This window comes from Achromobacter sp. CSND-B12, from assembly GCF_052906545.1.
Genome location: NZ_JBREGJ010000001.1, coordinates 6,311,308 through 6,367,481 on the forward strand (window position 1 = coordinate 6,311,308; position 56,174 = coordinate 6,367,481).

The 56,174-nt window shown below is 70.1% G+C and carries 50 protein-coding genes (2 of these 50 only partly in view); 31 read left to right on the forward strand and 19 right to left on the reverse strand.

Going from position 1 to position 56,174, the window contains the following annotated elements; all coding sequences use genetic code 11:
* The 6 genes from ACUTAG_RS29650 to ACUTAG_RS29675 all read right to left on the reverse strand — a co-directional run.
* Positions 1–264: the 5' portion of a DUF2946 family protein gene (locus tag ACUTAG_RS29650; RefSeq protein ID WP_045953145.1), read on the reverse strand. 141 nt of this gene lie to the left of the window's left edge; 264 of the gene's 405 nt are visible here — the first part of the coding sequence; the start codon lies at positions 262–264; the stop codon falls past the left edge of the window.
* A 41-nt stretch (positions 265–305) separates the two neighbouring features.
* Entirely contained in the window at positions 306–1,019 is a 714-nt protein-coding gene (locus ACUTAG_RS29655) for an MgtC/SapB family protein (protein ID WP_006386356.1), read from the reverse strand.
* 167 nt (positions 1,020–1,186) lie between these two features.
* On the reverse strand, positions 1,187–1,558 hold the full coding sequence (locus tag ACUTAG_RS29660) for a hypothetical protein (RefSeq protein ID WP_006386357.1): 372 nt from the start codon (positions 1,556–1,558) through the stop codon (positions 1,187–1,189).
* 421 nt (positions 1,559–1,979) lie between these two features.
* Positions 1,980–2,885 (reverse strand): c-type cytochrome, encoded by a 906-nt coding sequence (locus ACUTAG_RS29665; RefSeq protein ID WP_020927602.1) that lies wholly within the window; start codon positions 2,883–2,885, stop codon positions 1,980–1,982.
* Positions 2,882–4,654 (reverse strand): GMC family oxidoreductase, encoded by a 1,773-nt coding sequence (locus ACUTAG_RS29670; protein WP_026384929.1) that lies wholly within the window; start codon positions 4,652–4,654, stop codon positions 2,882–2,884. Before ACUTAG_RS29670 ends, ACUTAG_RS29665 begins: the two co-directional genes overlap by 4 nt.
* Positions 4,647–5,381, reverse strand: a complete 735-nt coding sequence (locus ACUTAG_RS29675) for a gluconate 2-dehydrogenase subunit 3 family protein (protein ID WP_020927604.1) — start codon at positions 5,379–5,381, stop codon at positions 4,647–4,649. Before ACUTAG_RS29675 ends, ACUTAG_RS29670 begins: the two co-directional genes overlap by 8 nt.
* Positions 5,382–5,966: 585 nt before the next feature.
* On the opposite strand from ACUTAG_RS29675, the gene ACUTAG_RS29680 reads away from it, so the two are divergent.
* The 4 genes from ACUTAG_RS29680 (at position 5,967) to ACUTAG_RS29695 (ending at position 10,221) form a co-directional block, all read left to right on the forward strand.
* Positions 5,967–7,550, forward strand: coding sequence for a TerC family protein (locus ACUTAG_RS29680; protein ID WP_148319003.1), 1,584 nt, complete (start codon positions 5,967–5,969; stop codon positions 7,548–7,550).
* A gap of 279 nt (positions 7,551–7,829) precedes the next feature.
* The gene (locus ACUTAG_RS29685) at positions 7,830–8,075 is read left to right on the forward strand and encodes a hypothetical protein (RefSeq protein ID WP_081322344.1); all 246 of its coding nucleotides are present in this window, start codon (positions 7,830–7,832) and stop codon (positions 8,073–8,075) included.
* On the forward strand, positions 8,066–9,046 hold the full coding sequence (locus ACUTAG_RS29690; protein ID WP_058664384.1) for a SphA family protein: 981 nt from the start codon (positions 8,066–8,068) through the stop codon (positions 9,044–9,046). The genes ACUTAG_RS29685 and ACUTAG_RS29690 overlap by 10 nt, the downstream gene beginning before the upstream one ends.
* Before the next feature lie 65 nt (positions 9,047–9,111).
* On the forward strand, positions 9,112–10,221 hold the full coding sequence (locus ACUTAG_RS29695) for a BamA/TamA family outer membrane protein (RefSeq protein WP_262352290.1): 1,110 nt from the start codon (positions 9,112–9,114) through the stop codon (positions 10,219–10,221).
* A 27-nt stretch (positions 10,222–10,248) separates the two neighbouring features.
* Here the strand turns inward: ACUTAG_RS29695 and ACUTAG_RS29700 are convergent, their stop codons facing one another.
* Positions 10,249–11,562: an ATP-binding protein gene (locus tag ACUTAG_RS29700; protein WP_020927609.1), complete on the reverse strand. Its 1,314-nt coding sequence runs from the start codon at positions 11,560–11,562 to the stop codon at positions 10,249–10,251.
* A gap of 258 nt (positions 11,563–11,820) precedes the next feature.
* On the opposite strand from ACUTAG_RS29700, the gene chrA reads away from it, so the two are divergent.
* Positions 11,821–13,080, forward strand: coding sequence for a chromate efflux transporter (gene chrA, locus ACUTAG_RS29705; RefSeq protein ID WP_148319001.1), 1,260 nt, complete (start codon positions 11,821–11,823; stop codon positions 13,078–13,080).
* A gap of 58 nt (positions 13,081–13,138) precedes the next feature.
* Here the strand turns inward: chrA and ACUTAG_RS29710 are convergent, their stop codons facing one another.
* Both ACUTAG_RS29710 and ACUTAG_RS29715 read right to left on the reverse strand, forming a co-directional pair.
* Positions 13,139–13,966 carry an enoyl-CoA hydratase gene (locus ACUTAG_RS29710; protein ID WP_054518388.1) on the reverse strand — a complete coding sequence of 276 codons (828 nt, stop codon included), beginning with the start codon at positions 13,964–13,966 and terminating at the stop codon, positions 13,139–13,141.
* A gap of 70 nt (positions 13,967–14,036) precedes the next feature.
* Positions 14,037–14,933: a LysR family transcriptional regulator gene (locus tag ACUTAG_RS29715; RefSeq protein WP_024068813.1), complete on the reverse strand. Its 897-nt coding sequence runs from the start codon at positions 14,931–14,933 to the stop codon at positions 14,037–14,039.
* Positions 14,934–15,028: 95 nt separating this feature from the next.
* Between ACUTAG_RS29715 and ACUTAG_RS29720 the strand changes: the two genes are divergently transcribed.
* Positions 15,029–15,502, forward strand: a complete 474-nt coding sequence (locus tag ACUTAG_RS29720) for a DMT family transporter (RefSeq protein WP_020927613.1) — start codon at positions 15,029–15,031, stop codon at positions 15,500–15,502.
* A gap of 31 nt (positions 15,503–15,533) precedes the next feature.
* On the opposite strand, the gene ACUTAG_RS29725 is transcribed toward ACUTAG_RS29720, so the two are convergent.
* On the reverse strand, positions 15,534–16,739 hold the full coding sequence (locus tag ACUTAG_RS29725; RefSeq protein WP_148318999.1) for a multidrug effflux MFS transporter: 1,206 nt from the start codon (positions 16,737–16,739) through the stop codon (positions 15,534–15,536).
* A gap of 163 nt (positions 16,740–16,902) precedes the next feature.
* Here ACUTAG_RS29725 and ACUTAG_RS29730 point away from each other — a divergent pair, with 163 nt between their 5' ends.
* Complete coding sequence (locus tag ACUTAG_RS29730; RefSeq protein ID WP_053500041.1) at positions 16,903–17,223, forward strand: SelT/SelW/SelH family protein; 321 nt, start codon at positions 16,903–16,905, stop codon at positions 17,221–17,223.
* A gap of 81 nt (positions 17,224–17,304) precedes the next feature.
* On the opposite strand, the gene ACUTAG_RS29735 is transcribed toward ACUTAG_RS29730, so the two are convergent.
* Positions 17,305–18,834 (reverse strand): tripartite tricarboxylate transporter permease, encoded by a 1,530-nt coding sequence (locus tag ACUTAG_RS29735; protein ID WP_049052632.1) that lies wholly within the window; start codon positions 18,832–18,834, stop codon positions 17,305–17,307.
* A gap of 3 nt (positions 18,835–18,837) precedes the next feature.
* On the reverse strand, positions 18,838–19,308 hold the full coding sequence (locus tag ACUTAG_RS29740; RefSeq protein WP_148318997.1) for a tripartite tricarboxylate transporter TctB family protein: 471 nt from the start codon (positions 19,306–19,308) through the stop codon (positions 18,838–18,840).
* Positions 19,309–19,704: 396 nt separating this feature from the next.
* On the opposite strand from ACUTAG_RS29740, the gene gspG reads away from it, so the two are divergent.
* The 20 genes from gspG to ACUTAG_RS29840 all read left to right on the forward strand — a co-directional run bounded on the left by gspG (position 19,705) and on the right by ACUTAG_RS29840 (position 47,792).
* Positions 19,705–20,148, forward strand: a complete 444-nt coding sequence (gspG, locus tag ACUTAG_RS29745; RefSeq protein WP_026384969.1) for a type II secretion system major pseudopilin GspG — start codon at positions 19,705–19,707, stop codon at positions 20,146–20,148.
* Entirely contained in the window at positions 20,120–21,115 is a 996-nt protein-coding gene (gene gspK, locus ACUTAG_RS29750; RefSeq protein ID WP_187378322.1) for a type II secretion system minor pseudopilin GspK, read from the forward strand. The genes gspG and gspK overlap by 29 nt, the downstream gene beginning before the upstream one ends.
* Positions 21,115–22,350: a type II secretion system protein GspL gene (gene gspL / locus ACUTAG_RS29755; protein ID WP_148318995.1), complete on the forward strand. Its 1,236-nt coding sequence runs from the start codon at positions 21,115–21,117 to the stop codon at positions 22,348–22,350. The genes gspK and gspL overlap by 1 nt, the downstream gene beginning before the upstream one ends.
* Positions 22,347–22,943 carry a type II secretion system protein GspM gene (gene gspM / locus ACUTAG_RS29760; protein ID WP_148318993.1) on the forward strand — a complete coding sequence of 199 codons (597 nt, stop codon included), beginning with the start codon at positions 22,347–22,349 and terminating at the stop codon, positions 22,941–22,943. The genes gspL and gspM overlap by 4 nt, the downstream gene beginning before the upstream one ends.
* A 4-nt stretch (positions 22,944–22,947) precedes the next feature.
* The gene (locus ACUTAG_RS29765) at positions 22,948–23,124 is read left to right on the forward strand and encodes a hypothetical protein (RefSeq protein WP_020927622.1); all 177 of its coding nucleotides are present in this window, start codon (positions 22,948–22,950) and stop codon (positions 23,122–23,124) included.
* On the forward strand, positions 23,121–24,566 hold the full coding sequence (gene gspE / locus ACUTAG_RS29770) for a type II secretion system ATPase GspE (RefSeq protein WP_148318991.1): 1,446 nt from the start codon (positions 23,121–23,123) through the stop codon (positions 24,564–24,566). Before ACUTAG_RS29765 ends, gspE begins: the two co-directional genes overlap by 4 nt.
* An 8-nt stretch (positions 24,567–24,574) precedes the next feature.
* The gene (gspF, locus tag ACUTAG_RS29775; protein WP_026384973.1) at positions 24,575–25,783 is read left to right on the forward strand and encodes a type II secretion system inner membrane protein GspF; all 1,209 of its coding nucleotides are present in this window, start codon (positions 24,575–24,577) and stop codon (positions 25,781–25,783) included.
* Positions 25,784–26,027: 244 nt separating this feature from the next.
* Positions 26,028–27,263 carry a substrate-binding domain-containing protein gene (locus tag ACUTAG_RS29780; RefSeq protein ID WP_006384901.1) on the forward strand — a complete coding sequence of 412 codons (1,236 nt, stop codon included), beginning with the start codon at positions 26,028–26,030 and terminating at the stop codon, positions 27,261–27,263.
* 129 nt (positions 27,264–27,392) lie between these two features.
* Complete coding sequence (locus tag ACUTAG_RS29785) at positions 27,393–28,607, forward strand: PstS family phosphate ABC transporter substrate-binding protein (RefSeq protein WP_148318990.1); 1,215 nt, start codon at positions 27,393–27,395, stop codon at positions 28,605–28,607.
* 185 nt (positions 28,608–28,792) lie between these two features.
* Entirely contained in the window at positions 28,793–41,092 is a 12,300-nt protein-coding gene (locus ACUTAG_RS29790) for a filamentous hemagglutinin family protein (protein WP_148318988.1), read from the forward strand.
* 239 nt (positions 41,093–41,331) lie between these two features.
* Entirely contained in the window at positions 41,332–41,937 is a 606-nt protein-coding gene (locus ACUTAG_RS29795) for a TonB family protein (RefSeq protein ID WP_026384976.1), read from the forward strand.
* A 30-nt stretch (positions 41,938–41,967) separates the two neighbouring features.
* The gene (locus ACUTAG_RS29800) at positions 41,968–42,483 is read left to right on the forward strand and encodes an RNA polymerase sigma factor (RefSeq protein ID WP_006384896.1); all 516 of its coding nucleotides are present in this window, start codon (positions 41,968–41,970) and stop codon (positions 42,481–42,483) included.
* A gap of 99 nt (positions 42,484–42,582) precedes the next feature.
* Entirely contained in the window at positions 42,583–43,566 is a 984-nt protein-coding gene (locus ACUTAG_RS29805) for a FecR family protein (protein WP_148318984.1), read from the forward strand.
* A gap of 135 nt (positions 43,567–43,701) precedes the next feature.
* Positions 43,702–44,289, forward strand: coding sequence for a transposase (locus ACUTAG_RS29810; protein ID WP_024068830.1), 588 nt, complete (start codon positions 43,702–43,704; stop codon positions 44,287–44,289).
* Between the two features lie 105 nt (positions 44,290–44,394).
* On the forward strand, positions 44,395–45,018 hold the full coding sequence (locus ACUTAG_RS29815) for a transposase (protein ID WP_020927632.1): 624 nt from the start codon (positions 44,395–44,397) through the stop codon (positions 45,016–45,018).
* Positions 45,002–45,586 (forward strand): RNA polymerase sigma factor, encoded by a 585-nt coding sequence (locus ACUTAG_RS29820; protein ID WP_020927633.1) that lies wholly within the window; start codon positions 45,002–45,004, stop codon positions 45,584–45,586. Before ACUTAG_RS29815 ends, ACUTAG_RS29820 begins: the two co-directional genes overlap by 17 nt.
* Entirely contained in the window at positions 45,583–46,110 is a 528-nt protein-coding gene (gspH, locus tag ACUTAG_RS29825) for a type II secretion system minor pseudopilin GspH (protein ID WP_006384582.1), read from the forward strand. Before ACUTAG_RS29820 ends, gspH begins: the two co-directional genes overlap by 4 nt.
* 28 nt (positions 46,111–46,138) lie before the next feature.
* On the forward strand, positions 46,139–46,546 hold the full coding sequence (gene gspI / locus ACUTAG_RS29830) for a type II secretion system minor pseudopilin GspI (protein ID WP_148318982.1): 408 nt from the start codon (positions 46,139–46,141) through the stop codon (positions 46,544–46,546).
* Positions 46,543–47,205: a PulJ/GspJ family protein gene (locus ACUTAG_RS29835; protein WP_148318980.1), complete on the forward strand. Its 663-nt coding sequence runs from the start codon at positions 46,543–46,545 to the stop codon at positions 47,203–47,205. The genes gspI and ACUTAG_RS29835 overlap by 4 nt, the downstream gene beginning before the upstream one ends.
* A gap of 146 nt (positions 47,206–47,351) precedes the next feature.
* On the forward strand, positions 47,352–47,792 hold the full coding sequence (locus ACUTAG_RS29840) for a type II secretion system protein N (RefSeq protein ID WP_049057944.1): 441 nt from the start codon (positions 47,352–47,354) through the stop codon (positions 47,790–47,792).
* A gap of 20 nt (positions 47,793–47,812) precedes the next feature.
* On the opposite strand, the gene ACUTAG_RS29845 is transcribed toward ACUTAG_RS29840, so the two are convergent.
* Positions 47,813–48,292, reverse strand: a complete 480-nt coding sequence (locus ACUTAG_RS29845; RefSeq protein ID WP_148318977.1) for a nuclear transport factor 2 family protein — start codon at positions 48,290–48,292, stop codon at positions 47,813–47,815.
* An 80-nt stretch (positions 48,293–48,372) separates the two neighbouring features.
* Entirely contained in the window at positions 48,373–48,951 is a 579-nt protein-coding gene (locus ACUTAG_RS29850) for a TetR/AcrR family transcriptional regulator (RefSeq protein WP_006384450.1), read from the reverse strand.
* Positions 48,952–49,098: 147 nt separating this feature from the next.
* Here ACUTAG_RS29850 and ACUTAG_RS29855 point away from each other — a divergent pair, with 147 nt between their 5' ends.
* Positions 49,099–49,356 (forward strand): DUF1488 family protein, encoded by a 258-nt coding sequence (locus ACUTAG_RS29855; protein ID WP_058664409.1) that lies wholly within the window; start codon positions 49,099–49,101, stop codon positions 49,354–49,356.
* Here the strand turns inward: ACUTAG_RS29855 and ACUTAG_RS29860 are convergent, their stop codons facing one another.
* Positions 49,357–49,533, reverse strand: a complete 177-nt coding sequence (locus tag ACUTAG_RS29860; RefSeq protein ID WP_006384452.1) for a hypothetical protein — start codon at positions 49,531–49,533, stop codon at positions 49,357–49,359.
* A gap of 384 nt (positions 49,534–49,917) precedes the next feature.
* Here ACUTAG_RS29860 and ACUTAG_RS29865 point away from each other — a divergent pair, with 384 nt between their 5' ends.
* Positions 49,918–50,067 (forward strand): hypothetical protein, encoded by a 150-nt coding sequence (locus tag ACUTAG_RS29865; protein ID WP_162838310.1) that lies wholly within the window; start codon positions 49,918–49,920, stop codon positions 50,065–50,067.
* Positions 50,068–50,166: 99 nt separating this feature from the next.
* On the opposite strand, the gene ACUTAG_RS29870 is transcribed toward ACUTAG_RS29865, so the two are convergent.
* On the reverse strand, positions 50,167–51,930 hold the full coding sequence (locus ACUTAG_RS29870; RefSeq protein ID WP_047990756.1) for a GGDEF domain-containing protein: 1,764 nt from the start codon (positions 51,928–51,930) through the stop codon (positions 50,167–50,169).
* Between the two features lie 186 nt (positions 51,931–52,116).
* Positions 52,117–52,581 carry a redox-sensitive transcriptional activator SoxR gene (soxR, locus tag ACUTAG_RS29875; RefSeq protein ID WP_006384454.1) on the reverse strand — a complete coding sequence of 155 codons (465 nt, stop codon included), beginning with the start codon at positions 52,579–52,581 and terminating at the stop codon, positions 52,117–52,119.
* A gap of 127 nt (positions 52,582–52,708) precedes the next feature.
* Here soxR and ACUTAG_RS29880 point away from each other — a divergent pair, with 127 nt between their 5' ends.
* Complete coding sequence (locus ACUTAG_RS29880) at positions 52,709–53,116, forward strand: DoxX family protein (protein ID WP_054444854.1); 408 nt, start codon at positions 52,709–52,711, stop codon at positions 53,114–53,116.
* Here ACUTAG_RS29880 and ACUTAG_RS29885 read toward each other — a convergent pair.
* Positions 53,113–54,666, reverse strand: coding sequence for a sensor domain-containing diguanylate cyclase (locus ACUTAG_RS29885; RefSeq protein WP_047990758.1), 1,554 nt, complete (start codon positions 54,664–54,666; stop codon positions 53,113–53,115). The genes ACUTAG_RS29880 and ACUTAG_RS29885 overlap by 4 nt on opposite strands.
* A 90-nt stretch (positions 54,667–54,756) precedes the next feature.
* Positions 54,757–55,776, reverse strand: a complete 1,020-nt coding sequence (locus tag ACUTAG_RS29890; protein WP_394817544.1) for a site-specific integrase — start codon at positions 55,774–55,776, stop codon at positions 54,757–54,759.
* A 303-nt stretch (positions 55,777–56,079) separates the two neighbouring features.
* On the opposite strand from ACUTAG_RS29890, the gene ACUTAG_RS29895 reads away from it, so the two are divergent.
* A protein-coding gene (locus tag ACUTAG_RS29895; RefSeq protein WP_148318975.1) for a DUF899 domain-containing protein crosses the window boundary here: on the forward strand, positions 56,080–56,174 show its 5' end (the start). 700 nt of this gene lie beyond the right edge of the window; only the first 95 of its 795 coding nucleotides appear in the window; its start codon is at positions 56,080–56,082; its stop codon lies beyond the right edge, outside the window.

Sequence of the window (56,174 nt, forward strand, 5' to 3'; positions counted from 1 at the left end):
GGAGGGCAGCGCCACCGCGGCCAGCATGGCGCCCATGGGGCAGGTGGCGGCCTGCGCCGCGTGGCGTTCGTCGGGCGCGTCGCCGCGCTTGGCGGGGCCGGCCACCCAGACCGGACCGGCGGCCGAGCACAGCTGGATCAGCGTGCCGCCGCCCGGCGTCGCGGGCATGAAGCCCGGCGGCACCAGCGCCTTGAGCGCAAACAGCGCCAGCACCAGCCAAAGGCAGGCGGCGTTGCGGGCAAGGGGCATGAAGCGGGGGCGCATGGTCGACGCCCATTCTAGAAGGTTTTGCCGCCGCCCGGGAACTACACGGTGCGGGCGGCCCAGAAGGCGGTGCGCACGCCCGGGGCGGCGGCGATGCGGGCCGTGACGCGGTCCAGGTCCAGTTCGTCGACCGATGCCTCGCTCAGCGCGGCCTCGATCTCGACCTCGTTCTCGCCGAACTGGTCGATCTTCAGTTCGGACAGGGGCAGTTGCTCGGCCTCCAGCACGTCCTCGAGCACGGTCATGGCAGCCTGGCGCTGGTCCACGTGCGCGATAACGTGAATCACGGTCGTGACTTCGGTGGTCTGCGCATCCACCGGCTGGCGGTTGATGTGGCTGACCAGCGGCCGCAGCAACGTGTTGGCGGCCAGCACGAAGGCGGTGGCCGCCAGCGCCTCCAGGATCAGCGAGGCGCCGGCGCAGGCGCCGATGGCGGCCGAACCCCATAGCGTGGCGGCGGTGTTCAGGCCGCGGATGCTGCCGCCTTCGCGCATGATGGCGCCGGCGCCCAGGAATCCCACGCCGGACACGACGTAGGAAATCACCCGCGCGCCGCCGTCGGGGCCGCCGACGCGAAAGGCCATGTCGACAAATATCGCGGCGCCCACCGCCACCAGCGCGTTGGTGCGCAGGCCCGCGGTGCGTTGGCGGTACTGGCGCTCGAAACCGACGATGGAGCCCAGCACGAATGCCGTCGCCAGGCTGATCAGGGTATTGGCCAGCGTCAGCAGCTGGATGTTTTCGAAGTTCTTCATGTTGTTGTTCCCGGATTCGGCAGGTCGTATCGGACCGGGTCAGGGCAATTGCCAGACGGAGGCCAGCGTCAGCGCGAAGGCCACCAGCCACAGCAGCAGCAATGCAACCACCCGGGCAACGAGGAGGCATTTGTACGGGTCTTTCATGACAGTCTCCTTTCCATGGCTCAGGCGGGCAGCACGGCAATGCGGGCGCCGTCCTCGTTTTCCCAATGCACCCGGCGCACGTCGGGGCTCTGGCCCAGCCGCAGGGCGACGGCGCTGAGCAGGCCGCGCAATTGCGGCGGGCACTGCAGCGTGACCGTGGTGCTGGCGAGCTGGCCGGCCTCCTGGCGCGAGATGCGCACGTTCAGCACGCGCAGGTCGAGCGCCTGCAGTTCGAAGTACAGCTGCTTGCGCAGGGCGTTGAGGGTGTCGGCGACGCTGACGATGGTGAACTGGTAGGTGGGGGTGGCGGCGCGCGCGGCCGGGGCCGCCGCCGTCATGCCGCGCACGGCGGCGCCGCCATCCAGGAAGGGAAGGAATTTCTTGATGCGCATGGTCGTCTCCAGGGGGAGTACGGTGGAAGGTCCACATGCATGCGCCGCCCGCCGATCGCGGCGCGGGCGCGACAAGGCCCGCGATTCGCGTCGGCAAGCTGATGGGGGAGAGGGCCGGGGCCGGTCGATGCGCGCGCGAGCGGGCTGGTGTCCGGGCCGGATGGCCTTGTCCTGGCTCTACGCAGGACTCGGCAGAAAACTCTGCGGATCCTGCGTCAAGCGGCGCAAGCAGTCGTGTATCGACTACATCCGTCGTTGTCCACAATGATCTCGGGGTGGTTGAAGGTGCCGCAATTATAAGAACGGATAAGGGAAAACACCAAGGGAAAATTCCTGTTCGACACGTCGGCGGCGCGCGCGCCGCAAGCGGCGCGACAATGGGCCGGCTCCTTGCCCGGGCCCGCCGCGCACCGCGATGGCTTCAGCGCGTGCCGGCGTAATACTGGCCCAGCGCCTCGACCTCGCTGTCGGTCAGGCGTTGCGCGAACGCCCGCATCACCCCGACGTCGTCGTTCTGTCGCGATCCGTTGCGAAAGGCGTTGATCTGGTCTGCGAAGTATTCCTTGGACTGGCCCGCCAGCCGGGGCAGCAGCGGGCCTTCGCCCAGGCCGCGCAGGCCATGGCAATTGGCGCAGGCGGGCAGGGCGCGGGTGCCGTCGCCAACCTGGTCCAGCTTGCGCGCCGCTTCGCCGCCGGCTTCGCCCACGTGCAGCGGCGGCCCGGCCAGGCTGCCGTAGTAGGCCGCCAACTGGCCGATCTCCTGCTCGCTCAACCCTTGGGCGATAGTGTTCATCAGCGGTTGCTTGCGCGTGCCCTGGCGGAAATCGGCCAATTGCTTGGCAATGTACTCGGCGGTCAGTCCCGCGAGATTGGGGAAGATACCGCCGCTGGGGGTGATGCCGGCCTGGCCGTGGCAGGCGACACAGGCCTGCACGCCGGCGGCCGGCTTGCCGGCGGCGGCCAGTTGCTTGCCCTGTTCCGGGTCGGCGCCGCGCAGATAGCCTTCCCAGGCCGGCCGTGACGCGCTGAAGTCCAGCGCGCCGCGGCCGGGCACCGACGCGGGCGCGGCTGGCGTTGCCGCGGCGGAGGCGGGCGGGGTGGCGCCGGCCGCGGCGCGGGGGGCCTGTGTCGGCGCCGCTGTCGATGGTGATGAGGATGGCGATGGCGATGCGGCCGGCGCCGCCGCCGGGGCCTGGACGGCGCTGGCCCGGATGGGGCCCTCGCCGCCAGTGCCGAACATCTGGTGCAGGGTGGCGACCAGCGTGATGGCGGGCACGCCCACCATCAGCGCCACCGCGATCAGGATGCCGTTGCGATGTTCGATCATGATGACACCAGCCGCCCTGGCGAACGCAGATAGTCCGCCTTGATTTTCTCGACGATCCAGTAGGCGGTGGCGCCTACCGTGCCCGTGGGGTTGTAGCCCGAATTCTGCGGAAACAGGGCCGCGCCCGTGACGAAGACGTTCGGCACGTCCCAGGATTGGCCGTAGCGGTTGACCACGCTGGTGGCCGGGTCGTTGCCCATCGCGGCGCCGCCGGTCAGATGGGTGGACTGGTACGCCGTGGCGGAGAACGGCCGCTTGCGCGGACCGGGCTCGGTGCGCGTGACGCCCTTCATGGCGCGGCCGATCTCGTCGCCGCGCTCGGTCAGGAACGCCGACATGCGGATGTCGTTGTCGGGAAAGTCGTAGGTGACGCGCAGGAGCGGCAGGCCCCAGGCGTCCTTGTAGGTCGGATCCAGGCTCAGGTAGCCGCCGCGCCACGGCTGGGCCGAGCCGGTGATGGTGATGTTGGCGGCGTGGTTGTAGTAGCGCTTGACCGCCTTCTTCCACTCGGCGCCCCAGGCCGGGGTGCCTTTGGGCGTGGGGTGAAAGCCGATGGGCGCGCCGCTGACCACCTGGATCTGCAGATAGCCGCCGCCGACAAAGCCATGCGGGCCATGATCGAAGTTGTCGGCGCTGAAGTCGTCCATGGTGACGGCCACGGCGCCCGCGCCCATGAACGGATTGATGTTCACCGACTCGTCGAAGAACAGGTTCACGCCCGAGGTGGTCTGGTGGGTGTAGTTGCGCCCCACCACACCCTTGTCCGTGACCGGATCGTAGGGCTGGCCGATGCCGGACAGCAGCAGCAGGCGCACGTTGTTGATGCCGAAGGCGCACAGCACCACGATCTCGGCCGGCTGGAAGATCTCGGCGCCGGCCGCGTCCACGTAGGTCACGCCGCGGGCGCGCTTCTTGTCGGGCGTCAGTTCGACCCGCAGCACGTGGGCCCCGGTGCGGATCTCGAAGCTCGGCAGCTTCAGCGCCACCGGCAGGATACAGACCTGCGGCGAAGCCTTGGCGAAATGTTCGCAGCCGAAGTTGGAGCAGAAGCCGCAATACACACAGGCGCTCATGTGCAGCCCCTCGCTGTTCACGTAGGGCCGGGTACAGAGCGCCGACGGCTGCACATAGGGGTGATAGCCGAGCTGTCTGGCGGCCTCGCCGAACAGCGCCGGCGCGTACGGCACTTTCATCGGCGGGTTGGGGTAGGGCCGCGAACGCCAGGGCTCGAACGGGTTGCCGCCTTCCTGCTTCTGCCCCTTGATGTTGCCAGCCTGGCCGGAAGCGCCGATCAGGTAGTCATAGCGGTCGAAATAGGGTTCCAGCTCGTCATAGGTGAGCGGCCAGTCCTGGCAGGTCAGTTCGGGGTCGAAGATCTTCGCGCCGTAGCGTTCGGTGTAGTGGCTGCGCAGACGGAAATCGGTGGGATCGAAGCGGTAATAGGCGCCGGACCAATGGTTGCCGGCGCCGCCCAGGTGCGTGCCGGGATAGGCGAATTGCCAGCGGCGCATTGGCAGCGCCTTCTGGTCGGTGTTGTTGCGGAAGGTGAAGGTCTCGGTCGCCGCGTTCTGGTGCAGTTCGTGGCGCCGCGTGTACTTCAGTTCGTCATGGACGTAGGGGCCCTGGAAGTCGGGCGAGGGCCAGCGCGGCTCGCCGCGCTCGAGCACCACCACGCGCTGGCCGACGGCCGCCAGCTCCTTGCCGATGATGGCGCCGGTCCAGCCGCCGCCGACGATCGCCACATCCACCGCGGGCAGCGTCTTAGCCATGGCCGTCTCCCGGTTTGCCCATGTGGCCGCGCGCGTTGGCGATGGAGACGGGCCTGCCGGCCCAGATCACGCCATGGCGCTCGATGTCGTTGGAAAATGACGCATAGGCGCCTGGAAAGCCCACCAGCTTCCAGCCCACCATGTCGACATTGCCGCCGTACAAGGGGTCGGAGAAGAAGCCTTCGATGGTGGCGTCCAGCAGCGCCTGGAAGAACACGTCCGATGGCAGCGGTGAAAAGTCGGGCTTGCCGGCCTGCATGTCATGCAGCCAGGCGTCCTGGCGCGCGGCGTCCAGTTCGGCATAGGGTTTGCCGTCCTGCCTGCGGGTGGCGGCGTCCAGCGCGGCCAGGCCGCGCCGGAACATCTCGGCGGGCGTGAACGACAGCTGGTAGCCTTGTTCGGGGGTGCCGCTTTCGAACGGGCCCTGGCGATAGAACTGCTCGCCCGCGCCCCAGGCGCCCGCCAACTGGCCGTCCAGGAACTGGGTCACGCCGGCTTCCTTGGCGCCCGGGCCGAGTTCGTCCGCCGGAATCAGGCGCGCGGCGATCGCGTCCATGGCAGCGGCTTCCTGCGCATTGAAGAACTTGAGCGTGCGGTTCGGCGGTTCGGCGGCGGGCGGGGAGGGCTCGGGCGCGGCCTGGGGCCGCGGGGCCCACGCGGCGCCGGGCAGGCCCACGGCCAGGGCCTTGAGCAATCCGCGCCGTCCGGAAACTGGTTGGTCGTCCATGCATCGCTCCAGCGGCGGAGCCGGCGTCCGGCGAGGCTTGCCCTGCGGCGCTGCGGCCCGCGAGGCAACGACCTCCGGAGCGTTCGGCTCCCGAGTGAAAGGGATCCCGCGACAGCATATGTGTTCGTGTGCTGAGTTTGTCACTGATTTGGGGGCCGCGACAACTGGCGCATCCGGGCCAACCCGGGTTTTTCTTCTCTTTACATTTCAGCTAATATTCAGGTTCCTGAAAGAATGAGAGCACGGCGGAACATGCGGCCCGCGTTTGCCACGGCAAGCAAGGACGGTTTCGCCATCTATGACCGACGACCCGCCTCCTAGTACGGCGCCGCTCACGCAGCGGCGCCCGGTTTCTCCTCCCTGCCGACTTCCGGCATCCGGCCGTTCCTGGCCGACTCCCCACGATTGCGCGACGGCGCCGACGCCACGCATAGGCGGACGCGCGCCGCCGGGCCGCCTCTTGCCCGCGATTCCCGCACGGGCCGCGGGCCCTGATCCCTTGCTTTCCCGTCCGTCCCTGCCGACGGCTTGCGGGCTGCCGGGCGCCCACGCCCGCCCGCCCCGAATTTTCTTTGTGGAACGTTGATGATTTTCGACTGGATGTCCGACCCGACCGCCTGGCTTGGCCTGGCGACGCTGGTCATTCTTGAAATCGTGCTGGGTATCGACAACCTGGTGTTCATCGCCATCCTGGCCGACAAACTGCCGCCGGCGCAGCGCAACCGCGCCCGCATGATCGGCCTGACGCTGGCCATGGTGATGCGCCTGGGCCTGCTGGCCAGCATCGCGTGGGTGGTGACGCTGACCGCGCCGCTGTTTACGGTGCTGGGCGCCGAGATCTCCGGGCGCGACCTGATCCTGATCCTGGGCGGCCTGTTCCTGCTGTTCAAGGGCACCATGGAACTGCATGAACGGGTCGAGGGCGGCAGCGCCCACGATTCCGGCCAGAAGCCGCAGCACGCGGTGTTCTGGCAGGTGATCCTGCAGATCGTGGTGCTGGACGCGGTGTTCTCGCTGGACTCGGTGATCACCGCGGTCGGCATGGTGCAGGACCTGAGCATCATGATGATCGCGGTGGTGGTGGCGATGGCCGTGATGATGCTGGCCAGCCGTCCGCTGATGGGCTTTGTCGCCCGCCATCCGACCGTGGTGATCCTGTGCCTGGGCCTGCTGCTGATGATCGGCTTCAGCCTGGTGGCCGAGGGCCTGGGCTTCCATGTGCCCAAGGGCTACCTGTACGCCGCGATCGGCTTCTCGATCCTCATCGAGCTGTGCAACCAGCTGGCGCGCCGCAACCGCGCCAAGGGCACGCACGCCCTGGGACGGCGCCAGCGCACCGCGCAGGCGGTGCTGCGGCTGTTGCGCGCCGGCCGTGGCGGCCACGTGCCGCAGCAGGCTGACGAAGTGGTAGCGCTGGTGGACAGCGTCGGCGAGGAACCGGCGTTCGCGCCGGAGGAAAGCTCGATGATCGAACGCGTGCTGGCCATCGGCGCGCACGACGTGCGCGCCATCATGGTGGCGCGGGGCGACATGGTCTGGCTGGACGTCGCCGACCCACCCGACCAGATCGTGCGCAAGTTCGCCTCGGGCCACTCGCGCCTGCCGTTGTGCGCCGGCGATCCGGCCAACGTGCTGGGGGTGCTGCACTTCAAGGACCTGCTTGCGCTGCTGCGCAACCCCGGCCCGATCGACCTGGTGGAACTGGCGCGCGAGCCGCGCTACGTGATGGAAACCACGCCGGTGCTCAAGGTGCTGGACGAACTGCGGGCGTCGCGCGACCACATGCTGATCGTGGTGGACGAGCACGGCGTGTGCGAAGGGCTGGTGACGCCGATGGACGTGCTGACCGCGGTGGCGGGCGAGCTTCCGGAACATGCCGAGGCGCCGCCGGAGGCGCTGCAACTGTCGGACGGATCATGGCTGCTCGATGGCCGGCTGGCGCTGGCCGAGGCGGCGCGGCTGCTGGACGCGGCGGAAATGGCCGATGACGCCGACGACGCGACGCTGGCCGGCCTGCTGCTGAGGGCGGAGGGACGTATCCCGGAAACCGGCGATGTGGTCGCATGGCGCGATTGGCGCTTCGAGGTCACGCGCCGCGACGGCCTGCGCATCGACCAGGTCCATGCGCGCAAGGCGACCGACGCCACCGCCGCTACCGGCGCGGCCTGATCGCGGCCTGCCGCCGCCTATGGTTTACACGCGCGCTGCGGGAATGCCGTGGCGGCATTCCCGTATTCTCACGGCGACGGCCGGCCACGCATTCGTTTCAATCCGGGTGGGCGGCGGCGTGATTGATCGCACTATTGGTCAATTCAAAAGATTATGAGAATATTGTCGAAAATTTCGGCCCGTTAATAATAAGTTTTCATTCAGCAAGGGCCGAATAAATCGGCGGCACCAGCAGCGAATTTGTCTTTGCACGATGAACCATTCAATGGGGAACGAAGCATGGGCACGATGTTGTTTGCGGGCAGAACAAGGGGACGGGCGGGCTTTCTTGCCTTGATCGGCGCCTGCGCGCCATTATGTCCCGCCGCCCAGGCCTGGGCGCAGTCGGCGGACGCTGCAAACCAGAGCAATAATCCGCTCAATCTCGCTCCTTCGCTCAATTTCAAGAATCACGACACGCCCAGGCTGTTCGGCGACGACGCGCATGCCCTTCACGATCCAGCGGGAGTCACAGCATGTCGATAGCGTCGCGTCATCGCAGTTCGCGCCCCAGTGGCGTTCCATTGCTGGCTGCGGCGCTGCTGGCCGTGCCCTTCGCAGCGCATGCCACCGAAGGCGCGCTGGGGCGACAGGTGACGGGCACCAGCGTGCAGCCCAATGCCGGCATCGTTTCGCCCGAGCCCATCTGGGCGGTGAACTTCGCCCAGATCTACCTGGACGGCAAGGTCGGCGGCGGCCGCGACGTGCCCTTGGGCAAGCGCGTGTCGGCCGACGTGGAGGGCAAGGCGGCGTTCACGATGGCAACCTTGCTCAAGACCTGGGACACCGGGCCGGGCCGCTGGAACTTCGCTTCCAGCGTCACATTGCCCTATGTATGGACCAAGGTGAACGCGCGGGCTTCCGGGCCGCTGGGCCGCAGCACGGGCGAGAGCGATACCGCGTCCAACCTGTTCGACCTGTATTTCTCGCCGATCATCGCCGGCTACCACTTTTCGGAAACCGCGCATATGGCGCTGAGCCTGAACGTGTGGGCGCCCACCGGCAAGTACGATGCCAACGCCCTGGCCAATCCCAGCCTGAACAACTGGACCTTCATCCCGCAGGTGGCCTATACCCATATCTTCCCGCAGTCGGGCTTGCAGCTCGACACGGTCGCCAGCGTGCAGTTCTACACCCGCAACAGCGATACCGACTACCGCAACGCGCCGATCTTCGGCATAGACGTGATGGGGCGCAAGACCTTTTCGAACGGGCTGGCCGTGGGGCTGGTGCTGGGCACGCAGCAGCAGCTGGGCAGCGACAGCGGGCCGACGGCGGATCGCCTGAACGGCTTCAAGGGCCGCGACTGGGCGCTCGGCCCGGTCATCACCTACGACCGCAAACTGGCCGACAAGCGATCGCTGTCGCTCGGGCTGCGCTGGGTGCCGACCATCAGCAGCACCAATCGCCTGGACAGCAGCAGCACCTTCATGGCCTCGGCCACGCTGGTGTTCTGATACGGGCCATGCAGCCTTGGGCGCCGTTCGCCGGGGCGGCGGGCCCGCGCGCCTGGGAGGCGTCTATGCGACATGCGTTGCGTGTGTTGGGGCTCTGGCTGGTCTGCGGCGTGGCGGTCGCGCAGAAGTTCACCGACCCCGAGGACGGCGGCTTCGACATCAGCAACTATCTGCTCCACAACAAAGGGTTGATGCCGGTGCCGGCGGTGATCACGGAACCGGCCGTGGGATATGGCGGCGGCCTGATGCTGCTGTATTTCTCGGAGTCGATGTCGGAAGCGGGCGAACGCGCGCGGGCCAGCGGCGAGGCCGTGGCGCCGCCCAACATTACCGGGGCCGGCGGCTTGATGACCGAGAACGGGTCGCGCGGCGGCGGCCTGTTCCATTTCCACACGTGGGACGGCGACCGCTACCGCTACCTGGGCGCGCTGGCCCAGGGGCGCATGAACCTGGACTATTACGGCATGCTCAACCGCGGCCGCAGCTACGAGCTGAAGGGGACGTTCCTGGTACAGCAACTGCTGGCCCGGCTTGGCGAATCGAAATGGTATGCGGGTCCGCGCTATACCTATTTCAACTCCCGCACCACGTTCACGGGACAGATGGCGTCCGAGCTGAAGGCGGGAGACGTTTCGCGCAGCATCGGCAAACTCGGCCTGGTGGTGGACTACGACGGCCGCGACAACATGTTCTATCCCACCAAGGGCGCTTATGCAGAGCTGGAGGCCCAGTTCGCGCGGCCGGGGTTCGGCAGTTCCCAGTCCTTCGATACCTATGGCGCCCGCGGCTATGTGTGGCAGCCGCTGTCGCCGCGCTGGACGCTGGGGCTGCGGGCGGATGCCCAGGTCACCAGCGGTTCGGTGCCGTTCTACGCCCAGCCCTATATCGACCTGCGCGGCGTCTCGCGCGGCCGCTACCAGGACAAGAATGCGCTGACCACCGAAGTCGAACTGCGCTGGAACGTGACGCCGCGCTGGTCGCTGCTGGGTTTTTCCGGCGTGGGCAAGGCCTATGGCCGCTGGAACAGCTTTGGCCAGGCCACCAATATCGTCAGCGTCGGCACGGGATTCCGCTACCTGATCGCGCGCAAGCTGGGCCTGGCGGTGGGGATCGACGTGGCCCACAGCAGGGACCAGAACGCGTTCTACATCCAGGTGGGCACCGCCTGGCGATAGGCGCCGGCGCGGCCCGGGTGGCGGCGATCAGTCCGCCGTCACCGGCGCCGACAGCCACCGCAGGACAAAACGCGCGCCGCCCAGGGGGCTGTCCTGCACCTCGATCGTGCCCTGGTGGCTGGCGGCGACGCGCTTGACGATGGCCAGGCCCAGGCCGGCGCCGCCGGTGCCGCGGTCGCGGCTTTCGTCCAGGCGGATGAAGGGTTCGAAGATGCGCCCGCGGTGTTCAAGCGGGATGCCCGGGCCGTCGTCGTCCACCACCAATTCGTAGCCCCCGGCGGGGCAGCTGGTGAGCGCGATCTCGATGCGCCCGCTGGCGTAGCGCACCGCGTTCTGCACCAGGTTCAGCAGCGCGCGGCTCATGTAGCGCGGATGTAGCTGGACATGGGCCGGCAGGCCATCGCGCACGTGGCAGCGCACCCCGCGCGCGTCGGCCTGGTGCGCGACCTGGGCCAGCGCTTCGCCCAGCCAGTCGCGCACGTCCACCGTTTCCTGGGTGACGACGTCTTCGGCGGGGCGCTCCAGCCGCGCGTACACCAGCAGTTCGCCCACCATCGCCTCGAGCTCGCCGATGTCGGTGCGCATATCGTGCAGGATCTGGTCGCGCTTGGGCAGGAATTTTTCCTGGCCGAGCATGTCGACCTCGAAAGACAACCGCGCCAGCGGCGTGCGCAGTTCATGCGAAACCGCGTTGGTCAGGCTGCGCTGGTTTTCCACCAGCGCGGCGATGCGCTCGGCCATCTGGTTGAAACTCTCGCCGACGTGCCGGATACCGGAGAAATGCGAAAGCCGCACCCGTACCGCCAGGTCGCCCTGGCCCATGCGCAGCGTGGCGTTGCGCAGGGCATCCAGGTCGCGCCAGACCGGCAGCGCCCACAACAGCAGCAGGACCACCGCCAGCACCATGCAGAGCGCCAGCCAGGCGCCCCAGGTGATCCATTTTTCCAGCGACGGTTCGCCCGGCAGGCGCATTTCGAGCCATTGGCGCGGCTCGCCGGGCAGGGGCGCCAGATAGGTGTTGTACTCGTCGCGCATGATGAAGCCGCGCGTGGCCAGGTCCTGCCGTTCCTTCTCGGTGGCCTCGATCCGTTCCGGCGTCACCAGCTTGAGCTCCAGCCCGTAATGGGGCCGCAGCGAATCGCGGATGAAGGCGGCGCGCGATTCGGGTTCGATCGGGTCCAGTTCCTTGTGCAGCGCATACATCTGGCCGCGCACCGCCTGGTAGGAAAGGTCGGCGCTGACCGAATCGAGCAGGTATTCCAGGCTGCGGTTCACGAGCTGGGAGGCGGCGATATAGGCAATGGCGGCGACCACGAATATACGGATCGTGAACTTGAGCATGCTGTGATTCCTGTGGGGCGCGAGGGCCGCACATCTGCCGTCCGGGCGCATCGAGTTCCATCGCGGTGGGCTGCGGAATGCTACCGAAGGGGGCTATCGCAATCCGCCCGCATTTGTATGGAAATTGTGAAAATTCATGTAGTGATCCGGACGCCGGGATAGGTGGACGATTGAAACGATGACGCCGCCCGGCTATAAGCTTGAATCATGGAGACCCGCCATCCCGGGGGGCTTCAACCGTGTCAGAGTGCCGCCCCGATGCCGCCGCAGCCGCCTTTTCATGATGAACACGTCGCCAGCAAGACGGCGGCCAGCGAAGCCGTCCCGGCCGGACGGGGCTCCTGTATGGAGGTCTTCCTGGCTTTCCTGCGCCTGGGCTTGACGGCTTTTGGCGGTCCGGTGGCGCATCTGGCCTATTTCCGCGAGGAATTCGTCGACCGCCGCCACTGGCTCGACGATTACGCTTTTTCCGATCTGGTGGCGCTTTGCCAGTTCCTGCCGGGGCCGGCCAGCAGCCAGGTCGGCATGGCCCTGGGCCTGAAGCGGGCGGGGTGGGCGGGCATGCTGGCCGCCTGGCTGGCGTTCACGCTGCCGTCGGCGTTGGCGATGATCCTGCTGGGCCTGGGGCTGGCGCGGTTTGGCGGCCTGGCCGGCCTGCCGGCGGTGCACGGCCTGAAAGTGGCCGCGGTGGCCGTCATCGCCCAGGCTGTATGGGGCATGGGCCGATCGCTCTGCCCCGATCGTCCGCGCGCCGGGCTGGCGATGGTGACCGCGCTGATGACGCTGGCGCTGCCGTCGACGCTGGGGCAGATCGGCGCCATCGCGTTGGGCGCCGTCGCTGGCGCCGCCCTGTTGCAGGTGCCGCCGCGGCCCCTCCTGGCCAACCGGACCCAGGGCGCGTCGCGCCTCGGCGGCTACGTCTGTCTGGCCCTGTTCATCCTGTTGCTGGTGGCGCTGCCGTTGTGGGCCGACCTGTCGGGCGCGCGGCTGGCGGCCCAACTGGCGGGGTTCTACCGTGCCGGCGCCCTGGTGTTCGGCGGCGGCCATGTCGTCCTGCCGCTGCTGCAGACGGCGGCGGTGGGCGGCGGCATGGTGCCGGACGCGGATTTCCTGGCCGGCTACGGCGTCGCGCAGGCCGTGCCCGGCCCCTTGTTCACCTTTGCCGCCTTTCTTGGCTCGGCCTCGGCCGGGCCCTTGTCGGGCTGGGCCGGCGGCCTGGCGATGCTGGTGGCCATCTTCCTGCCGGGCGCGTTGCTGGTGGCGGCGGCCTTGCCGTTCTGGGAAAGCCTGCGGCGACGGCCGGGCGTGCGCAACATGGTGGCGGGCGTGAACGCCGCGGTGGTCGGTATCCTGCTGTCGGCGCTGTATGACCCGGTATGGACCAGCGCGATCCGCGGCAAGTGGGATTTCGCGCTGGCGCTGGCGCTGTTCGGCCTGCTGGTCTATGCGCGCTGGTCGCCGTTGTGGGTGGTGCTGGCCGCGGCCGCGGGCGGTTGGGCGCTGGGCTGGCTGGCCTGACGGCCAGCGGCCGCGACGATACTGCGCGCGCCGCGGCGCGCCCGCGGCGGCTGGCAGCCTATTGGCGCCAGCGCGGCGCGCGCTTCTGCAGGAAGGCGTCGATGCCTTCACCCGCGTCTTCCTCCATCATGTTGCGGGCCATGACCTCGGCGGCGTATTCGTAGGCTTCGGCCTGCGGCATCTGGCGCTGGGCGTAGAACATGCGCTTGCCGTAGCGGATGGCCGCGGGGCTCTTGGCCACGATGACGTCAACCAGGGCCTGGACCCTCGCATCCAGCTCCTGCGCGGGCGCGACGTCGTTCAGCAGGCCCCAGTCGCGCGCCTGCTCGGCGTCGATGAAGCGCGCCGTGACCAGCATCTCGAAAGCGCGCTTGGCGGCGATGTTGCGGCTCAGGGCCACGGCCGGCGTCGAGCAGAACAGGCCGGCGTTGATGCCCGACACGGCGAATCGCGCCGTGTCCTCGGCCACCGCCAGGTCGCAGCTGGCGACCAGTTGGCAGCCCGCCGCGGTGGCCACGCCGCGGACCTTGGCGATCACCGGCACCGGCAGGGCCTGCAGGCCCTGCATCACGCCGCTGCATTTGCGGAACAGGGCCAGGTAGTAATCGAACGACGGCTGGCTGCGCATCTCGCGCAGGTCGTGTCCGGCGCAAAAGGCGCGGCCGGCCGACTCCAGCACCACGCAACGCAAGCCCGGCGCGCGCGCCAGCGCATCGATGGCGGCGCGCAGCGCGTCCAGCAGGCCTTCGGACAGCGCATTGAACTGCGCCGGCCGGTTCAGGCGCAGCGTGGCGACGCCGTCCCGCAGCGCGTATGACAGCAAGGGGTCTGGCGACGCGGCGGGGGCGGCCGCGGGCCGTGCAGGCATCGAAAGCTCGGATGGCATGACATCTCCTGGAGAGAGGGATATGCCGATAGTAGGCCAAAGCGAGCGGGCGGCGCCGCGTCGGCATGCGTCAGGCGAGCGCGGCGCCGAGCTGCGCGCGCAGCCACGCCAGGCCGGCATCGGCATCGGCGCGTTCATGCCAGATCATTTCGAAGGCCAGGGGCGCGATAGGAAACGGCGCCGCGCCGACCGCCAATCCCGGCGGGACCGGGTCGACCGTGCGGCGCGCCACCGTCAGCAGCAGATCGGTGCCGGCCAGCATGGCAGGCGCCGCGGTCCAGTGCGGCAGGCGCACCGCCACACGGCGCGCGTGGCCGAGGCGGGCCAACGCGGCATCGACCTCGGCGGCGCGCTGGTCCGGTCCGGCCGCGACCAGCACGTGCGGCCGCGCCAGATACGCCTGCAAGGTCGACGGCACGCCCTGGCCGGCATCGGCGGCGCAGACGAAATCCTCCAGGAACAGCACCGCGCGGCGGATGTCGGCCGGTGTTTCGCCAAACACCGACAGCGCGAGGTCCAGCTGGCCATCGGCCACGCCGGCGATCATGCCGCTGCGGCTGGCATAGCTGATTTCCAGGTCGATGCCCGGTGCCTCGCGCCGCATGTGGCGCAACAGCGGCGGCAGCGCCACGCGCGCGCCGTAGTCCGACATGGCCAGACGAAACGCGCGCCGGCTCGCCGCCGGCTCGAACACCGCGCCCGCCAGTAGCCGGCGCACCTGCGCCAGCACATCGCGCAGCGGCGCCTCCAGCGCCAGCGCGTGGGCCGTGGGGCGCAAGCCGCCCCGGGTGCGATGGAACAGGGGGTCGCCCAGCAACACCCGCAGGCGCGCCAGCGCGTGGCTCATGGCCGGCTGGCTCATTGGCAGCCGGGCGGCGGCGCGGGTGAGGTGGCGTTCATGCAGCAGGGCATCCAGCACCACCAGCAGGTTCAGGTCGATTGCCCTTAGATTATTCGTGATGTGCATATCCAAAAGACGAATATCGAATTGGATTCGATGGTTGATGAATATGAGAATAGCGCCATTCCCATTCCCCACTCATTCATTACCGGAGTCTGGCCATGAATTTCTCGACCGCCTACGTCATTCCTGCCGCCGTGCTGGCCGGCGCGCTGGTGCCGATCCAGGCCGGCGCCAACGCCGCCCTGGGGCGCCATTTGGGCCATCCCTTGTGGGCCACCATGGTGTCATTGGCGGTCAGCGCTGTCGCGGCCATGGTGGTGATGGCGCTGCTGCGGGTGCCCGCGCCCAGTTTCGGCGAGATCGGCCGGCTGCCATGGTGGGGCTGGACCGGCGGGTTGTCGGGCGTGTTCTACATCACGGCCGCACTGATGCTGGCGCCGCGTCTGGGCGCGGGCGCGTTCCTGGCGGCGGTGATCGCGGGCCAGATGCTGGCGGCGCTGCTGCTGGATCGCTATGCGCTGGTGGGCTTCGTGGGCAGCGCGCTCAATCCCGGGCGCCTGGCCGGCGCCGCGCTGATAGCGGGCGGCGCCTTGCTGATGCATCTGTCGAACGCGCCGCGCGCCGCGGCCTGAGGCGGGGCGCCCGTGCGCCCCGGCGGTGGCGTCAGCGCCCCGCGCCCGCGCGGCGCGCCATCAGGCCCGACAGGCACAGCAGCGGCGCCACGATCAGCACGCCGATCAGTCCCATCGCCGCCTGCGGCGCGACGCCGTGGTCGAGCAGGGCGGTGGCGATGACGGCCGAACCGCTCATCTGGAACAGCCCGTAGACGGCGGCGGCGGTGCCGGCGCGGTCGGCGAAGGGTTCCAGCGCCAGGCTCAGGGCCGAACCGAGCGCCAGCGAGAAACCGACGGTCAGCACCGCCACCGGCAGCATGAAGATCCAGGCGGCCGAGGGCGCCCAGCGCCACGCGGCCAGGTGCGTCAGCGCCGCCAGCAGCAGCGCGGCCATGCCGACCCGCAGCATGGCATGGCGGCCGAAACGCGCGATGAATGCCGGCGCCAGGAAGAACGCCGCGATATTGATGGCGGCATTGCCGCCGAACCAGGCCGAGAAGCCCAGCTCGGAATAGCCCAGCTGCTGCACCAGCACCACCGGCGCGGCCGATACGAATACCAGGATCATCGCCATGCCGGCCATGCCGAAGATGGCGAAGTACAGGAAGCGGCCGCTGGTGATGATGGGCGCATAGCGGCGCAGGCTGTACAGCGGCGCGCGGCCGGCCGGCGGCGCGGTCCGCGTTTCGTCGAAGCGCCAGGCCAGCAGCAGGGCCAGCGCCAGCGCGAACAGCACCATGAAGACGAACGTGCTGCGCCAGCCCAGGTGCACGGCCAGGGCGCCGCCCAGCATCGGCGCCAGCGCCGGCACCGTGCAAAGGGCGCCGTTGAGGTAACTGTAGACACGCGCGCCGACAGCGGGACTGAACCGGTCGCGCACCGCCGCGAACGCCACCAGCGAGGCCGAGCAGGCGCCCAGGCCCTGGATCACGCGGGCGGCATAGAACAGTTCCAGCGAGGTGGCGGCCGCGCCCAGCGCCGATCCCAGCAGGTAGGCAAGCGCGCCGCCCAGCGCCACCGGCCGCCGGCCGTAGCGGTCGGCCAGCGGGCCGATGAGGACCTGGCCGACGCCGACCGCGAAAATGAAGAGGGTGATGCTGGCCTGCAGCGCGCTCATCGGCTGCTCGAAGCCGGCCGCCATGGCCGGCAGCGAGGGCAGGTAGATGTCGATGCCCATGGGCGTCAGCGTGACCAGCCCCATCAGGAGGCCGATCAGCCAGGATTGGCGGCGGGCGGCGGGTAATGCAGACTTCATGGCAGGCTCGGGGCGCGTTGCACGCCCGGGAAAACCCGACATTATCCACCAGCCTGCGTCCACCCTGAAAGCCGCCCCGCTTGGGGGGGCGTGCGAAGGCCGCCCAGGCGTTGGCAAAGGCGCGGCGGCATCGGCAGCGGGCTGGCGTAGAATGGTCCGCGCCATGACTACCGCCGCCGTCCGTCCCCGCATCGTCATCCTCTATTGCACGCAGTGCCAATGGCTGCTGCGCGCCGGCTGGATGGCGCAGGAGCTGTTGTCCACCTTCGCCACCGACCTGGGCGAGGTGGCGCTGCAGCCCGGCACCGGCGGGGTGTTCCAGATCACCTATGACGGCGAACTGCTCTGGGACCGCAAGCGCGATGGCGGCTTTCCCGAGGCCAAGGTGCTCAAGCAACGTGTGCGCGACCGCCTCGATCCGGGTCGGCCGCTGGGCCATATCGACGGCCATCGCGCCGCGCCCGAAGATCCGTCCGGGGCGTAAGCGCGGGCGCGGCGCGAGCCGCGCCTCTGCAAATGGGACAGCCGCCCGGGGGGGGCGGCCGTCCGTCGGCGCGGGCGTGGCTCAGGCCGCCGAACCGGATTCCCGCAGGGCCGCCTGCATCCTGTTCTTGTGGCGCACGGCCGATACCAGCAGCAGGGCGATCAGCATCACGCAGGCCAGCACGAAGCCCAGGCTGATCGGACGCGTCACGAAGATCGCCAGGTCGCCGCGCGACAGCAGCAGGGCGCGGCGGAAGTTCTCTTCCACCATCGGCCCGAGCACGAAGCCCAGCAACAGCGGCGCCGGTTCGAAACGCAACCGTATCAACGCATAACCGGCCGCGCCGAACAGCGTCACCATGCCCACGTCGAACAGGTTGTTGTTGGTGCTGTAGACGCCGACGCAGACGAAGAACAGCGCCGCCGGGAACAGGTAGCGGAACGGCACGGTCAACAGTCGCACCCACATGCCGATCAGCGGCAGGTTGAGCAACAGCAGCAGCACGTTGCCGACCCAGAAGCTGGCGATCAGCCCCCAGAACATGTCGGCGTGCTCGACCATCATCTGCGGTCCGGGCTGGATGCCGTGGATGATCAATGCGCCCAGCATCAATGCCATCACCGGGTCGCCGGGGATGCCCAGGCTCATGGTGGGGATGAAGCTGGTCTGGGTCGAGGCGCTGGTGGCGGCCTCGGGGCCGGCGATGCCCTCGATGGCGCCGCGGCCGAAGCGGCGCGGCTCGCGCGCCACTTTCTTTTCCACCGCGTACGAGATGAACGAGGCGATGGTCGGGCCGGTGCCCGGCAGGATGCCGAATGCCGCGCCGATGGCGGTGCCGCGCACCAGCGCGCCGCGCGACTGCTTGATGTCGCCGGCTTCCGGCCGCATCGACTTCATGCTGACCTTGGTGCTGGTGACCTTGGTGTCGCCGCCGATCTGGTTGATGTTCTTGAGGAAGTCCGCCACGCCGAACAGGCCCATGGCCAGCGCCACGATCTGCAGGCCGTCGCTCAGTTCGAGGATGCCGAAGTGAAAGCGCATGGTGCCGGTGTTGACGTCGGTGCCGATCACGCCGAGCAACAGGCCGACCACCACCATCGCCACGCCCTTGATCGCCGAGCCCTTGGCCAGCGTGGCGCCGGCCAGCAGGCCCAGCATCATCATCGAGAAGTACTCGGCCGGGCCGAACTTGAAGGCCACGTCGACCAGCAGCGGCGAGAACAGGATCATCGCCAGGATGCCGACGGAGGCGCCGCAGAACGACGAGAACATCAGCATGAACAGCGCCGAGCCGGCCTTGCCGTTGCGCGCCAGCGGATTGCCGTCCAGGCAGGCCACCGCGTGCGAGGCGGTGCCCGGCAGGTTCAGCATGATGGAGGTGATGCCGCCGCCATACTGCGAGCCGTAGTAGATGCCCGACAGCATCACCAGCGCCGCGGTCGGCGTCATGGTGTAGGTCAGCGGCAGCAGGATCGAGATGGCGGCCAGCACGCCCATGCCCGGCAGCACGCCGATCAGGTTGCCCATGAACACGCCGAACACGGCCCACAACAGGTTGTCGAGCGCGAACGCCACCGAGAACCCGTGCATCAGGTTATTGAGAATTTCCATGGCTCAACCCCAGCGGAACAGCGGGAACTGCAGCTGCAGCGCCCACGAGAACACCGCGACGCCGAGCAGCGTCACGCCTACCGCCAGCAGCGCCGCGCTGCGCACGGTGTGCTGGCGGTCGCCCATGGCCGAGATGAAGACCAGCGCGAACGTAGCGGGCACCAGGCCGCCGAATTTGCCGATCAGGATGAAAGCCATCAGGCCGCCGATGATGCAGCCCCAGCCGCGCCATTCCGGCGGGGGGATGTCCTCGGCGTCCTCGTCCGCCGCCAGGGGCGAATAGGCCGTGCGCGCGATGACCAGCCCCAGCAGGACCAGCAGCACGCCGAGGATGGCGGGGAACATGCCCGGGCCCATGCGGGCCAGGCTGCCGATGGTGTACGTGGATGCCTGCGCGATGGCGCCCAGGCCGAGCACGATCATCGTGCCCGCGGCCCACGCCTCGCGCTTGATGACGCTGCGTTTGGATTGCATTGGATTCCTTCCTCCCTTTGTTGTGGCTTTCTTCCGAGACTGACTTGGATCTGAAAAAAAGCTGACATTCCAATGAATGCGGGAGTCTAAAAATCCAAACTTCCGTTCACCTTTCAGGAAACGGAAAAAATTGCGGCGCCCCGGCGAAGCCGCCGGCAGAACGCGGGAAATCCCTAGGCGGTTGCCGGATCCAAAGGCGCCGCAAATGCCGCCGGCGCGCGCGTCGACTGCCTTTCAAAGCTCCACACAATGGGTCAAATGCGTGAAATCCGGGTTGGCCACACTGTGCGGACCCGAGGGGCGGTGCGGGCGGTTTCGCCGCCACCCGCCATGCCGTCCCCCGGGCTCCCCGTGTGATTGCCCCGGAGTCCAAGCGCGATGAAAGCAGGCCGGTTCATGACGGATAGGCAGTACCCGCCCAGGCGCCGGCAGCGTGGTTTCACGCTGATCGAGATCATGGTGGTGATCGTCATCATGGGTATCCTGGCGGCGCTGATCGTGCCGCGGCTGCTGGACCGGCCCGACCAGGCGCGCGCGGTGGCGGCGCGCCAGGACATCAGCGCGCTGATGCAGGCGCTCAAGCTGTACCGGCTCGACAACGGCAGTTACCCCAATACCGAGCAGGGCCTGCGCGCCCTGGTCGAACGACCGGCTTCGGGGCCGGGCGCCTCGAGCGCCTGGCGCGCCTACCTGGACCGCCTGCCGAATGACCCCTGGGGCCACCCGTATCAATACCTGAACCCCGGCACCCGGGGCGAGATCGACGTGTTTTCGCTGGGCGCGGACGGCAAGCCGGATGGAGACGCGGGCAATGCCGACATCGGTTCCTGGCAGCTGTGACCGGCAGCGCGGCATGGCGGTGATCAGCGCCTTGCTGGTGGTGGCGGCGGTGACGATGATCGTCGCGTCGTTGCTGCAGCGCCAGGACACTTTCCTGCGCGCGGTGCAGGCGGCGCAGACGCGCGCCCAGGCCCAGGCGGTGCTCGAAGCCGGGCTGGGCCTGGCGCGCCAGTTGCTGCGGGAGGATAGCCGGCGCCAGGCCGCGACACGCGCCGATGGCGACTGGGCCGCGCCCATCATCGACACGCGGCTGCAACCGCCCGGCCGCGATACCGCCTTCGTCGGCCGGCTGGAGGACGAGCAGGGCAAGTTCAACCTGCGCAACCTGGTGTTCGAAGGACGGCTGCACCAGGACGGCGTGGAGGAACTGCTGCGCCTGTGCGCCCTGGTTGGCGTGGCGCCCGAGGTGGGCATGGCCATCGCCCAGCGCATGCTCGATTCGCAACCGGGGGCGGCGTCGGGCTCGGCGCTGCCGGCGCCGCGCGGCCTGGAGGAGCTTGCCGGCGTGGCGGGCGTGAACGTGGTGGTGCTGGCGCGGCTGCGGCGCCATGTGACGGTGCTGCCGCGCGTCACGCTGGTCAACGTCAACACCGCCAGCGCCGAAGTCATCGCGGCGCGCGTGCCGGGCATGTCGCTGGAGCAGGCCAGGGCCATGGTGGCGCAGCGCGATGGCGGCCTCTGGTTCGTCAACCAGGGCGACTTCGCCAATCGCCTGGCCAGCGCCAGCGGCGCCGGGCAGGCCGCGGGCGCCGATACAGGCAACAACGCAAGCGGCAACGCCAGCAACAACGCCCGCGGCGACACCCCCGTGGCGGCGCCGCAAGCGCCGCGCGTGGCGGTGGCCAGCGGCTGGTTCACCTTGACCGGCGCGGCCCGGCTGGGCGACGCGATCCTGCCGTTGAAGGCGCTGCTGGCGCGCACCAGCGACGGCGCCTCGCGCATCGTCTGGTCGCGGGAAGGCGCGTGATGGCCTCGATCCGCGTGCTGTTGCCGCCATTGCGCATTCTCGCGGCTGATACGCCGCTGCCCCTGGCGGTGCAAGAGAAGGCCGGCTGGCGCCGCCAGGCGCCCCTGTCCCTGGCGGAACTGGGGCGGCGCTGGCCGGGCGCGCGCGTCACCGTTTTCCTGCATCCCGAAGACCTCACGCTGACGTCGGTGTCGTTGCCGCCGCTGACGCGGGCCCGCTTGCGGATCGCGGTGGAAGGCGCGATCGAACCGCTGGCGCTGGGGGACCCCGACACCTTGCGCATCGGCCACGGCCCCCGCGACGCCGATGGGTGGGTCGCCGTGGCCTGGGTCGACGCCCAGGCGGCCGCGGATGCGCAGTCGTTGCTCTCCGCCAGCGGACTGTCGCTGGCGGCCTTCGCGCCGACGCCGTTGTGGCTGCCCGAGACCGCGTCGGGCTGGACGCTGTATTGCCTGGATGGCTACCTGGTGGCGCGCCAGCCCGACGGACGCGGCGCGCTATATGCGCTGGAAATGGCCGATGGCGACACGCCGTCGACACTGGCGCGGACGTTGGGGCCGGACGCCGCCGCTTGCGCCGCCGGCGCCCGCCAGTGGATCGGCGCCGTGCCGGCGCAGTGGCGTGGCGATGCGGCCGACCCGGTGTTGCCGGAGGCGGCCTGCGGCGTGATGGCCGATATCCCCTGGACCATCGCGGCCGCCGCCGACGGCCATGCAGCGGCCGGCGCCTGGGGCTGGGGCAGGGCGACCGCGCTGGCCATGGCGGCGGCCGCGGTATGGATGGCCGGCCTGGCATTGCAGGCAACCCGGTTGGAACATGGCGCGCAGGCCCTGCGCCAGCAACAGGCGCAGGCGTTGCGCCAGGTGTTTCCGTCGATCACCACGGTGGTCGACCCGCTGGCGCAGGCGCGCCGGCAACTGGCCGCGCGCCGCGCCGGCACGGGCGATGACTGGCGCGAACTCGGATTCCTGTTGCGGGCGGCGCGCGAACACATGGCCTTCGCCGCGGGCGACGTGCTGGCCTGGCGCTACGAGGCGGGCGGCCTGGAGCTGGACATGCCGCCCGCGGCCCGTCCCGGGACGCAGGATGCGCCCGCCGACGGCAAGCCGGCGGCTACGCCCGGCTGGGTCCAGGCGGCGCGCCAGGCGGGCTTGGCGGTCCAGGCCACCGCGACCGGTTGGCGCCTGCGCCGCGCGCCGGCGGATGCCGAGGCCGGGAAGGCAGAACGCTCATGACGCTGGCGCCTCCTCCCAGGCCGCTGGGCCTGCCGGCGCTCTGGCGCGGTCGCTGGCGCGCGCGCCGCCAGGCCTGGCAAGCCCGCGGCGTGGCGGCCTGGACGCGCCTGTCGCACAGCGAAAAACGCCTGCTGGCGCTTTGTGCCTGCGTCGTCGGCGCGGCGCTGTGCTGGCTGGCGGTGATCGAACCGTCGCTGGCGCGCATCGAGCGCAGCCGGCAAGCGCTGCGGCAGCTGGAAGCGGGCGCGCGCGAACTTGATGCCGTATTGCGCCAGGCCGGCCCGCCGCCAACGGCGCGGCAGGCGGCGGTGTCGGCCGAAACACTGGGCCGCTGGCTCGATGCGGCCGGACTGGCGGGCCGCTACGAGGTCAGCGCCGACGCCACCGGCGCCTGGCGCATTCGCTTCGACCATGCGCCCGCCGCGCCGCTGGCGGCCTGGCTGCTGGCCGGCCCGGCGCCGTTGTCGCTGGCGTTGACGCGCGTCGAACTGCAACGCCAGGACGAAGCCGAGCCCGCCGAGCCTGGCGTAGCGCCGGGCGAAGGCCTGGCCGGAGTGGTGCTGCTCGGTCCCATTTCCCCCAACGAAAGGTAATCCCGTGACGCAGTACCCCTTGCAGCGCACCGTCTACCGCGCGTCCGCCCGCCGCACCGCCGCCAGCATGGCCAAGCTGCTGGCGCTGGCGGGGTGCGCGTCCCAGCAACGGCAGGCTGGTCCCGTGGCCGAGGTATCGATCGACCGCGTGCCGCCCCTGGCATCGTCGCGGGCGCCATGAACGCGCGCGATGCCAGCCCGCGTCACAAGCTGCCCTATGCCTGGGCGCGGCAGCACCGGGCGCTGCTGCAGTGGCAGGGCGGGGGTGTCGGCGAACTGGTCATCACCGACCAGACGCCGGCCTGGGCCGTGATCGAGGCGCGGCGTCGCCATGGCCCCATGGCGCTGCGCCGCGCCGCCGACGCCGAGTTCGACGGGCTGCTGGCCGCCGCCTACGCCGATGCCGGCGACGCCGCCTCGGTGGTCGGCGCGGCCGAGAACGAGGTCGACCTGGACCGCCTGCTGCACGAGATGCCCGAGGTCACCGACCTGCTGGACGCGCAGGACGACGCGCCGGTGATCCGCATGATCAACGCGCTCTTCACGCAGGCCGCGCGCGACGGCGCCAGCGACATCCACATCGAGCCCTATGAAACCCATTCGGTGGTGCGCTACCGGGTCGACGGCGGGCTGCGCGACGTGGTCAGCCCGCGCAAGGCGTTGCACGGCGCGCTGATCTCGCGCATCAAGATCATGGCGCACCTGGACATCGCCGAAAAACGGCTGCCGCAGGACGGGCGCATCGCGCTGCGCGTGGGCGGCCGGCCGATCGACATCCGCGTTTCCACCGTGCCCACCGGCCACGGCGAACGCGCGGTGCTGCGCCTGCTGGACAAGGAGGCCGGCCGCCTGCGGCTGGAGAAGCTGGGCATGGCGCCGGGCGTGCTGCGCGAACTGGATCGCCTGGTGCACCAGCCGCATGGCATCGTGCTGGTCACCGGACCCACCGGCAGCGGCAAGACCACCACGCTGTATGCCGCGCTGGGCCAGATCGACGCCGCCACCTCGAACGTGCTGACGGTCGAGGATCCGGTGGAATACGACCTGCCGGGCATCAGCCAGATCCAGGTCAACGCCAAGATCGACATGAGCTTCGCGGTGGCGCTGCGCGCCATCCTGCGGCAGGACCCGGACGTCATCATGATCGGCGAGATCCGCGACCTGGAGACCGCGCAGATCGCGGTGCAGGCCTCGCTGACGGGCCACCTGGTGCTGGCCACGCTGCACACCAACGATGCCGTTTCGGCGCTGACGCGGCTGACCGACATGGGCGTGGAACGCTTCCTGCTGGCCTCGTCGCTGCTGGGCGTGCTGGCGCAGCGCCTGGTGCGGCGCCTGTGCCCGGACTGCCGCCGGCCATCGCCGCAGGAACCGGGCCTGTTCGAGCCGGTGGGTTGTCCGGCCTGCAACCACACGGGTTATCGCGGCCGCACCGGCATCCACGAGTTGTACATCGTCGATGACGCCCAGCGCGGCCTGATCCACGAGGGCGCAGGCGAACAGCAGCTGCGCGTGGCCGCGCAGCGCGCCGGCATGAAGCTGATGCGCGAGGACGGCCAACGCTGGGTGCTTGCCGGCCAGACCTCGCGCGAGGAAATCATCCGCGTCACGCGGGACGGGTAGGGCGGACCATGGCGGATTTTCGTTTCGAAGCGGCCGACGCGCTCGGCAGGATCCAGCGCGGCGTGTTGAGCGCCGACAGCGCCCGCGCCGCCCGCGCGCAGCTGCGGGCCCAGGGGCTGACCGCGCTGGCGGTGCGCCTGTCGGCCCGGCGCGGAGCCGGCTCGGCGGAGCTGTTCGCCGCGCGGCTGTCCGATAGCGATCTGGCCTGGGCCACGCGCCAGCTTGCCAGCCTGCTGGCCGCTGGGCTGCCGCTGGAGGGCGCGCTGTCGGCCACCGTTGAGCAGGCCGAAAAGAAGCATATCGCCGCCACGTTTTCCGGCGTGCGCGCCGACGTGCGCGGCGGGCAACGCTTTTCCGATGCCCTGAGCGCCCGGCCGCGCGATTTCCCGCCGATCTACCGCGCCCTGATCAAGGCCGGCGAGGACTCCGGCGACCTGGCCCGCATCATGGAACGCCTGGCCGACTACATCGAGGGGCGCAATGCGCTGCGCTCGAAAGTGCTGACCGCGTTCATCTATCCGGCCATCGTCGGGGTGGTGTCGATCTGCATCGTGGTGTTCCTGCTGGCCTACGTCGTGCCGCAGGTGGTCAGCGCCTTTTCGCAGGCCCGCCAGGAGCTGCCCTGGATCACCCGCGCCATGCTCGCCGCCAGCGATTACGTGCGCGCCTGGGGCGGCTTGAACGCGCTGGTCGCGGCGCTGCTGTTCGGCCTGTGGCGCCTGTCGCAGCGCGCCGAGGCGGCGCGGCTCGCGTGGCACGGGCGCATCCTGCGGCTGCCGATGATCGGCCGCTTCGCGCTGGGCGTGAACACCGCGCGTTTCGCCGCCACGCTGGCGATCCTGGCCGATGCCGGCGTGCCGCTGCTGCGCGCGCTGGACGCCGCGCGGCAGACGCTGGCCAACGACTGCCTGCGCCGCGCGGTGCTCGACGCCACCGAACGCATCGAAGGCGGGTCGGGCCTGGGCGCGGCGCTGCGCCAGCAGAAGGTGTTTCCGCCGCTGCTCTGCCACCTGGTCGCCAGCGGCGAGAAGACCGGCACGCTGGCGCGCATGCTGGACCGCGCCGCGCAGACGCTGTCCGCCGACATCGAGCGGCGCGCCATGGCCATGACGGCGATGCTCGAACCGCTGATGATCCTGATCATGGGCGGGGTGGTGCTGACCATCGTGCTGGCGGTGATGCTGCCGATCATGGAGATCAACCAGATGGTGGGCTGAGACGGTATCGACACGCGCGCCGCAACGTGAAAGCGCAATCCGCGCGGGCGTAGCGAACTCCGCACATCTCCGCACATTCTTACCTCACTCCACACCTTTTTTCCCGTCGCTGTCACCTCGTCTGATCAACATGTCTCCAACGCGTCAGGCCGGTCTTTGCAGAGCGCTGCCGGATGCGTTCTCGGGTCCATTCGTTCTTTTCTCCCCACGCAGTTCTCTCCTAAACGAGTGCAAGGAGCAAGACATGTTCAATCGCAATTCCCTGGTCGCCGCGCTGTCGGCGGTCGGCATGCTGTCCCTGTCGGGCGCCGCCCTGGCGCAACAGGTCGTGGTGTCGGGTGGCGCGACGCTGCCCCAACCGCTGTACCAGGATGAAATCAACAGCTTCCCGGCGTCGACCTTCAAGGCCTACGTCGGCAAGGGCAGCGGCGCGGGCAAGACCGCCTTCCTGACCAACAGCGCCGTCGGCTTCGACAGCACCGGCGTGGTCCACTGGATCGGCAGCGACTCGATCCTGACCCAGACCCAGATCAACGACTACCTGACGACCGGCCTGGGCAAGATCGGCAACACCTCGGGCCATGGCCCGCTGGTCCAGATCCCGTCGGTGGGCACGCCCGTGACGATCTCGTACAAGGGTCCCGCGGCCGGCGTCACGCTGAACAAGGCTCAGCTGTGCGGCGTGCTGTCGGGCAAGTACACCAAGTGGAGCGACGTCGGTGTCTCCTCCGGCTCGGCGCCCGACGCCTTCACGGTGATCTACCGTTCGGACAGCAGCGGCACCACCGAACTGTTGACCCGCCACCTGCAGGCCGTCTGCGGCACCGACGCCAACGTCGCGTTCAGCGGCAAGAGCACCTTCGCCCAGGAATTCCCGGGCAACACGCCGCCGGCCAACTTCCTGGCCGCCGCCGGCAGCGGCGGCGTGGCCACGGCGATCAGCGCCCAGGCCTCGGCCATCACCTACCTGAGCCCGGATCCCTCCTTCACCGTTGCGCTCGAGCAGGCCTCGCTGATCAACAAGAACAACAGCGTGGCGTACGCGCCGACCTCGGCCAACGTCAGCACCGCCCTGGGTAGCGCGGCGGCGCTGCCGCCCGCCACCGGTGTGGTGCAACGTGACCCGGCCGGCGCCAACTGGACCGACACGAACAACCAGGCCAACCCGTTCAACTGGGTGCGTTCGACGGTCAACCCGGGTTCGGGCTACCCGATCGTGGGCTACACCAACTTCGTGTTCAGCCAGTGCTACACCGACGCGGCCGTGGCCACGGCGATCAAGAACTTCCTGACCACGCACTACTCGACCGCCAACTCGACCGTCGGTGGCAGCAACCCCGGCAAGATCGACCAGCACAAGCTGGTTCCGCTGACCCCGGCGAACCGCACGCGCGTGCTGGCCGCCTTCATCAACGGCACCACCGCCAACCTGAACATCAACAACGCGACGGTTTGCGGCAGCTACGCCGGCCGTGGTTGATTTCACGATGGTTCGCTAGCACTGGCCGTCAAGGCAGAGCGGGGCGGAGCAACCGGCAACGGGGCTTCGCCCTTTTTTTCCAGGGCGCGGCGCTACATGCCGGCAGGCGCCCGATGCCCGGAGTTCGCCATGAGCAAGTACCTTCTCCGCTTCGCCACGCTGTGCCTGCTGGCCCAGGCCTGCATCCACGGCGCGGCCGCCGGCCAGACGATAGTCTCGGGCGGCGCCAGCTTGCCCCTGCCGCTGTACCAGGAGACCCTCGCCAAACTCCCGCCGGGGATTTTTCCGTCCTACGTGGGCACGGGCAGCACGGCCGGATTGCGCGCGTTCCTGCTCAATACCGCGGACACGTTCGGCCGCAACGGGGCAGTCCACTGGATTGGCAGCGAGACGCCGTTGACCCAGGCGCAGATCGCCGACTACCTGGTCCAGGGTTGGGGCCGGCAGGGCGACCCCGCCGGCCATGGACCGTTGATCCAGATTCCGGCCGCGTATGTGGCCGTCACGATTTCCTACAAGGGCCCGTCGCAGCCCGTCACGCTGAGTTCCCGGCAGCTTTGCGCGATCTTCTCGGGCATGGTGGATCGCTGGAGCCAGTTGGGTGTGTCGGTGCCGCCCTCGCTGGACGCCTTCAAGCTGGTCTACCGTGCAGACGGCAGCGGCACTACCGCGTTACTGACCCGTCATCTGCGTGCCGTCTGCGAAACCGGCGGCGCCTTGCGGTTCACTGGCAAGAGTGTGTTCCGGGAGGAGTTCCCGCCCGGGCCCTTGCCGGCCCATTTCGTCGAGGCGCATGGAGACGACGGCGCCGCCCCGGCGATGGCGGGGAATGTCTCGGCCATCACCTATATCGGACCGGACCCCGCCTACACCGCCGGCATCAAACAGGCCTGGCTGGTCAACCTGCATGATGGGGTGGCCTACCTGCCGACGTCCGCCAATGTCCTCGCGGCAATGGAATCGACCGGCGCGCCGGCGCTGCCCAACGGCACGGCGGTGGGGCGCGGTCCGGGCGCGCCGGGCTGGTCGTCGTCGGACAATCCGGGCAATCCGGCCAACTGGGTGCGGATCGTGGCGGATCCGCCCGGCGGCTATCCGATCGTGGGCTCCACCAACCTGGTGCTGAGCCAGTGCTATGCCGATACCATCGTCACGAGCGCCTTGCGGGTGTTTCTCAAGCGCCTGTACGAGGACCCCGCGGCCATCGCCAGCCATCAGTTGACGCCGCTGCCCGCCACGCTGCGCGCGCACCTGCTGGCCACCTTCGTCAGCCCCGCGGGGACGCCGGCGCGCTTGAACCTCGGCAATGCGGCCGTGTGCGGCGACGTCGCCGGCCGTGGCTGAGGCGCGCGCCGCACTGTTACGCCACTCCACACCTTTTTTCCCGCCGCTGTCATCTGGCGGACACATCATTGCCGGTGTCGCGGCCATTTGCCGCGCGTTCGCGCATGCCGCGAGCGCGCCCGGCCCGGCACCCATATCGACAGCCGCCTTTCGTAGCGGCGCATACCCAGGATCAGAGATACGGCATGAACCAGCAGACAGGCAGCGTGACCCGACTTGGCAAGGGCGGACAACGGGGCGCCCCCGCATTCCGGCTGTCGCCAGCCATGCACGCCCTGGTCCTCGCCCTGTCGGCGGCGCCGGCGCTGGCGGCCGGCCCGGCGTTCGGTCCTGGCTGGTTCTCCGACAAGCGCGCCACGCAGGCGCAGACCGCGGCGACCGGGCGCCTGCCCGGCGGCGGCCTGGCCGGCATTCCGTCGACGCTGCGCGACCAGCAGCGCGCCAGCCAGCAGCTGCAGCGCTCGCTCGCCAACCTGAACCGGGGCGCGGCGGCGATCGCGGCGCAGCAGGCGGCCCAGGCCGCGGCGCGCCAGGCGGCGCTGAACCAGGGGTCGCCGGTGCCGGACGGGATGGCCGAAGACGGGTTGAAGGTCGACACCAATCCGCTGACTGCCGGCTGGCTCAATGCGCGTCCCTTGACGCCCGGCTCGCAATCCTCGCGCGGCGGCCGCACCGTCGTCACGGTCGACCAGACCGCCGACAAGGCCATCCTGAATTGGGAGACCTTCAACGTCGGCCGCAACACCACCGTATCGTTCAAGCAGCAGGCCAGTTCGTGGTCGGTGCTGAACCGGGTCAACGACCCGCGCGCGCGGCCCAGCCAGATACAGGGCCAGATCGAAGCACCCGGCACCGTCATGATCGTCAACCGCAACGGCATCGTCTTCAGCGGTTCCAGCCAGGTCAATACGCGCAACCTGGTCGCCGCCGCGGTGGGGATGAGCGACGCCCAGTTCCGCAGCGGCCTGTACAGTGGCAAGACGGGTGAAAGCGCCAACGAGCGCTACACGCCCAGCTTCGGCAACGACCTGGTCGGCCAGGGCGACGCCGCCCGCGCCGGCAACGCCACCGGCGACGTGCGCGTCGAGGCCGGCGCGCGCATCCAGACCAGCGCGCCTGGCGGCGTCACCCAGGGCGGCGGCTACGTCCTGCTGCTGGGCCGCGAAGTCCACAACGCCGGCCAGATCACGACGCCGAGCGGCCAGACGGTGCTGGCGGCGGGCGACACCTTCATCATCCGCCGCGGCCTGGGATCGGACGCCAATGTCCGTTCCACCACCCGTGGCAACGAGGTATCGGCGCGCCGCAATGCGGGCAGCCAGGCGGGCGTGGCGGCCAACACCGGCCTGATCCAGTCGCCCTTGGGCGACATCACGCTGACCGGACACGAGGTCCGCCAGCAGGGCGCGGCCATCGCCACCACGTCGGTGACCACGCGCGGCACGGTGCATCTGCTGAATTCGGCCAGCGACGCCAGCGGCAGCGTCGTGTTCGGCCGGGATTCCACCACCGCCATCCTGATCGAGAACGACGGCACCGTCGCGCTGGATGCGCAGCGCGACACGCTGGTGCGTCCAGCGCCGGAGGAGGGCGACAATCATCGGACCGCGGGCCAGGCTTTCGATCACCTGAGCGCCTTGCCCGATCGCCGCGACCAGTCGCGCATCGAGGTGACCAGCGGCGGCACGGTCGAGGCCCGGGACGGCGCGCTGGCGCTGGCCACGGGGGGGCAGATCGCCATCGCGGCCAATCGCCGCACGCTGCTCAACGACGGTGCGTTGCTGGACGTCGCCGGCGCGGTCGGCGTCAAGGTGACGATGGAATCCAACAACCTCAAGATCAATATCCAGGGCAACGAACTGCGCGACGCGCCGCTCAACCGCGATGGCAAGGTCTTGAACAACAGCGAAATCTGGATCGACCGCCGCGCGCTGGTGCAGGTGGCCAAGGGCGTGAACGGCTATGAACGCGAGCGCTGGTACACCGCCGGCGGGCTGCTGGAGGTGGGCGGCTACCTGGGCACCGAGCGCCACGGCATCGGCGAGTGGGCGGCGATCGGCGGCACGGTGACGGTGGAGGGCGGCGAGCTGGTCGCCCGCCGGGGGGCGCTCATCAACATCTCGGGCGGCACGCTGGACGTGGCGGGCGGCAACATCCAGCAGAGCTGGCTGCGGGGCGAGGACGGCCGCCTGTACGAAGTCTCGCGCGCGCCCGGCGACCTGCTCTACAAGGGCCTGTATCGCGGCTTCGAAGACACCCACGCGCGCTGGGGCCAGAGCGCCACCCGCTATTTCTACAGCGCCTTGCTGGCGCCCCGGCAGCGCTACGAAGACGGCTATACGGCCGGACGCGACGCGGGCCGCCTGGTCATCGGCACGCGCACCGCGGTGATGGAAGGCAGTATCGTGGGCGAGGCCTTCCAGGGCGAACGCCAGACCCAGGCGCGACAGGCGGTGGAGGCGGGCCTGCGGCAGCAGACCGGCTACCAGCAGTCGCAGCTGGCCCGGGCGCAGGCGGGTCAATTGATCGTTGGCCGCTATGTGGCACGCCAGATCACCAGCGCAACGACGACTTCGTGGGGGTACGACCTGGCGGCCGCGGCCAGCCAGATCCTGTTCACCGATGCCATGCCGCCGCTGGCCGACCGGCTCGGGCTGGACGACGCCATGCCGGCCGAACGCCGCGACAGCGTGTGGCTCGATGCCGCGGCGCTGAGCCGCGCGGGCCTGGGCCAGGTCACCGCCGTGGCGGCGCGGGACGTGACGGTCGGGCACGATCTGCGGGTCACGTCCGGGGGCCTGATCGAGCTATACGCGCCGAACGTCTCCATCCAGGGCGACCTGACGGCGCGCGGCGGCCGCGTGGCTGCCGGCAATGTGCTGCAGAGCGTCGAACGCGAGGTTTTCCTGGCGCCGGCCGCCAATACCTCGGCGCGGGTCGAGGTCGCGCCCGGCACAAGCATCGATGTCAGCGGCCTGTGGGCCAATCTGCGGCGCGCGCCGCAAGACGTCGATGCGCTGGCCTGGCGCAATGGCGGGCAGATCGCGCTGCGCGGCACCGGCGCGGTTGCCGTGGCGGCGGGCAGCGTGCTGGATGCGCGTTCGGGCGCGACCCTGGACGTCAAGGGCCGGCTGAGCGGCGGCAAGGGCGGCGACGTGGCGCTGGAGCAGGTGGCGCTGAACGGCAGCGTGCCCGGTCCGGGACCCGTGGGGGTGTCGCTGGCCGGCACGGTATATGGCTACGGCGTCAACGGCGGCGGCACCCTGCGGGTCGGCGCCAACCGCGTGTTGATCAGCGATGCTGCGGATGCCGATGCCGGCGCCGATGGCCTGGTGTTGCGCGGCGACCTGTTCCAGCGCGGGTTCGCGCGCTACGACATCAACGGCGCGCAGGGCTTGACCGTTGCCGACGGCATGGCGCTGGACGTGGCGATGCCGGTCTATCGTCCCAGGTCCGAGACGCCGGCCCCGCAGCTGGCCGGCTTCGATGACGCGCTGACGCTGTGGACGCCGCCGTTGTTCCAGGAGAATGCCGTCACCGGCCGGATGAGCCAGCGGCTCGGGGCCAGCCTGTCGCTGTCCGCCTTCGTTGCGGCGACGCCGCAGACGGTGGGCGCCTTGCGGATCGGCCAGGATGCCGTGCTGCGGGTCGACCCAGGCCAGACCATCCGCCTGCAATCGCGCGGGCTGATGCGGGTGCAAGGCACGCTGCAAGCGCCCGGCGGCCAGATCGTGGTGGCGCGGGGCGCGGATGACCAGGGGGCCACCGCGCAGCTGGGCGGCCTGCCTAACTCGGTCTGGATCGAATCGGGCGCGAGGCTCGACGTGGGCGGCATTGCGGCGACGGCCGTGGACGCCCGTGGCCGCCGCTACGGCAAGCAGCTCGATGGCGGGCGCATCGCCATCGACGGCGAGTTCGTCGTCATTCGGCCGGGCGCGGTGCTGGAAGCGTCGGGTTCGGCGATGACCGTGGACGTTCCGGTGAATGACGGCGCCGGCGCGGGCGCCAGGCGGGTTGACGGCAAGGGCGGCGAGATCGCGCTGGCTGCCACCGCCGGCCTCTACCTGGATGGCGCGATGCGGGCCGCGGCGGGCGGCGCCAGCGCCGCGGGCGGAGCCCTGTCGCTGAAGCTGGAAACCCCGCTGTACGCGACCGGCACGCAGCAGGCCCTGATACGGCCGCGTGAGCTGCGCATTTCGCAGGCGGCGGGCGCGAGCCTGCTGCCGGCCGGCATCACCCCGGAAAGCGCCGCGCTGGACTATGGCTTGGGCCGCATTGGCGTGGACCAGATCGCGGCGGGCGGCTTTGGCGACGTGTCGCTGTATGCGCGCGACCTGTTGACCTTCGACGGCGACGTGACGCTGCAGGCGCGGCAATCGATCAGCCTGTACCAGGGCGCGCTGGGCAACACCCGGGCGGGCGCCACCGTCCGCATCATCGCGCCCTATGTGCTGTTGAGCGGCCGCACCAACCTGACTCCCGCGATCGTGCAGCAGGTCGAGGCCACGCTCAACGCGTGGACGCCGTCGACGCTACCGGGCGCCGCGCTGTTTGAAGTCGACGCCGACCAGATCGATATCCGCAACCGCGTCAATGCCGGCATGTCCGGCGCGGCCAGGCTGGGCGGCGGCAGCCAGCTGGCCATCGAACGTCGTGGCTACGACAACGTGGCCCTGCGCAGCCGGGGTGACCTGCGGTTCCTGGCCACCGCGGGCGCCACCGACATCCCCATCAGCGGGCAGAGCGACACCAGCGCCGTCCTGACGGCGGGCAACCTGCTGCTGGCCGGGCAGCGGGTCTATCCCGCCACGGGCGCGAAGGGGTTGGCGGTGGCCGGGTGGCGCGGCGGCGTTCCCTATGACGCCGACGCGGTGCTGCGGATCGAGGGCGTGGCCGGTCCGCAGGCTGGCGCCGCGCCGCTGTCCGTGTTCGGCGCGCTGACCTTGAACGCGCCCAACGTGGAGCAGGGCGGCAACGTGTTTGCGCCGTTGGGACGTATCGTCATGGGCATCGGCATCAACGGCGATACCCGCCAGGTGCGGCTGCTGCCCGGCAGCCTGACGTCCGTCAGCGCGGCTGGCCTCACCGTGCCCTATGGCGGCACCGTCGACGGCCTGAGCTATCTTTATCAAGGCGTGCCGGTGGAGGCCGCGGGCGTCGGCGGCATGAGCGTCTTCGGGGTGATGCGCGGCATTTCCCTGCTGGGTGGATCGATCACGGTGGATGCCGGCGCGGTCATCGACCTGTCCGGCGGAGGCACCTTGGCGGGCGCGGGATTCATCAGCGGGCGAGGCGGCTCCACCGATCCGCTGTTCCATCCCTTGCCGCGGTTCGATGGCGTGAGCGGCAAATTCGACCTGCCGGCGCTGTCGGACCGGCCGGTCTACGCGATCATGCCGGGCCTGGCCGACGGCTACGCGCCGGTGGCGCCGCGCGACGAAGCCAGCGGCTACGCAGGCTCGCGTCCGCGCGCCGGAGAGACCATCACGATCGGCGCCGGCGTGCCCGGCCTGCCCGCGGGTACCTATACCTTGCTGCCGTCCTACTACGCCCTGTTGCCCGGCGCCTATCGCGTCGAGCTGGGGCAGGGCGCGCTGGGCGGCAACGCCAGTACGCTGCGGGGGGGATCCTGGTCGGTCGCGGCCATCCGCGGCCTGTCCAACACCGGCGCCGTGGATGCCATGCCGCGGCAGGCGCTGGTCACCCCCGGCGACGTGCTGCGGCGGCATGCCCAGTACAACGAGATGGACTACAGCGCCTTCGTGCTGGCCGAGGCCGCGCGCAGTGGCCAGCCGCGGCCGATGCTGCCCACCGACGCGGCGGCGCTGGAGTTCAACTATCGCAACCTGCCCGGCGCCGGGCCGGCGCTGCGGTTCGACGGCCAGGCCCGCTTCACGCCCGCCAGGGACGGCTATGGCGGCCAGTTGCTGGTTCGCACCAACGGCGCGGCGCTCGAGATCGTCAACGACGCGTCCACGGCCTCGCCGGCCGGCATCGCGCTGCGGGACAGGGATCTGAACGCGGTGGCCGCCAACCGCCTGTCGCTCGGCGGCTGGGCGTACCAGCCGGTGACGGCGGGAGACCGCCAGCTGGGCACGGCAGCCGGCTCCGGCGGCGACGTCATCGTGCGCGCCGGCGCCCAGTTGCGCGCGCCCGAAGTGCTGCTGATCGTCGACCAGGCGAAGTCGATCGTGGTCGAACGCGGCGCGGCCATCAATACGCTGGGGATGGGCGCCGCCCCTTATGACGCGCGCCAGGGCTACCGGTTCGGCAGCGCGGGAGGAAACAACAGCATCCTGGCCATCTCCAATGGCTGGCTGGATTTCGGCAATGGGCTGGGCGCGCAATCCGGCCGCATCGAGCTTGGCGCCTGCCCGGCGACAGCCTGCGCAGGCACGACCCAGCTTTACTCCGATGGCACGGTGGTCTTTGGCAGCAACAATCTGGTGCTGCACGACGCCTTGCGCTATGGCACCCGCAACCTGGTGGTGGCCGCCAGCAGCCTGAACGCGGGCGGCGATGCCGCGCTGGCGGACGCGATGGCGCGCGGCGTTCTGCCCGCGGGGCTGCGCCTGTCGCAGGACCTGTTGCGCCGCCTGCTGGACGGCGACACCAGCGTCGGCGCGCCGGCGCTGGAACGGGTGATCTTCTCGTTGCGCGACTCGGTCAATTTCTTCGGCAACGTCAATCTGAGCACACTGGATGCCGCCACCGGCAGCTCCAGCCTGGCGCAATTGGTGCTGAACACGCCCGCCATCTACGGCTACGGCGGCGCCGGCGACGTCGCCACCCTGTCCACCGACACGCTGGTCTGGAACGGCGTCGCCAACGCCGAGCCTGCCCCGATCGCGGCCGGCGGGGCGGGAACCGGCCTGGGCACGCTGAACCTGAGCGCGCGCCGGATCGTGCTGGGCGACGCCAACGGCGCGCTGCAGGTGCCGCACCAGCAGATGCGGCGCCAGGCGCTGGGCTTCGCCAGCGTGCGGATGGATGCCGCCGAGCAGATCACCGCGGGCGGCGAGGGCAGCCTGGAGGTCTACCAGGCGCGCGGCGACTTCGTCGATGGCAAGTTCCAGTACCAGGGCGGCTCGTTGCTGTTGCGCACGCCCATGCTCACGGGCGGCAACGGCTCGGTCACGCGCCTGACGGCGGGCGACCTGCTGCAATTGACGGGCACCGGCGCGGCGCCGGCCGACGCCGCCGCGCCGTGGGGCGCCACGCTGACCCTGCAAGGCGGCAAAGTCGAGCTGGACAGCGCCATCGTGCTGCCCAGCGGCAAGCTGGTGGCGCAGGCCGAGCATGGCCTGACGCTGGCCAGCCGGGCGCGGCTCGAGCTGGGCGGTCGCGCCGTGACCCTGGGCGACCAGACGCGCTATGGCTGGGGCGGCGACGTGGAGCTCGAAAGCCGCAAAGGGGATATCGTCCAGGCGGCCGGGTCCATCATCGATCTGTCGGCGCGCTACAACCAGGCCGGCAGGCTCACGGCCACGGCGCTGGACGCCGGCGCCGGCCTGATCGACCTGCGCGGCGCCATCAAGGGGCAGTCCAGCGGCGAGTACGATGCCGGCGGCACCCTGGTGCCGTTCGAGGCCGGCGGCATCGCGCTGCGGGCCCAGGCCATCGCCGACTTCGTGGCGCTGAACCAGCGCCTGACCGAAGGCGGCGTGACCGGCTCGCGCGCCTTCCAGCTCAAGCGCGGCGACCTGGTGATCGGCAATGAAATCAAGGCCCGGCGGATCAACATCGCGGTCGACGGCGGCAGCTTGACGGTCAATGGCGTGGTCGACGCCGGCGGCGCGCAGGTCGGCAGCATCCGCCTGTCGGCCCGGCGCGACCTGATCGTCAACGGCCTGCTGGACGCGCACGGCGCCTTGCTGCGCGTGGACAGCCGGGGCGACATCATCGACAGCCCCAACCGCGCGGTGGTCGAACTGACCGCCACGCAGGGCCGTCTGGTGCTCGGCGCCAACGCGGCCATCGACCTGCGGGCCGGCACCGGCGTGGCGGCGGGCAATGGCCCCGGCCAGCATGATGGCCGCCCGCGCGGCACGCTGGACCTGAACGCGCCGCGCCTGGGCGCCGATGACGTGGCGCTGGACATCCTCGGCACACCCAACGTGCTGGGCGCCGAGCGCATGTCGGTCAATGCCTTCCGGCGCTACGACGACGCGCCCCTCGCCACGGCCCCGGACATCACCGGCCGCACGCCGCAGGTGATCACCCAAGCCTATCTGGACCAGATCGACGCGGACAGCGTCACCTACATGAACGCCGCGCTGGCCAACGCCGCGCTGGGCGCGCGGCTGCGGGGCTACGGGTTGCGCCCCGGCGTGGAGATCGTCAGCCGCGCCGCCGACGGCGATCTGCGCGTCGAGGGCGACCTGGACCTGTCGAACTACCGCTATGGCCCCGACGCGGACCGCAATGATCCGGCGCGCCGCGGCTTCGGCGCGGCCGGCGTGCTGCTGGTGCGCGCCAAGGGCGACCTGAACATCTACGGCAGCATCACCGACGGTTTCGCGCCGCCGCTGGGCACCGATGACGACGTCCGCGCCTGGCGCCTGATCGGCCGGGCGGGGCCGGATGACGCCAATGGCGTCGACGTGGCCGGCCAAAGCCTGATCCTGACGCGCGCGGTCACGCTGGCCGGCGGCACGGTGTTTCCCAACACCGGGACCGAATCGCTGAATTTCGACCTGCCGATCCAGCCCAACACCATCAAGGCCAACGCGCGCCTGCCGGCCCAGGTCGAACTGGCCCAGCCCCTGACCCTGGCGGCCGGCACCGTGCTGGAGGCCGACGTGCGCGCGGCGGACGGCACGCTCTACGCCAAGGGCAGCGTGCTGCCGGCCGCCTTGACGCTGACGGCCGGCGCCCGCCTGGGCGCGGGCATGGCATTGAACCAGGCGATCTCCGTGCGGACCTTCACCGTGCCCAAAGGCACGCCGCTGTCGATCTTCAATGCCCCGCTGGCCCTGGCCGCCGACCTGCCGCTGGCGGCCGGCGCCTACCTGCCCAGCGGAACCGACCTGCGCTTCAACGGCAGCACTGTGGAACTGCGGGACCTGAACGCCGATGGGGTACAGGGCCGCATCTGGGCCGTCGCGCCCATGCTGGGCCGGGGCGCTTCGTCCTGGAGTCTGCGGCTGGCGGGCGGCGCCGACCTGGATTCGGCCGACACCCGCGCGCTGCTGCCGGCTTTCCAGTTGGGCGACCGCGGGCATGTGAAGCTGTCGGATCCGCATTACCTGCAGGACCTGAGCTTCGGCCTGTTGGGCGAATCGCCCATCTTCAGCGTGATCCGCACCGGCCGCGGCGATCTCGACATCCTGGCCGGCGGCAACTTCCAGCAGGGTTCCTACTACGGCATCTACACCGCCGGCACGCCGTCGGACGCCGTGCGCGACGCCCAGGGCAATCCCATTCTCGATGCGCTGGGCAGGGACGCCTACAACCTGCCGCGCGCCTATGACGAGCTGATGAGCCAGACGGACGGCTACGGCTCGGTGCTGGGCGCCGCCGCGGCCAGCTACGAGCCGCTCGTCACCGGCGGCCAATACGCCGCCTGGTATCCCGAGCGCGGCGGCGACCTGCTGCTGAATGTGCAAGGCGACATGCGCGGCGCGGTGCGCGGCCTGCCGTCGAAGTTCGACGGCCAGGATCCCCGTGGCGCGGCGCCCGCGCCGGGAAGCTACCCCGGCTATTGGCTGTGGCGCCAGGGCGGCGCCGGCATCGGCCAGCAGACGGCCTGGTGGATCAACTTCGGGACCTACCTGCCGTCGCCGTACTTCTCCACGTTCTACACCCCGGGCGTATCGGTGGAGGGCTTTACCGGCTTCGGCACGCTCGGTGGCGGCAATCTGTCGGTCAATGTGGGCGGCGACGCAGGCGTGCTGACCCAGCCCGTGGCGTTGCAGAATACCTATCCCACCATGCAGGGTCTGGCGCTTGCCGTGGGCAGCACCGGGCGGATCACGCCGGACGGCAAGCGTGTGTCCACCGGTGGCGGGGACTTGAGCCTGCGCGTCGGCGGCGCGCTGAATCCCTTGCGAACCAGCTCGAGCGATGGGGTCAATGACATTTCCGCGCCGTACTCCGATCTGAACGGCGTCCTGACCAACCTGCGCGGCGCCATCAAGGTGGATGCGCGCAGCATCGGACGGGTCGATCCGCTGTATCGGGCGGTGGACCGATCGGATTCCCGTGGCCTGGACCCATTGCGTCCCACGCTGGCGGCGCCATCCGGCGGTCCGGCCATCGTGGCCGGCGACGCCACCGCCGCGCTGAACGCACGCGGGGATCTGGTCCTGGGCGGCGTGGGCGATGCCGGCAGGATGTACCAGCTGTCGGCCACCCCCTTCATTCACGAGGGCGTGGAACAGCCGGGCGGGGCCAATAGCTGGTTCTCGTTGTGGACGGCGAGGACCTCGCTGGACCTGTTCGCCGCGGGCGGCGCCTTGACGCCGATCACCGCCGCCCACAACGACAACCTGGCGACCAAGAACCAGTACCAATACAGTGCCAGTGGGTATGCGAACGTCTTTGCCTATCCTTCGCGCGTCAGCGTGGTGGCAGCATCGGGCAGCATTTTCTATCACGCCAGCTCAGCCAACGCCGCAACGGAATGGTCCTTTGCTCCGGGAAGCCAGGGCAGCGTGGAAATGCTTGCGCGCGACGGCCTCTATGGCGGCGGCTATCGCACCGGCGTGTCGGGCGCGGACCCGATGTCGATCGCGGCGCCGGAACGCCCCGCCTACCAGGCCACATGGGACAGCGGGGCGGTCAGTGCCGGCAACGCCGTGGGCCTGGAGGGCGGCCTGCTCGCCTTCGGCACGGACTCGGCGGCGGGGCGTCCCGCCCTGTCCAACGCGGGGATCGCGCGCTTCTATGCGGGTGGCGACATCGTGGGCCTGTCTACCGGCAGCACGATAACGACCAAGGACGGCATCGAGTACCACGCCGCCCGTCCCGTCAGCATCCAGGCCGGCGGCGACATCGTCAACCTCAAGGCCCTGGTCCTGAATCACCAACCCAACGACGTTTCCCGCATCGTCGCCGGCCGTGACATCCTCTATGCCAACGTCGACGTGGCCGGCCCTGGCTGGCTGGAAGTCAGCGCCGGCCGCAACCTGACGCAGGAAGACAAGGGCCGCCTCACCAGCATCGGCCCGATCAACGGCGGGCAGACCACCGGCAAGGGCGGCGCAGGCATCGTCGCCAGCGCCGGCGGCCAAGGCGACTACGCGGCGTTTGCGCGCCGCTACCTGGACCCGGCCAATCGCGCCGATCCGGGCCAGCCGCTGTCCGGCCAGGCGGGCAAGACGGCCAAGACCTACGAAGGCGAACTGCTCGACTGGCTGCGCGCGCAGCATGGCTACGGCGGCGCCGCGGACGGGGCGCGCGCCTATTTCGATGCGCTGCCGGCCGAGCAGCAGCGCGTGTTCCTGCGCCAGGTCTACTACGCCGAACTGACGGCGGGCGGCCGCGAGTACAACGACCCGATCGGGCCGCGCGCCGGCAGCTACGCCCGCGGTCGCCAGGCGATCGCCGAGCTGTACCCGACGACCGGCGCGGATGGCCGGCCGATCCGCTACCAGGGCGACATCACGCTGTTCGGCGGCTCCGGCATCCAGACGCTGTACGGCGGCTCGATCCACCTGATGGCGCCGGGCGGCCAGGTGGTCTTCGGCGTCGAGGGCGTGGCGCCGCCGTCCACCGCCGGCATCATCACCCAGGGCGCCGGCGACATCCAGATGTACGCCAAGGGCAGCATCCTGCTGGGCCAGAGCCGGGTCATGACCACTTTTGGCGGCAACATCCTGGGCTGGTCGGCCGAGGGCGACATCAACAGCGGCCGGGGCGCCAAGAGCACCGTGGTGTATACGCCGCAGCGGCGCCTGTATGACGACGTCGGCAACGTGACGCTGTCGCCCACCGTGCCCAGCACCGGCGCGGGGATCGCCACCCTCAATCCGATTCCAGAGGTGCCGCCGGGCGACGTCGACCTGGTGGCGCCGTTGGGCACCATCGACGCGGGCGAGGCGGGCATCCGCTACTCGGGCAACGTCAACCTGGCGGCGCTGCAGGTGGTCAACGCGGCCAACGTGGTGGGGCAGGGCAAGGCCACCGGCGTGCCGGCGCTGGCGGCGGTGAACGTCGCGGCGTTGACCAGCGCCAGCGCGGCCGCGGCGGGGGCGACCCAGGGCGCGCAGGAGACCTCGCGCCAGCAGCAGGCGGCGGCGCGCCGCAACCTGCCGTCCATCATCAGCGTGCAGATCCTGGGCAATGGCAGCGAGCCGCTGTCGGGCGCGGGATCGCCCGGCGCCACCGCGCCGGCCGGCCGCAATCCGGGGCCGGGCGCGGCGGCCGCGACACAGGGCTACGACCCGCGCAGCATCTTCCAGATGGTCGGCAACGGCGAGCTGGACGCGGCGCAGAAGGCCCGCCTGACCGAACCGGAGCAGCGTGGCCTGTCAGGTGGCTAAGAGCTGGAAAGCTGACGATCCGCTGTCATGCCGCAGTCACAAGCGCGACCTACATTGCCCATTCACCGATTAGCACGACGTGTTGCGGCTCCCCCTCAGCCGCCGGGGCGCGACAAGGGCAGGGCATGCATCTGGAGCCAATCAGGGCGGGCAAGCGGCCGGCGCGCGGCCAGGGGCGCCATTGGTTGGGCTGGTGGATCCTGTGTGGGGTCTGCGCGGCCCTGTGCTGGCGCCCGGCCATGGCCCAGGAACCGTTGTTGCGGGTCTTCGAGTTCGACCTGCCGGCGCAACCGCTGCAATCGGCGCTCGAGCAATACAGCAATGTCACCGGCAGTTCGGTGGTGTATCGCGCCGCGTTGGCGGTGGGGCGGCGTTCGGCCGCGGTCAAGGGAATCTATACGCCGGAGGCGGCTTTGCGCATGCTGATCGAAGGTTCGGGACTGGCGGCCGAATACACGGCCGCCAACGCATTCATCCTGCGACACGCCGCCCGCAAGGACCGCGCGACGTCCGCCACGCGCCGCGCCGACGGCAGCCGCGGCGCCTTCTACCGCAGCTACTACGGCGTGGTCCAGGCCGGCGTGCGCGAGGCGCTGTGCCGCAACCCCGCCACCCGTGCCGGGGACTACCGCGCGGCCATCAGTTTCGAAGTTTCGCCGATGGGCCGGGTGGAGCGGGCGCGCGTGCTCGATTCGACCGGCGACCGCGCCAAGGACGACGAGATCGTGCTGGCGCTGGATCAGGCCGTGTTCGACAAGGCGCCGCCACCGGACCTGCTGCAGCCGTTCGTGATGCTGGTCATGCCGCAGTCGCCGGAACACGACCGGGGCTGCCCGGCGTACTGACGCGCGCCGTCGATCCTTGCCCCGCGATCCATGATGCCCTCCAGCCTGTCGGTCCTGCGCGATTTCATGCTGCAACGCTACGACGACCTGAAGGCCCGCCTGACGCGGCGCCTGGGCTGCCCGGACCTGGCCAGCGACGCATTGCAGGACACCTGGCTGCGCCTCGAAGGCAAGGAGGAACTCGGCCCGGTCGACAGCCCGGGTCCCTATCTGATGCGCATGGCGGTCAATGTGGCGGTCGACCAGCAGCGCGTGGAAAACCGGCGCCTGACCGTCGCCGAGGCCGAGGTGCTGCTGCACATCGCCGACCCGGCACCCGGGCCCGAGCGTATCGCCGAGGGGCGCGCCGAACTCGATGCGCTGACCCGCGCGATGGGCGAGCTGCCGGCGCGCCAGCGCGACATCCTGCTGGCGGTACGGGTCGAGGGGCTGCCGCAGAACGACATCGCCGAACGGCTGGGCGTGTCGTTGCGCACCGTCGAACGCGAACTGCGCAACGCCCATGAGTACTGTGCGCGGCGAACACGTAAATTATTGTCACCATGAGGCGGGTTCCGGCTGCGAGAGTCGTCCTATGGATGTCAAGGGGAAAAACCGCGCGCCAACGCCCGCAGTGGCGGCGCGGCGGCATCGAGAGAGTGAGCAATGAAGACCGCAAGCCAGCCCGCCGATCGCAGACAGGCGGATATCGAACGCGAGGCCCGCGCCTGGATCCGCCTGATCGCGTCCGGGCAGGCCACGCTGCGCGAAGCCGATGCGCTCAGGCAATGGTGCGCGGCCAGCGAACGGCACGCCCAGGCTTTTGCCGCGCAGCGCCAGCTCTGGAGCCTGATGGCGCCCGCCGGCCTGGCGCTGCAACGGCAGCGCGCCCGCCAACCCGCCCGTGGCCCGGCGCAGGGCTGGGGCCGTCGCGCCTTCCTCGGCACGGCGCTGGCGGGCACTGCCGCCGCGGCCGTGGCGGCAGTGGTGGCGCCGCCCTTGCGGCTGTGGCCGGCGTGGGGCGAATGGCTGGCCGACTATCGCACCGACACCGGCGACCGGCGCCAGTTCGGCTTGGGCGAACGGGTGCAGGTGGACATGAACACCCAGACCAGCATTGCCTTGCGCTCGGAGCAGCCGGGCGCCTTGCGGGTCGAGCTGATCGCCGGCGAAGCCGCCTTCGACGGCCAGTCCTCGTCCGCCGCGTTGACCGTCGTGGCCGGGCGCGGCAGCGCCGAGGCCCGCGGCGCGCGCTTCGAGTTGCGCAACCTGGAAGGCACGGTCTGCGTCACCTGCCTGTCCGGCTCGGTGCGCGTAGCCCTGGGCAATGGCGCCACGGTGCTGGGACCGAACCAACGGCTGTTCTATGACCGGCGGGGCCTGGGCGCGGTGCAGCAGATCGATCCGGCCGAGACCTCGGCCTGGCGCCAGGGCTCGCTGGTGTTCCGGAACACGCCGCTGGCCGAGGTGGTGGCCGAGATCAACCGCTACCGCCGCGGCCGCGTGGTGCTGCTGGACGGCGCCCGCGGCGCCAGCGCGCTGAGCGGCCGCTTCGAGATCCGCGACACCGACAAGGTGCTGGTGCAGATCGAGAAGGCGTTCGGCCTGAGCGCCACGCACCTGCCGGGCAACGTGGTGGTGCTGGTCTGAGGCGCCGCGACGACGCCTTTGCCCGGCCTGGCGCGCGCGGTGGCGGGTTTGGCCCGCCCATGTCGTCCTAAGAAGGCAGGCCGCGCATATCCGCCATCGAGGGCGCATGCCGCGTCCGCGCGATGGGGAGCAGTCGTGTCGCGTAAACCGAATATCGGTATCCGGGAACTGAAGGAGAATCTGTCGGCGGTGGTGGATTCGGCATGGGAGCATCCCGTGTCGGTGCACCGTTACGGCTCGCCGTGGGTGTGGATCGTGTCGCACGAGGTCTGGTCGCGCAATACGCGCCGGGTCGAGTTCAATCCGGCCGGCCATCCGCTGGCCGCGTTGCGCGACCACGTCGATCGCGCGCTGGCGGCGAGCCAGCCGCGGCTGCACGCGGCCGCGATCCGCGCCATGCTGCGCATCGAGGCGCCGCCGCTGTTGCGGGCGCTGGTGATCCAGCTGCTCTATGGCATCGACACCGAGGCGGGCTTGCACGAGCAGGTCTCGTGCAACCTGCTGTTCCGCTGGTTCGTCGGGCTGTCGCTGGACCAGGAGATCTGGAGCCCGCAGGATTTCGGCCACGCGCTCGAACGGGCGCTGGCCAGCGCCGATATTGTCGACATCCTGGGGCGGGCGCTGGCCGGCGCGCCGGTCGCCCCCATCGAGCAGGCCACCGGCATCGCCCTGAACCGGGCGCTGCTGCGTGCCTGGCGCGAACGCGCCATCCGTCCTGATTAAAAAACCTGGCGGGTTCCGCCGCGCCGTGTCGTCTTAGGGGTACAGGCCGCGCCACACGCAGCGCGGCCAACCGGACATGGGCCCATCCGGCCCTGGGAGAGCGTTGTGTCGGCGACCGTCAACGTAGGCATGCTCGAACTGGATCGCAAGTTGTCCAAGGTGCTCGATTGCGCCAGGCAGCAACCCGTATCGGTGTCCCGCTACGGATCCCCGTGGGTCTGGGTGGTGTCGCACGAAACCTGGATCGGCCAGATCCAGCTGACCCGCTATGTGCCGCCGCGCCATCCGCTGGTGGCCTTGCGCGAGCACGTCGACGACACGCTGCGGGCGCATGCCGACCTGCTGCGCGCGGCCAGCGCCGAGTGCGGGCTGACGTTGGACGCCGCCATCCTGTGCCGCACGCATATCCTGCAATTGCTGTATCCGGCCGGCAGCAAACCGTATTTCCATGAACAGATCGCCTACAACCTGCTGTTCCGCTGGTTCGCCGGCCTGTCCGAAGGCAATGGCTGCGAATGCGCGCCCAGCTTCGATCAGGAACTGGAGGCGATCGCCGCGCATGCCGGCGTCGCCGCGCTGCTGCGCCAGGCGCTCGACGATGGCCTGCTGGCGCCCGCCAACTGGGCAATGCGCAAGCGGGCCGCCCAGCGTCCGGCCGGCACCGGACGGCGCCCGCTTGCGCCCGGGGGCAGGGCCGCCACGGAGAACCGCCATGTCCTTATGCCTTGAACCGGCGCCCCAGGCGCAGCGGCGCCGCGACGAATACTGCGCCGGCGGCGCCCTGGCGGCGCGTCCGCGGCCGGCCTGCCTGGGCGAATTCGTCGCGGCCAACTATGCGCGGCTGATGCAGGCGCTGCGCGGCCACCTGGGATGCGCCGACCTGGCCGCCGACAGCCTGCACGACGCCTGGCTGCGGCTGGCAGACGGCGCGGCGCCGCCAGCGCCCGCCATCGCCAATCCGGGCGCCTACGTGTTCCGCATGGCGTGCAACATCGCCATCGACCGGCTGCGCGCCGAACGGCCGTTCAGCGCCACCGACGTCGTGCTCGAAGACGTCGAGGACGCGGCGCCCGGCCCGCTGCGCATCGCGCAGGCGCGCTCGTCGATGCGCGGACTGATGCGCCTGATCGAGGCCTTGCCGCGGCAACAGCGCGAGATCTACATCGGCGTGCGCATCGAGGGCATGCTGCAAAGCGAGGCAGCGGCGCGCTACGGGGTGTCCGGCCGCATTGTCAGGCGCCATCTGCGCGATGCCCGCCAGCATGTCGAAAGCCAGGCGGCCCGGTTGCAGGCATGAACGGTCGCGCCGTCGCCCGGCCTTCGAGCGCCGCGCCGGCGCGCCCGGCACGCTCGCGGCGGACGCAGCGCGGCTTCACGCTGATCGAGTTGATGGTGGTGCTGGTGATCGTGGGCGTGGCCACCGCCGCGCTTGGCCTGAGCATCCGCTCCGACCCGGCGCGCCAATTGCGCGATGACGCCCAGCGGCTGGTCGAACGGCTGGCGGCGGCGCAAAGCGAGGTGCGCATCGATGGCCGCGCGATCGCCTGGCAGGCCGACGCCGACGGCTACCGTTTCGTGCGCGGCGCCTGGATGCTGGACGGGCCGGTGCCGGTGCTGGACCCGACGCGCATCGACGATTTCCCGCGCGATCCGGCGCTGCGGCCGCGGCAATGGCAGGCGGGACCGGTGCGGGTGGCGCCCGCCGTGCCGGTGCTGCTGACCCCGGAGTGGTTCGGGCAGCCGTGGCGCCTGACGCTGTCCAGCGCGGCGGGGCAGGTCGAAGTGCGCCGCGATGCCAACGGCCGCTTCCTGGTCCACTGAGCCGTCCGCCATGCAGCCGGAGCCTCGCATGATCCGTCGCGCGCCGCCGTCCCATCCGCCGCGCCCGCTGGCGCGGGCCGCGGGTTTCACGCTGCTGGAAATCCTGATCGCGCTGGCCATCGTCAGCGTGGCGCTGGCCGCCGTCATGCGCACCACCGGCATGCTGACGACCAACAACGGCGTGCTGCGCGAGCGCGCGCTGGCGCTGCTGTCGGCGCAGAACCGCCTGGTGGAACTGCAACTGGCGCCGCCGGCCCTGACCGCCAGCCGCGACAAGGCGGCCTGCCCGCAGGGCGCGCTGAACCTGGTGTGCGACAGCCGCTATGCCGACGCCCGCCAGGGCGCGCGGAGGGTCACGGTCGAGGTCTACCTGGACCAGCGCCCGACGCCGCGCCTGGCGACGCTGTCGGGAATCGTGGAGAACCGCCCGCCATGACCGGGCAGCGCCAGGCCGGCTTCACCCTGATCGAAGTCGTCATCGCCATCATGATCATGGCCGTCATCAGCCTGATCTCCTGGCGCGCCATCGACAGCGTCGCGCTGACCAGCCGCAGGCTCGACCAGCACACCGAGGAGGCGCTGGCGCTGCAGCGCGCCTTCGACCAGTTCGGGCGCGACATCGGTGCCCGCAGCCCGGACCTGGCCGAGTCCGCGGCGCCGGCCGCGCCCGAGGCGCAGGCGGCATCGGATGCGCAGGAGGCCGAGCCGCAGCCCGTGCTGCCGCAGTTGCTGCCCGAGGCGATCCGCGTGAGCGGGATGAAGACGCCGGCGCCACGCATCGACATCATCCGCGGCGCGCCCGGCCGGCCGGACGCGCGCCAGCGGGTGGTGTGGGAACGCCGCGGCGGCAACCTGATCCGCGCGGCGGGCACGCCGACCGCCCTGACGCCGCTGCCCGCGCCAGCGGCCGATGCGGCCACCGTCGTGCTGGACCAATTGCTGGATTTCAGCGTGCGGGCCTGGGCCCCGGGACGCGGCTGGGTGGCGTTGCCGGCGCAGGGCGAGCAGCCCGCGCAGGCGCTGGAACTGGTGATCTCGCGCGGCGTGCTAGGCCAGACGCCGCTGCGCTACCGGCGCGTGCTGTTGCTGCATTGAAGCGCCGTCGCGCAACTGACGCACAGGCCGCGTAGCATCGATCGAGTCGATATGTTCAATGCGTTCGATGCGTTCAACACGCCGGCGCGGCGGCCTGCCGCGCGACTGCCCGGATTCACGGGTCCTCCAACCAGGAGCTTGCCGCCATGGCCTTGAACTTGCGTGTCGCCCCTTCCCACGTGGCCAGCCTGGCGGGCGCGGCCGCCCTGGTCGCCGGGCTGGCCTGGTGGGGCTGGCGCCTGAGCCAACCCGTCACGTCCGCGCCCGTCGTCGCGGTGCCGGCCGTCGCGGTGACGGAAGACGGCGCCGCCGAGGTCGCGGCCTGGATGGCGCCCGGTCCGGCGCGGCTGGATGTGCGGGTGGCCGGCGCGCTGGCCGGCGCAGGCCGTGGCGCGGCCGTGCTGTCGGTCAATGGCGGGCCGGCGCAGGCCTACGCCATCGGCGACCGGCTGACCCGGTCGGCGCGCCTGGTGGGCATCGATGCGCAGGGGTTGGTGGTCGAGCATGGCGGGCGCGAAGTGCGCCTGCCGTTGCCGGTGCTGGCCGGCGACGACGGCGAAGGCATCAAGCGCGTGCCGATGCCCTGACGCCGCGCCGCGGGCGCGGGCTACAGGCCCAGTTCGGACAGGCCCGGGTGGTCGTCCGGCCGGCGGCCCAGCGGCCAGCGGAACTTGCGATCGGCTTCCTGGATCGGCAGGTCGTTGATGCTGGCATGCCGCTGGATCATCAGGCCGTCTTCGCCGAATTCCCAGTTCTCGTTGCCATATGAGCGGAACCAGTTGCCGGAGTCGTCGCGCCACTCGTAGGCATAGCGCACCGCGATGCGGTTGCCGCCAAAGGCCCATAGTTCCTTGATCAGCCGGTACTCAAGTTCCCTGGCCCATTTGCGCGCCAGGAAGGCGCGCGCCTCATTGCGATTGCGGACGAATTCGGCGCGGTTGCGCCAGCGCGTGTCCAGGCTGTAGGCCAGCGCCACCTTGTCGGGGTCGCGGCTGTTCCAGCCGTCTTCGGCCAGGCGGACCTTCTGCACCGCGCTGGCGTGCGTGAAGGGAGGAAGAGGAGGGCGGGAAGCGGCGGGGGATGTCATCGGGGATACCTCACGGGAGGGGCACGGAAAGGCGTCGCGGCGAACCGGGACGGAAAGGGCAAGCGGGGCGGGCGCCACGGTCAGCCGGATTGGCCGAGCAAAGCGGCCGCGGCCCGGCCGGCGCTGTCGGCGATGGCGGGATCGCGCGTGACCAGCGCCACCGCGATCGCGCCATCAATGAGCACCAGCAACTGCGCGGCGGCCTCGTCGGGGTCCGGCAATGCGGCGGCGCGGGTCAGCGTCCGCACGTACTCCAGCAGGCGGGCCTTGTGCTCGCGCGCCACCGCCAGGATCGGGCTGGCCTCGTCACCGATCTCTCCGGCCGCGTTCAGGAAAGCGCAGCCGCGAAAATCGTCGGTGCCGAACCATTCCCGCAAGGCGTCGAACATCGCCAGCAGCCGGGCGCGAGGGGCCTGCGCCCGCGAGCTGGCCGCGACGAACCATTGCATCCACCGCTCGTCGCGCGCCCGCAGCGCCGCCGCCACCAGGGCGTCCTTGTTTGGATAGAGCCGGTACACCTGCTTGCGCGCCACGCCCGAAGTCCTGACGATCAGGTCCATGCCGGTGGCATGGATGCCGCCGGCGTAGACGAGTCTTTCGGTCGCCTGCAACAGGCGCTGGCGGGTGTCCGGGGAAGGAAGGGCGGTATCTGAAGGCATGGAGAATGATCGTTCTCTTCAAGGTTGCGCCATGTTAGAACGACCGTTCTCCCGCCGTCAAGCGCTGGAACAGGGCTTGCTGCCCGACAGGACACCCGCCGCGCGGCATGGCGGGTTCGATCCACCGGCCATACGGGAGCCCCCGCCATGAAGTTCACCAAATCCACGGGCGCCAAAGCCCAGGGCGATGCCATCGTTTTCAGCCTGGACGTCAACGGCGTTACCCGTCAGTTCGAAATCTCGGGCGATGTGCTGCGGCGCCGCTTCGGCGCCCGCGACGACAGCGCGGCCGAGTTGCTGCATGCGTTCGAGAACGGGGCGGACGCGGTGCGCGATGCGGCCAGCCAGGCGCGTTCGATTCCCACCGAGGGCGTCATCCCGCTGGGCGCGGGCGATTTCGACTGATCACGTCCCGGCCTCGCCGGTGATGACCGTCGCGGCAACGCCGGGATACGTTGCGGCCGCGGCCGCCACCGCTTCTTCCTGGGTCGCGTAGCGGCCGTCGTGCTCCTGCACGCCCATCAGGTCGATACGGCGAAATGCCCATTCGCGGTCGGCATGCTGAAAGACTTCGATGATCATGGGAGATCCTCGTCGCAGGGGTGGCGGGCCCGGCCGCCCCGGGTTGGCCCTGGAGGCGGTTCAGCCGCCAAAAGTGAGGGGGATCCACCGGCCAGCAAGCCGCATGCCGCCGCCCTGACGCGCGGTCCGAGCGCTCGCTTGCTATCAATTTGCTTGCAATATCTGTCAATTAATACTAAAATTGCATTATCGTCGCTCAAAAATCGATGCGAAAAACAATCCGCCGCCCCGGCGGGTTATCACATCCGCGCCGAGTCCCCAGGGCCACGCCCTGGCGCCCGTTCCTGATGCCTCCCTCGCATTTCCGCCAGCATCCCGGGCGCGCTGGATACCCGAGTCGTGCGCCTGCGCGGGGCAGGCCGACATCGCCACAGGAGTACGCACATGTCCCAACCGATGAGCAAGAAATCGCGCTTCGAAGTTCCGCCGCTGAACTGGAAGGCGCCCGACACCCGTCCGGATCCTGAAACCCAATCCCGCCCGGAAAGCACCGAGGCCGCCCAGGACAAGAACGCCGCCCGCGTTCCCGCCTGACCCCCCGGCATTCCCATCGCCGCGTCGCTTGCCGACGCGGCTTTTTTTTTGGCCCCCCCCCCGGATGATGCGGCGCAGCCGCGCCGTCGTGGCGCCCGGTCAGCCGACTTCGCCCGGCACGACCCGGTTCTTGCCGTCCATCTTGGCGCGATAGAGCAATTCGTCGGCGCGGCGGAAAAGGGCGTCGGCCGCCTCGGCGTTGCGCCAGGATGCGTAGGCCACGCCAAAGCTGGCGGTCAGCGTGAATACCGCGCCGTCCTGCGCCGTGACCCGCGCCTGCGCGATGCGCCGCCGCATGCGCTCGGCCGCCTGCACCGCATGATCGGCCGCGCCGACATGGCAGAGCACGGCGAATTCCTCGCCGCCCACCCGTGCCACCACGTCGGCCTGGCGCCAGGTCTGGCGGCACAGCCCGGCCACGGTCTTCAAGGCCTCGTCACCGCTGGCGTGGCCATGGGTGTCGTTGATGCCCTTGAAATCGTCGATATCGAACAGGATGAAGGCCAGCACCGCATCGGTGCCGCGCCATTGCGCCAATGCCTGTTCGAGACGGCTTTCGAAGGCGCGCCGGTTCAACAGGCCGGTCAGGAAGTCCGTCTCGGCCATGACCGCCAGGTCCACGATCAGCCGGTCGCGCTCCAGCTCGGCCTGCCTGCGGGCCGCCGCGTTGTCCTTGAGCACGCTCAGCGCCTCGAACATGCCGTTGACTTCGCCGCGATATTTGCCGACCGGGATGGTGGCGGCTGGCGTGCCGTCGGCGATCGCGCCGATGATGCGGGTCGCCTGCACGAACGGACGGATCACGCGCCGCCGGAACTGCCGCAGCGACAGCATCAGCGCCGCCGCCAGCGCGGTGGCCGCCACCAGCGTGATGAGCAGCAGGCGCATCGCCTGGGCGCGGTGCGCGCGCATGCTCTGTTCCATCTGGTCCAGCATCAGGTCGCGAAACTGGCCGATGGCGTGCATCAGCGGCACATAGGCCGCGGCCAGTTCGCGGGTGGTGAGCCTGGCGCCGCCCGGTTGCAGCGCGGCCATGTCGCGCACCTCTTCCAGGTAGCGCATGCCCTCGTCGAAATAGAAATGCCGCATGTCGTTGTAGGCCAGCGAGGCGCGCAGGTCCGGCCGCGTGGCCATGCGCGTCTCCAGCAGGTCGCGCAATTGATCGATGCGCCCCAGCACTCGTTCGATCCGATATTCATCCGCTTCGGTCAGTTGGCGGTGCTTGGCCAGCGCCGGCGTAAAGGCCGACCCCAGCAAGCCGGCCTGTTCCCGCAGTTCGCTGGCCAACAGGGCCAGTGTCAGCAGGTTGGGCGCATCGGCCTCGTTCTGCATCACCACGCCGACGCTGGCGGCCATGGCGGCCTGCAATTCGGGCACCAGCGCCACCATGCCGTCGACCACGGCCTGCACGCGCAGGCCTGACACGTCGGCGCGTCGCGTGGCGATGACGATATCGGCCTGTTCGCGCGCCTTGAGCAAGGCGTGGCGAATACGCTGCACGTTGGTGAATTCCCTGGCGCTGTTGGGGCTGAGCGGCGCCCGGTACAGCGCCAGCAGCTCGGCGATGCTGGTGTCGCTGCGATCGCGCGCCTGCTGCAACGTATCCAGCATGGGTTGGGCGACCGGGTAATCGGCGCCGAGCGCGGCGTTCATGGGGCCGCGCTCGGCCGACACCATTTCCATCGCGACGACCGTCGCGCGCACCACGCCGAACGCCCGCATGGCATCGGTGCTGGCAAGATAGGCGGTGCGGCTCTGGATCAGCAGGATTCCGGTCAGGACCGACATCGGCAGCACCACGCCGGCCGCCAATATCAGGAAATAGCGTTCCAGCGACTTGATCGAAAATCTACTGCGCAACATACGGGTAAGCCGGCCTGATGCGATGTGACTGTGCGCGCAGGATACTGTAATTGCGCGGCCCTCAGGCCCGGCGCGGGCGGCATGCGCGATTATCTTTGGCGGCAACGCAACAGTATGTCAATCGAATACAGGCGGTTGCGCAAAGATATGAAATCAATTCGTTTCATTGCCGCGCGCCCACGCCAATCACGGCCGTTCCAGTATTCGCGGCCCCGGGCCCTCGCGGCCCAGCACGTCGTCGGGATTGCGTAGCGGACAGTCCTTGAGCGACAGGCAGCCGCAGCCGATGCAGGTATCCAGCTCATCGCGCAGCCGGGTCAGCTTGCGGATGCGCTCGTCCAGGTTCGCGCGCCATTGCGAGGACAACTGCTTCCATTGGGCCGGGGTCAGCTTGTTGCTGTCCTGCGGAAAGCGCGCCATCGCTTCGCGGATTTCCTCCAGTGGAATGCCGGTGCGTTGCGCGACCTTGATGATGGCGATGTAGCGCAGCACGATGCCGGGAAAGCGTCGCTGGTTGCCATCGCTGCGCGAGCTGTGGATCAGCCCCTTGGATTCGTAGAAGTGGATGGTGGACACCGGCACGCCGCTGCGCCGGGCGACTTCGCCCACTGTCATGACGCGCGTGATATCGATCGGCTTGTCGCCACTCATGGGTGTTGACCTCAAGTTAGGTTGAGGTCTTATAGTCGCTCGCGCCAGATTTGGCAACCCGGTCCGGTGCGCGCGGCTCCTTTGCCGGCGCGCCGCGCCGGGCGTATCCGCCACCAGGAAAGCACCCATGCAGCTCCCGCAGCACCTCGATTCCCTGCTTCAGAGCAATTGGCTCTGGTTCATCGCCCGGCTTTGCCTGGCGGTGGTGTTCATCGCCTCGGGCGCCGCCAAATTGATCGATTTCGAGGGCGGCGTGGCCGAAATGCGCGCCGCCGGCCTGGAGCCGGCGCGGTTCTTCAATATCGCGGTGGCCGTGCTGATGCTGGCGGGGTCGGCGCTGATTCTGGCGGATCGCGCCGTGTGGCTGGCGGCCGCCGCGCTCAGCGTGTTCCTGGCCCTGACCATCGTGATCGTGCACGCATTCTGGCGCCTGCCGGAGGCGCAGGCCAGGCTGGCCCTGTTTTTCGCGCTGGAGCACGTGTCGGTGATCGGCGGCCTGCTTTGCGCCGCCATCGCCAGCCACGCCCGGAACTAGGGCGTGCCGTGCAGCACCACCCGGTTGCGGCCCTGCTGTTTGGCGGCATACAGCGCGGCATCGGCGGCGTGGAAAGCCTGCAGCACCTCCGGTCCACTGGTCGGCCATTGGGCCACCCCGGCTGACACCGTGATGCCGCCGACCAGGTCGATTTCGCGTTCGGCGGTGCGTTGGCGCAGCCGCTCGGCCACGATCACCGCCTCGGTCGGCGCCACGCCCGGCAGCAGGATGAGGAATTCCTCGCCGCCGTTGCGACAGAGGATGTCGCTGGGACGCGAGCAATCGCGCATCAGTTGCGCCACGTCCTGGATCACCTTGTCTCCCACCGTGTGGCCATACGTGTCGTTGACGCGCTTGAAGTGATCGATGTCCAGCGCCACCACGGCAAAGGGCGTGCCGGCCGCCTGCAGGTGGTCCACCGCGTCCTGCGTGCCGCGCCGGTTGCGCAGGCCGGTCAGTGGATCGGTGATGCTGGCCAGGTTCAGCTTGCCGATCTTCTCCTGCAGGCTGGTGAAGCTCCAGATCACCGCGCGCTTGAGGCGTTCGGCCTCGAAATACCAGGCCCTGACGGATTTCACGCGCTGCATCGCCACCGCCACGTCGTGATGCTCGACATTGGTGGCCAGTTGCGACAGCGGCAGGGATATCTGCCGGGCGCACCACCAGATGGCCAACAGGAACACCACCGCCAGCGGCGCGGCGTATCCCAGCAGCGCCCACAGCAGGTCGCGGATCGGCTCCAGCGTCACGGCGGTGGGCCGCTGCGCCACCACGCCCCAGCCGCTGGCCGGCACCGGCGCGTAGCCGGCCAGCATGTCCACGCCGCGCGAGTTGGTCACCCGGCTGGCGCCGGCCTGGCCCTCGATCACCGCCTCGATTACCGGATTGCCCGTCACCACCTCGCCGACCCGCGCCGGGTCCGTGTGATAGATCAGGCGGCCGTCGCCGTCCACCACGTAGAGATAGGAGCCGTCGGTGTAATGGTGGCGCCCCAGCAGGTCCTCCAGCGCGCTTTCCTTGCGCAGGTGCAGGGTGCCGGCGACATAGCCCAGATAGCGGCCATCCGTCGAGAAGATCGGGTAGGACAGGTTGATCAGCAGATTGCCGGCGATCGATACGTAGGGCTTGCTGATGGCCGGGTGGCGCGCCTGCAGCGCGGCGCGGCTGCCGGGGCTGTCGACCCGGGTGCCAAGGAAACTGCGGAAGTTCTGCGTCGTCGCCAGGATCAGCCCGTCGGCGCCGACCACGCCAACCGAATTGAAGGTCTCGCTCTGTTCCTGCACCCGCAGCACTTCGGCCGCCAGCAGCCCGGGCGAGTCCATGTGCGCGGCGATATGGCGCGCGCTGTAGCCCAGCTGGCGCTGCGCCGCCTTGAGAAAGCCGCCGGCGCTTTCCGCCAGCTTGGCGGCGTAGACCCGGTTCGATTCCAGGGTGTTGGCGATGAGTTGCTCACGCTGCAGGCGGTAACTCGCATACAGGGCGTTGGCGGTGGCGGCGATGGCGCTGAACACCGTGAGCGCGAGCACCAGCCCGCGGAGATTGATTCGCATGGAAGACACAGCAGGCTTGGACCTCGGGCACGCGCAGCGCCCCCCCGGGCGTCGGCAGCCGCAATTGTATTCAAGTGCGCGCCGGGCGGCTCAGGCGTCGGCGGGCCGGGGCGGCGGGGCGCGCCCGTCCTCGGCGTCGAGCAGGCGCGCCGCGCGCGATTGCGTCGCGGCGCCGGCGCGGTGGTAGCCCATCACCGTCGCCACGCTGGCGTGGCCCGTCATGGCCATGGTTTCCGCCAGCGGCACGTTCTGGCGCCCGGCCTCGGTGACGAATCCCGACCTCAGGCTGTGCGCCGAAAAGGGCTCGTCCAGTCCCGCCAGCCGGCTGCGCTTGACCACGATGTCACGGACCGCCGCGGCCGCCAGCGGCTCGCCGATCACGCCTCCGCGCCGCACCCGGCGAAACAGCGGCCCCTCGGTGATGCGGGCCGCGGCCAGCCAGGCATCCAGCGCGAGCGCGGCGGCGCCAACGATGGGCTTGATGTTGTCGGCGCGGGCGGCGCCGCCCTGATTGGTCTTGGAATGCGCCAGCGCGTACAGGTAGCCCTGCGGCGTGCGCAGCGTATTGGCGGTGGTGGCGCGCACCACTTCGGATCGGCGCCGGCCGCCGCTGGCCCAGGCAAAGAGCAGCAATGCACGGTCCCGCAAGCCCTCGAGCGAATCGTCGCAGGTGTCCAGCAGCGCCTGCAGCGGCGCCTTGGTCAGGGCCGGCTTGCGCACGGGCAGGGCGCCGCGCCGGGCGTAGGCGCGCCGGGCGCGCGCCAACAGCGTGGCCACCTGTTCGTCGCGGCAGGGGTTGACCAGATCCTGCAGGGCGTGCGCTTTCGACAGCACCGCGATGCGGTGCAGCACCGTATTCAGTGAAAGCGGTCCCGGACGCGCCTTGACGCCTTGCGCCACCAGGCGCCGGTCGATGTCGTCCGGCAGGCCGTGCCGCAATCCGTCGGTTCCCTGGACTTGCAGGTGATCGACCACGAACCGCACCACGGCGGGCGCCGCCACCGGCAACGCCAGGGGCTGGCCGAAGCGCAAGGCGAACCAGGCCGCCCAATAACGCATGGCGGCCCGGTAGGCCGATTCGGTATTGGCCGAACTGCCCTCGCGCAACAAGGCGCGGACCGCGGCCTCCGTGGCCGGGTCGAGGCCGGACGGATCCAGGGGCGCGGCCGCCGGCGACGGCGCGGCGGGCAGCGGGAGCGGGAGCGGCGAGGGCGGCTGGAGGGGGGGCATGCGAGGGCGCGGCTTCACGGCCGAATGGCTGAACCGCAATTGTGCCCGATCCGCCCGCGCCGCCGGCGGCAATCGCGCCAGCATTGTTACTCCCCGCCTGGCGGGCTCCCGCGGCACCATGTCAGTCAGAAGGCGCGGGCATGCCGCCGACAGCATGCGCAGACGGAAACCAAGGAGAGGACGATGACTTCACACAGGATAGGGACGCGCCAGGAATGGCTGGCGGCGCGGCTGGCGCTGCTGGACGCCGAAAAGCGCCTGACGCGCGCCAGCGACGA

What these genes read in the sequence shown, in the direction of transcription:
- ACUTAG_RS29655 (WP_006386356.1), bottom strand. Translation starts at nt 1,019, where the DNA reads ATGAAGAACTTCGAAAACATCCAGCTGCTGACGCTGGCCAATACCCTG.
- ACUTAG_RS29660 (WP_006386357.1), bottom strand. Translation starts at nt 1,558, where the DNA reads ATGCGCATCAAGAAATTCCTTCCCTTCCTGGATGGCGGCGCCGCCGTG.
- ACUTAG_RS29665 (WP_020927602.1), bottom strand. Translation starts at nt 2,885, where the DNA reads ATGATCGAACATCGCAACGGCATCCTGATCGCGGTGGCGCTGATGGTG.
- ACUTAG_RS29670 (WP_026384929.1), bottom strand. Translation starts at nt 4,654, where the DNA reads ATGGCTAAGACGCTGCCCGCGGTGGATGTGGCGATCGTCGGCGGCGGC.
- ACUTAG_RS29675 (WP_020927604.1), bottom strand. Translation starts at nt 5,381, where the DNA reads ATGGACGACCAACCAGTTTCCGGACGGCGCGGATTGCTCAAGGCCCTG.
- ACUTAG_RS29680 (WP_148319003.1), top strand. Translation starts at nt 5,967, where the DNA reads ATGATTTTCGACTGGATGTCCGACCCGACCGCCTGGCTTGGCCTGGCG.
- ACUTAG_RS29685 (WP_081322344.1), top strand. Translation starts at nt 7,830, where the DNA reads ATGGGCACGATGTTGTTTGCGGGCAGAACAAGGGGACGGGCGGGCTTT.
- ACUTAG_RS29690 (WP_058664384.1), top strand. Translation starts at nt 8,066, where the DNA reads ATGTCGATAGCGTCGCGTCATCGCAGTTCGCGCCCCAGTGGCGTTCCA.
- ACUTAG_RS29695 (WP_262352290.1), top strand. Translation starts at nt 9,112, where the DNA reads ATGCGACATGCGTTGCGTGTGTTGGGGCTCTGGCTGGTCTGCGGCGTG.
- ACUTAG_RS29700 (WP_020927609.1), bottom strand. Translation starts at nt 11,562, where the DNA reads ATGCTCAAGTTCACGATCCGTATATTCGTGGTCGCCGCCATTGCCTAT.
- chrA (WP_148319001.1), top strand. Translation starts at nt 11,821, where the DNA reads ATGCCGCCGCAGCCGCCTTTTCATGATGAACACGTCGCCAGCAAGACG.
- ACUTAG_RS29710 (WP_054518388.1), bottom strand. Translation starts at nt 13,966, where the DNA reads ATGCCATCCGAGCTTTCGATGCCTGCACGGCCCGCGGCCGCCCCCGCC.
- ACUTAG_RS29715 (WP_024068813.1), bottom strand. Translation starts at nt 14,933, where the DNA reads ATGCACATCACGAATAATCTAAGGGCAATCGACCTGAACCTGCTGGTG.
- ACUTAG_RS29720 (WP_020927613.1), top strand. Translation starts at nt 15,029, where the DNA reads ATGAATTTCTCGACCGCCTACGTCATTCCTGCCGCCGTGCTGGCCGGC.
- ACUTAG_RS29725 (WP_148318999.1), bottom strand. Translation starts at nt 16,739, where the DNA reads ATGAAGTCTGCATTACCCGCCGCCCGCCGCCAATCCTGGCTGATCGGC.
- ACUTAG_RS29730 (WP_053500041.1), top strand. Translation starts at nt 16,903, where the DNA reads ATGACTACCGCCGCCGTCCGTCCCCGCATCGTCATCCTCTATTGCACG.
- ACUTAG_RS29735 (WP_049052632.1), bottom strand. Translation starts at nt 18,834, where the DNA reads ATGGAAATTCTCAATAACCTGATGCACGGGTTCTCGGTGGCGTTCGCG.
- ACUTAG_RS29740 (WP_148318997.1), bottom strand. Translation starts at nt 19,308, where the DNA reads ATGCAATCCAAACGCAGCGTCATCAAGCGCGAGGCGTGGGCCGCGGGC.
- gspG (WP_026384969.1), top strand. Translation starts at nt 19,705, where the DNA reads ATGACGGATAGGCAGTACCCGCCCAGGCGCCGGCAGCGTGGTTTCACG.
- gspK (WP_187378322.1), top strand. Translation starts at nt 20,120, where the DNA reads ATGCCGACATCGGTTCCTGGCAGCTGTGACCGGCAGCGCGGCATGGCG.
- gspL (WP_148318995.1), top strand. Translation starts at nt 21,115, where the DNA reads ATGGCCTCGATCCGCGTGCTGTTGCCGCCATTGCGCATTCTCGCGGCT.
- gspM (WP_148318993.1), top strand. Translation starts at nt 22,347, where the DNA reads ATGACGCTGGCGCCTCCTCCCAGGCCGCTGGGCCTGCCGGCGCTCTGG.
- gspE (WP_148318991.1), top strand. Translation starts at nt 23,121, where the DNA reads ATGAACGCGCGCGATGCCAGCCCGCGTCACAAGCTGCCCTATGCCTGG.
- gspF (WP_026384973.1), top strand. Translation starts at nt 24,575, where the DNA reads ATGGCGGATTTTCGTTTCGAAGCGGCCGACGCGCTCGGCAGGATCCAG.
- ACUTAG_RS29780 (WP_006384901.1), top strand. Translation starts at nt 26,028, where the DNA reads ATGTTCAATCGCAATTCCCTGGTCGCCGCGCTGTCGGCGGTCGGCATG.
- ACUTAG_RS29785 (WP_148318990.1), top strand. Translation starts at nt 27,393, where the DNA reads ATGAGCAAGTACCTTCTCCGCTTCGCCACGCTGTGCCTGCTGGCCCAG.
- ACUTAG_RS29790 (WP_148318988.1), top strand. Translation starts at nt 28,793, where the DNA reads ATGAACCAGCAGACAGGCAGCGTGACCCGACTTGGCAAGGGCGGACAA.
- ACUTAG_RS29795 (WP_026384976.1), top strand. Translation starts at nt 41,332, where the DNA reads ATGGCCCAGGAACCGTTGTTGCGGGTCTTCGAGTTCGACCTGCCGGCG.
- ACUTAG_RS29800 (WP_006384896.1), top strand. Translation starts at nt 41,968, where the DNA reads ATGATGCCCTCCAGCCTGTCGGTCCTGCGCGATTTCATGCTGCAACGC.
- ACUTAG_RS29805 (WP_148318984.1), top strand. Translation starts at nt 42,583, where the DNA reads ATGAAGACCGCAAGCCAGCCCGCCGATCGCAGACAGGCGGATATCGAA.
- ACUTAG_RS29820 (WP_020927633.1), top strand. Translation starts at nt 45,002, where the DNA reads ATGTCCTTATGCCTTGAACCGGCGCCCCAGGCGCAGCGGCGCCGCGAC.
- gspH (WP_006384582.1), top strand. Translation starts at nt 45,583, where the DNA reads ATGAACGGTCGCGCCGTCGCCCGGCCTTCGAGCGCCGCGCCGGCGCGC.
- gspI (WP_148318982.1), top strand. Translation starts at nt 46,139, where the DNA reads ATGATCCGTCGCGCGCCGCCGTCCCATCCGCCGCGCCCGCTGGCGCGG.
- ACUTAG_RS29835 (WP_148318980.1), top strand. Translation starts at nt 46,543, where the DNA reads ATGACCGGGCAGCGCCAGGCCGGCTTCACCCTGATCGAAGTCGTCATC.
- ACUTAG_RS29840 (WP_049057944.1), top strand. Translation starts at nt 47,352, where the DNA reads ATGGCCTTGAACTTGCGTGTCGCCCCTTCCCACGTGGCCAGCCTGGCG.
- ACUTAG_RS29845 (WP_148318977.1), bottom strand. Translation starts at nt 48,292, where the DNA reads ATGACATCCCCCGCCGCTTCCCGCCCTCCTCTTCCTCCCTTCACGCAC.
- ACUTAG_RS29850 (WP_006384450.1), bottom strand. Translation starts at nt 48,951, where the DNA reads ATGCCTTCAGATACCGCCCTTCCTTCCCCGGACACCCGCCAGCGCCTG.
- ACUTAG_RS29855 (WP_058664409.1), top strand. Translation starts at nt 49,099, where the DNA reads ATGAAGTTCACCAAATCCACGGGCGCCAAAGCCCAGGGCGATGCCATC.
- ACUTAG_RS29860 (WP_006384452.1), bottom strand. Translation starts at nt 49,533, where the DNA reads ATGATCATCGAAGTCTTTCAGCATGCCGACCGCGAATGGGCATTTCGC.
- ACUTAG_RS29865 (WP_162838310.1), top strand. Translation starts at nt 49,918, where the DNA reads ATGTCCCAACCGATGAGCAAGAAATCGCGCTTCGAAGTTCCGCCGCTG.
- ACUTAG_RS29870 (WP_047990756.1), bottom strand. Translation starts at nt 51,930, where the DNA reads ATGTTGCGCAGTAGATTTTCGATCAAGTCGCTGGAACGCTATTTCCTG.
- soxR (WP_006384454.1), bottom strand. Translation starts at nt 52,581, where the DNA reads ATGAGTGGCGACAAGCCGATCGATATCACGCGCGTCATGACAGTGGGC.
- ACUTAG_RS29880 (WP_054444854.1), top strand. Translation starts at nt 52,709, where the DNA reads ATGCAGCTCCCGCAGCACCTCGATTCCCTGCTTCAGAGCAATTGGCTC.
- ACUTAG_RS29885 (WP_047990758.1), bottom strand. Translation starts at nt 54,666, where the DNA reads ATGCGAATCAATCTCCGCGGGCTGGTGCTCGCGCTCACGGTGTTCAGC.